Here is a 57,245-nt window from a genome sequence, read left to right as displayed (position 1 = left end):
GTATTGTTGAAGTCATTGCAGAGGGTATGCCAATAGGTGTTGGTAGTTACGTTCATTACGATCGTAAATTAGATGCAAAACTTGCTGGTGCAATTATGAGTATTAATGCATTTAAAGGTGCTGAAATTGGCGTTGGTTTTGAAGCGGCAAGGCAGCCAGGAAGTAAAGTGCACGATGAAATTTTATGGGATGAAGAAAATGGATACACGAGAAAAACGAATAATGCTGGCGGTTTAGAAGGCGGTATGACAACAGGTATGCCAATTGTCGTTAGAGGCGTTATGAAACCAATACCTACATTATACAAACCGTTAGCAAGTGTTGATATTGATACGAAAGAAGCTTTCCAAGCGAGTATTGAAAGATCTGATAGTTGTGCAGTACCAGCAGCGGGAGTAGTAGCTGAATCTGTTGTAGCATGGGAACTTGCACATGCACTAGTCGAACAATTCGGAAAAGATCGTATGGAGTTAATTCAGCAAAACATTACGCAACATAATAAATATGCAAAAGAATTTTAATAAAAAGGTGGTTTTAACATGCAAGTAAAAGATCAACTCTCATCATTACAACCATATAAACCAGGTAAATCACCTGAACAAATGAAAGAAGTGTATGGAGATCATTCATTTGTGAAATTAGCATCGAATGAAAATCCATTCGGCTGTTCACCACGTGTTTTAGATGAGTTGCAAAAATCGTGGTTGGAACATGCTTTATATCCTGACGGAGGTGCTACAACGCTCTGTCAAACAATTGCAGATAAGTTACATGTACAAATGGAACAAGTACTTTGCGGTAGTGGTTTAGATGAAGTTATTCAAATGATAAGTCGTGCAGTACTGAAGGCAGGAGATAACATCGTAACGGCAGGTGCAACATTCCCTCAGTACCGTCATCATGCAATTATTGAAGGTTGTGAAGTGAAAGAAATTCCTTTAAATAACGGCGTATACGATTTAGACGAAATTTCTTCAGCGGTAAATAATAATACGAAAATCGTATGGATTTGTAATCCGAATAACCCGACAGGCACATATGTGAATGATCAAAAATTGACGAAATTTATTGAAGGTATTAGTGAAAATACGTTAATTGTCATTGATGAAGCGTACTATGAATACGTAACAGCAAAAGATTTCCCAGAGACATTACCGCTTTTAGAAAAACATAAAAACATTCTTGTACTTAGAACATTTTCTAAAGCGTATGGATTAGCTTCTTTCCGCGTTGGATATGCGATTGGCCAGGAAGAGTTAATTGAGAAATTAAATGTCGTACGTTTGCCATTTAACGTATCTTCATTAGCACAAAAAGCAGCAACGATTGCTTTTGGTGATGACGAGTTTATTGAGGAAATAGTTCGTGTGAATACAGGGGGATTACAACAATACGAGAGCTTTTGTAAGGAAAATGAAATTCCATTTTATCCATCGCAAACAAATTTCATCTTCTTACCGGTAAATGATGGTGGAGAGATTTATGAGGCTTGTGCACACGCAGGGTTTATTATTCGTCCGTTCCCAAATGGTGTCCGTATTACAGTCGGAACAAGGGAGCAAAATGAAGGAGTGATTTCAGTGTTAAAACAACACTTTGAAAATAAAGAAAGAAAGTCTCGAGATGAGGCAAATGTGTAAAAAGGTAGTTTTAATTGGAACTGGTTTAATCGGAGGCTCTCTTGCATTAGCAATTAAGAAAGAGCACGATGTAACGATAACAGGTTATGATATTTTTCAAGAACAAGTAGAGCGTGCAAAAGAATTACACGTAGTAGATGAAGTAGCGGTAGATTTACAGCGTGTATGCGAAGAGGCACATTTAATTGTTTTTGCTTCTCCAGTTGAAGAAACGAAGAAGTTATTACACAAATTAGCGTCATTTCGTTTAAGAGAAGATGTTATTGTAACCGATGTTGGTAGTACAAAAGGAACGATTATGAATGAAGCGGAAGCTTTATTTTCAAAGGAAGTATCTTTCATTGGTGGACATCCGATGGCAGGTTCTCATAAGACTGGAGTTGAAAGTGCAAAAGCGCATTTATTTGAAAATGCATTTTACATTTTAACGCCGATGAATCATGTGCCAAATGAACATGTGGAAGAACTAAAGCGTTGGTTACAAGGAACAGGATCTCATTTTCTCGTTTTAAATACGGAAGAACATGATTATGTAACAGGGATTGTTAGTCATTTTCCGCATCTTATCGCAGCAGGATTAGTAAAACAAGTGGAGAAACATGCAGGAGATAATCCACTTATTCATCAACTAGCTGCCGGAGGGTTTAAAGACATTACACGTATCGCATCTAGTAGCCCAAAAATGTGGAGTGATATTGTTAAGCAAAATCGCGAGCATTTAATGGTATTATTAAAAGAGTGGATCTCTGAAATGGAAGATTTATATGATACAGTTTCTACCGGAGATGCAGGCGAGATTCAAAACTATTTTGCAGACGCGAAAGAATACCGTGACTCTTTACCAGTACGAAAGAGAGGGGCAATTCCTGCCTATCACGACTTATACGTCGATGTTTTAGATAAAGTAGGGGCATTGGCTCATATTACGAGTATTTTGGCACGCGAAGAAATTAGTATTACGAACTTGCAAATATTAGAAGCGCGTGAAGGATTGCTTGGGGTATTACGTATTAGCTTCCAAAGAGAAGAAGATCGTATGAAAGCAAAGCTAGCGCTTGGAGAAGAAAAATACCAAACTTATGAAACAATTTAAATGAGAAGGTGAAAACGTGAAGGAAAGAACGATACAACCTGTTAATAACGGATTAAATGGCAACATTACAATTCCAGGAGATAAATCCATTTCACACCGCGCTGTCATGTTCGGGGCGATTGCAGAAGGAAAAACAACAATTAAAGGTTTCTTACCTGGTGCAGACTGTTTAAGTACGATTTCTTGCTTTAAAGAAATGGGAGTAGACATCGTGCAAAACGGTGATGAAGTCACTGTAGTTGGTAAAGGATTAGAAGGCTTACAAGAACCGAAAGCTGTATTAGATGTTGGTAATTCTGGTACAACAATACGTTTAATGTCAGGTATATTAGCTAACACACCATTTTTCTCTTGCATACAAGGTGATGAGTCTATCGCAAAAAGACCGATGAAACGTGTTACAAATCCATTAAAACAAATGGGTGCAAACATTGATGGCCGCGAAGAAGGAACATTTACTCCATTAATAATACGTGGCGGAGATTTAAAAGCAATTGAATATATTTCTCCTGTCGCAAGCGCACAAGTTAAGTCAGCTATTTTACTTGCTGGACTTCGTGCAGAAGGTGTAACAGCTGTTACAGAACCACATATTTCCCGTGACCATACGGAAAGAATGCTTGAAGCATTTGGCGTTAAAGTAACTCGCGAAGGAAAAACAGTGAAACTAGCAGGTGGCCAGAAGTTAACAGCGACAGATGTTCAAGTACCAGGTGACGTATCATCGGCTGCATTTTTCTTAGTGGCAGGTGCGATCATACCAAATAGTAAATTAGTATTAGAAAATATAGGGATGAATCCAACTCGTACAGGCATCATTGATGTATTAGAGAAAATGGGTGCCACATTTACTGTAGAAGCAATTAACGAAGGTGCATCAGAACCAGCTGCAAATATTACAATTGAAACATCTTCATTAAAGGGAATCGAAATTGGCGGAGATATTATTCCAAGATTAATCGATGAAATTCCTGTTATTGCTTTAGCGGCAACACAAGCAGAAGGAATTACAGTAATTAAAGATGCACACGAATTAAAAGTTAAAGAAACAAACCGTATTGATACAGTCGTTGCAGAATTAACGAAACTAGGAGCTCGCATAGAAGCAACTGACGACGGGATGATTATTTACGGGAAATCAGCTCTAAAAGGGAATACAGTTAATAGTTATGGTGATCACCGTATCGGAATGATGCTTGCGATTGCCGGCTGTCTAGCGGAAGGAAAAACAACAATTGAAGACGCAGAAGCAGTAGGCGTATCATATCCTACATTCTTCGAAGAACTTCAAAAGTTAGCAAAATAAAGTAATAAAAAGCAGATACGGGATGTATCTGCTTTTTATATTGGATTCGTGTCGTTAAGTCCATATAATTTCATTCACCACACTTAAATATTGAGAATTATGGTACAATTCAAACAAGGAATGGAGGAGAAATATATGAACGTTATGCGATTAAAAGAAGATAGATTTAGAGAAGCATTGTGCTTATCGGAATACGCTTTTCAATATAAAGTTGATGAGGAACGATTGCAGCAACAACTTACAAAGATGAAAGAAAGTCATGAAATATACGGTATTATGGAAGGGGAAGATTTAGCAGCAAAACTGCATCTTATTCCGTTTCATATATACATAGGCAAAGAGAAATTTAAAATGGGAGGCGTTGCAGGGGTAGCGACGTATCCAGAGTATAGAAGAAGTGGATATGTGAAAGAATTGCTTCAACACTCACTTCAAACGATGAAAAATGACGGATATACAGTATCAATGCTACATCCATTTGCTGTTTCATTTTACCGTAAATACGGCTGGGAACTTTGTGCGAATCTCTTTGTATGTCATATGACAAAGAGTGATTTAGTTATGAAAAACCAAGTAAATGGTACTGTGAAACGTTTCAATAAAGAAAATCATCCAGAAGAGGTGGAAAAGATTTATGAAACATTTGCAGAACGTTTTTCCGGTATGCTAGTTCGCGATGAAAAATGGTGGCTACAAGCTGTTTATGATGATTTAACATTAGCGATTTATTACGATGAAAATAAAAAGGCAACTGGTTATATGTTGTATAAAATAGAAAACTACAAAATGACAGTAGAAGAATTTGTTCCACTGCATAATGAAGCGCGAAATGGTCTGTGGAACTTTATTTGTCAGCATGATTCTATGATTAAAGAACTTGAAATGACAGTAAGTGAAAACGAACCGTTGTTATATACACTGCAAGAGCCGCGAGTAAAGGCAGAAATAAAGCCATATTTTATGGGAAGAATTGTAGATGTGGAGCAGTTTTTAAAACAATATGAGTTGAACTGGAACAATGCACAGCAAGAAGTGATCTTACATATTACAGATTTATTTGCTCCGTGGAATAACGTAACAGTGAGGCTTGCGAATAATGAAATAACAATTATAGAACAACCAATGGATAAGGGGATCAAACTAGATATAAATGCACTATCTACAATATTGTTTGGATACAAACGTCCTATAGAACTAAATGAACTTGAATTAATTAGCGGAAGCGAAGAGGAAATACGAGCATTCGAGAATATAGTACCAGTGCACAAGCCGTTTATTTATGATTTCTTTTAATTTGCATATATGAAGTTGGGCTATCCCAATGAAGTTTCGGGATAGCTTCTTCTAATACTGTCAGTTTTTGACGGTAAGTCGATATATCAAGAAAATCTCCGATATAATTGTAGTTGCGCTGATAGATTAAGAAAATCGCTGATATAATTTCATTCACAAGTAAGGGATAAAAAACCGCAACGATGCTTGTCACACACTTGACTTTTAAGCCATCTAATTTATAATTAAAAACGGAATGAATTTTCATTCCTGAAAATTGAGGTGAAAAAAATGGCTAAAAATAAACAAGAAGACATTTTTGATGCTGCAATACAACTTTTTGCAGAACGAGGTTATGATGGTACAACAATTCCGATGATTGCTGAAAAAGCAAAAGTAGGTGCTGGTACCATTTATCGCTATTTTGAAAATAAAGAAGCGCTTGTCAATTCTTTATTTACGAAAAGTGTTTTACAACTATCAGAATTAATAAAAACTGATTTTCCAGTCAATGCAAATATTCGTGAACAGTTTAGCCATACATACAACCGTTTATTTGAATTTGCAAGACAAAATGCAGATGCTTTTCTTTTTACAAATTCTCACTGTGATAGTTATTTTCTCGATGAACATAGTAATGAAATATTCGAGGACTTTATGGGTTTCTTTATGGACTTAATTGAGGATGGAATCGAAAAAGGTTTTCTTCGTCCATTACCACCAATTGCTTTAATTATCATTGTATATCAACCGATTGAAAAATTAATTAAGGTAATGGAAACAGGGCAATTAGAATATACAGAAGAATTGGTAAAAGAATTGGAAGAAAGTTGCTGGAATGCTATTAGAATCATTTGATTCTATAGCGTTATAAGGACAGGAATGAACATTCATTCCGATAAGGGTATGAAAAAGAAAAGCAGGAGATGATAAATCTATAAAACTAAAGGAATGAATATTCATTCCGAATTCCGCAGTATAATAGAGCTAAAAATTAATGTAATAGAATGATAGGAATGAACGTTCATTCCGTAAAAGTATTTTAAAAAGAGTGGGAATGAATATTCATTCCTTTGCAATTTTCATAACGGGAGAGGATTCAAATGAACAAGCTGAAAAATTGGAGAAGTTTATCTTTTCTACTATGGATCGTTATTACTATTACAATGATGGTAACGATGCCTAATATGGATAAATTAGTGAAAGAAAAAGGGCACATTACGATTCCTAATACAGAACAAAGTAGTATTGCTGACAAAATGTTAAAAGAGATGGATAAAGACGGGACTGAAAAGTATGACATTATAGCTGTTTTTAATAGTGGTAGTAAAGCAGCTTTAACAACTGAGCAAAAAGAGGAAATAACAAAAACAATCAATGCCCTGCAAAATGAAAAAGAGCAATTAGGAATAAAGGAAGTTGTTTCACATTTAGATAATAAAGACTTGGAGAAACAATTAGTTTCTAAAGATAATACGACTATTTTAACGCAAATATCAATAGATAAAAAGCATGGTGAAATATCAAAAGTTGCAAATAATCTTCATAAAAAGGTACAAACGAAAGAGGTAACAACGTACTTAACAGGAAGTGACTTAATAGCGGGTGATTTTCTTACATCCTCTCAAGAGGGAGTGAAAAAGACAGAAGTCATTTCAATCATTTTCATTCTTGTTGTATTAATCATTGTATTTCGTTCACCTGTTGTTCCGTTTGTTTCACTTCTTACAGTTGGTGTATCGTACTTAGTTTCAATGGGGGTTATTGCCCATCTTGTAGACCAATTTAATTTCCCGTTTTCAAACTTTACGCAAGTCTTTGTAGTTGTCGTTCTATTTGGGGTGGGAACAGACTATAACATTTTATTATTTACGAGATTTAAAGAAGAATTAAGTAAACAAGAAAACGCATTTTTGGCTACGAAAGAAACATTTAAATCGGCAGGGAAAACCGTTTTATATAGCGGGATAGCAGTATTAATTGGTTTTGCATCTCTTGCTTTAGCGAGCTTTAAATTATATCAATCTACTTCAGCGGTAGCAATTGGTGTGGCAGTATTATTACTCGTATTAACTACGTTAAATCCATTTTTTATGGTGCTTTTAGGTAAAGGGATGTTTTATCCAGTTAAAACATTTAAAGGTCATGAAGACAGTCGTTTATGGGGATTCTTTGCGAAAAACTCAGTAGCAAGACCATTTGTAGCATTAATTATTGTATTCGTGATATCGATTCCTTTCGTATTAAAATATTCTAATACACTTAATTACAATGACTTATTTGAAGTAGACAATAAGTACGAATCAAAGATGGGGATTAACGTAATAGAAGATCATTTTCCGCCGGGTTTTTCTTCACCAAGTACGTTAGTCATTCAATCTAACAAAAAATTAGATGAAGGAACGTCTCTACAAACTTTAGATGAGTTAACTGATAAAATTTCGAAAGTGAAAGGTGTTTCAGAAGTATATGCACCGACGCGTCCAACTGGTGAAAGGATAAAAGAACTATATATAAATAAACAAGCGGGGGAACTAAATACAGGATTAGGAGATGCCAATGGTGGTATAAAGGAAATTAATGATGGATTAACTACTGCGAAAGATAAAATGGGTAATAAGGACTCAAATAGTCTTGCAAACGTTCAAAAGTTAATTGATGGAACAAGCGAAGCGAAAAACGGTGTAACAGCATTAGGAACAGCTTTACATCAACTATCAAGTGGCATAAATGACGGAGCACAAGGTGCGCAGCAAATTGAGAGTGGATTAACTTCAGTAAATGAAAATATAAATATTTTATCTAATGCAACGTCACAGCTTCATGCTGGCTATGCACAGTTAGAAAAAGGTTTAAGTGCTTACGATCAATACTTCGGAAGCATTTCTCAAGCGATTGATGGTGCAAAAAAAGGCTACGAACAAATCGAAATGCTAATGACTAATTTCATTCAAACGAAACCAGAATTAGCAAATGATCCGAACATACTGCAAACGATAGGAATTGCTAAAGAGGCTCAAAAGCAATTAGGCGTGCTTTCAAATGAATTAAATCAATTAGCAACGCAGCATAAAGCGGCGATGGGCTCATTTAAAGAAGCAAATCAATCGTTATTGAAAGTGGATAATGGCTTAAAAGAAATGAACAATGGAGTTACTAAATTACAAAAAGGAGCAGCTGATCTTAAAAATGGATTAGATGAAGGTGCTTCAGGTTCAAAACAAATTGCGAACAAGTCATCTGAGTTACAAACCGGATTAACAAAAATAAATGATGGGCAAGGCCAGTTATTAACTGGGCTGAAAGACTTGCAAGAACAGATGGGACAATTACAATCAGGATTATCTAAAAGTACAGAAGGGCTCGAAAAGGTAAGTAACGGACTAGGAGATGCTCAGAAATATTTAGGAGAACTGAATGAATCAAAAAGCTCTGAGAAATTTTATATTCCAAAAGAAGTTTTAGAGGGAGAAGATTTCCAAAAAGCATTGGATACGTACATGTCACATGATAGAAAGACTGCTAAAATGACGATCGTTTTAGACGTAAATCCGTATTCAAAAGAGGCGATGCCAATCATTGAAGAAATTAATAAAACGATAGACGGTACGTTAAATGGTACAGAATTAAATTCGGCGAAAAAAGCAATCGGAGGTACAACCGCTAGAAACGTTGATTTAAAAGAAGTAACAGGTCAAGACTTCTTACGTACAGCTACGATTATGTTAATTGGAATTGCAATTGTACTAATCGTGATTACACGTTCATTATTAAACACCATCTTTATTATTGGATCGTTAATATTAGCGTACTTTGCATCATTAGGGATAAGTGAACAAATTAGTACGCATGTTTTACATGTAGATTCATTAAGCTGGAATGTTCCATTCTTTAGTTTCATAATGATTGTCGCTTTAGGAGTGGATTATAGTATTTTTGTAATGATGAGATACAATGAGTTAGAAGGGGACCCAGCGACGAAAATTGTAACTGCTTCTCGTCATATTGGAGGAGTTGTATTATCAGCGGCACTTATTTTAGGCGGTACATTTGCTGCATTAATCCCTTCAGGTGTATTGACGCTTATACAAGTAGCATCTGTTGTTGGCGTTGCACTGTTACTACTAGCTATCATTGTGATGCCAATATTGTTACCTGCTTTAATAGGGTTAACGAGTAAAATGAAGAATTATGCAAAGAAATTAAGTAAAAGAAAATAAAAGAATCCCCTTTTAAAAGGGGATTTTTCTTATTTAATAAATTTGTCCATCACATCTTTATATTTTGCAAATTCTTCATCTTTCATATCACCATTCATTTGTAAAAGAAAAGTGCCTTTTGCGTGTGTATGAGAGAATAACATAGGAACAGAGTTTCCTAATTCATCGTAATATTTCTTAACTTTTTCTAGATCTTCTTTCTTTGTAATTTGTAATAAACGACCGCCCTTATCTTCACCAAGAGCTGGTACGACAATACGTTTTCCTTCTTTTCGAAGATTGCCGAATTCGTTTTGCGGTGAATCGGTTGGATTTTCTGCTTGGAGGCCAGCGTTTTTAAACTCAGTAATAATGGAATCGAAAGTAACTTTCGATTCTTTTTTCTCTTGTTTTGATTCAGTAGGTGTTTTTGCATTGTTATTACTACATGCAGTTAAGGAAATATGAGATAAACATAATGCCCCAATGATAAATATTTTCTTCAAAATAAAGCCTCTTTAAATTGTATAATTTGCTTCTATATAATATTGTTTCGTTAAAAACATACATTTTATTCAAGGTAGAAAAGGGATGAATAGCAATCAACCGTTGCTATTCATCCATCTTCTACTATATAATAGCTATAGTCTACAATAATTGAGTCGTAATATGCGATTTTTTAAGACAATCGGTGAGAAAACGCTGAAATAAGCGGTATTAGTAGGAGGACACAAATGATTACAGTAAGTAACGTTAGTTTGCGTTTCGCGGATCGCAAATTATTTGAAGATGTTAACATAAAATTCACGCCAGGTAATTGCTACGGTTTAATCGGAGCGAACGGTGCTGGTAAATCAACATTTCTAAAGATTTTATCTGGAGAAATCGAACAATCAACAGGTGACATACATATTACGCCAGGTGAGCGTCTAGCAGTATTAAAACAGAACCACTTCGAATATGAAGAGTTCCCAGTATTAGAAACAGTAATTATGGGTCACACACAACTTTATAAAGTAATGCAAGAGAAAAACGCCATTTACATGAAAGAAGACTTTAGTGATGAAGATGGTATGCGTGCTGCTGAACTTGAAGGTGAGTTCGCTGAGCTTAACGGTTGGGAAGCAGAATCAGAAGCTGCAATCCTTCTTAAAGGTTTAGGTATTGGTGAAGATGTTCATGATAAGAAATTGTCAGAATTAACTGGGGCAGAGAAAGTAAAAGTATTACTTGCTCAAGCTTTATTCGGTAAACCTGACATTCTATTACTAGATGAGCCTACCAACCACTTGGACTTAAAAGCGATTCAATGGTTAGAAAACTTCTTAATGAACTTTGAAAATACAGTAATCGTTGTATCCCATGACCGTCACTTCTTAAATAAAGTTTGTACGCACATGGCTGATCTTGATTTCGGTAAAATTCAACTTTATGTTGGTAACTATGACTTCTGGTATGAGTCAAGCCAATTAGCTTTAAAATTAACGCAAGATGCTAATAAGAAAAAAGAAGAGAAAGTAAAAGAGTTACAAAACTTCATTGCGCGCTTTAGCTCAAACGCATCTAAAGCGAAACAAGCAACTTCTCGTAAAAAATTATTAGATAAAATTACATTAGATGATATTAGACCATCATCACGTCGTTATCCATTCGTTGGCTTTACACCTGAGCGTGAAATCGGAAATGACTTATTAACTGTTGAAGGTCTTTCTAAAACAATTGATGGTGAAAAAGTGTTAGATAATGTGTACTTCACTTTAAATAAAGGTGATAAAGTTGCATTTATCGGTCGTAACGATATTGCGATGACAACATTATTTAAAATTCTTATGGGTGAAATGGAGCCAGATAGCGGTTCATTCAAATGGGGTGTTACAACTTCTCAATCTTACTTCCCAAGAGATAACTCTAAATACTTTGAGAACAGTGACTCCAACTTAGTTGATTGGTTACGCCAATTCTCTCCACAAGATGAGTCAGAAAGCTTCTTACGTGGTTTCTTAGGGCGTATGTTATTCTCAGGTGAAGAAGTTAAGAAGAACGTTTCTGTATTATCTGGAGGCGAAAAAGTTCGTTGTATGCTATCTAAAATGATGTTAAGTGGTGCGAACGTAATCACACTTGACGATCCAACGAACCATTTAGACCTTGAGTCTATCACAGCATTAAACAACGGTTTAATCGCATTCAAAGGTACGATGTTATTCACATCTCATGACCATCAGTTCGTACAAACAATTGCAAACCGCATTATCGAAGTAACGCCAAACGGTGTAGTCGATAAAGAGGCTACTTACGATGAGTTCTTAGAAAATGAAGAACTTCAAAAGCAAGTAGATGCAATGTACAAAGGTCAATAATAAATGATGAAAAACCTCGCTCTCGTTATGAGAGCGAGGTTTTTTTATAATTATTGTGTTTATGAATTATGAATAATTATTCAAAAATAGCTTTAGAGGAGGGAAGACATTTTCATGTTGCATATAAAGGAATGGCTGAAGTATGAAGACAATTGAAATACATGAAGGGATTTAATATACACCGAAAAAAACAAATGCTATCTATTGTGAATTTCATTATATTACATTAATGTTCCAAAACTGGAGACATATTTATTTGCGAAGCAGTGAATAAAGGTATATAGTATGTGATGTCATAATTAGTGGATGAATCTTGGGAGAAAACAGGAAATGTTACAAATTTATTTCGTTAAATAGAAACCAAGGTCAAAATGTCTAGAAAGAAATAGTTGAATAAATACTAGCTTCAAATTATAATTACTAGTATTCTTCATATAGTTAAATAGATAAAATCTATTTGAAGATAAAAAATTGAATAGAGAGACAGACTTATAAAAAAATAAGCCTTGGATGATCAAAAGAGGTGGAGAAATGAAACAATTCTTATTAAAAAGTAAAAGTGTGCTAAGCAATCATTTTGGATTCTTTCTGTTTGCTGTTATTTTATTTTGGCTCAAAACATATGCAGCTTATGTAACGGAATTTAATTTAGGAATTTCAAACACAATCCAAAAATTCTTGCTGTTTTTCAACCCGCTTAGTTCAGCAGTTCTATTTTTAGGGCTTGCATTATTCGCAAAGGGGAAACGTGCTTACATTTGGTTAATTGTTATTAATTTGTTAATGTCTATACTTTTATACGCAAACGTAGTATATTATCGTTTTTTCAGCGACTTTATTACGTTCCCGACATTAACACAAACGAATAACTTTGGAGATTTAGGCGGTAGTATTTTTGCATTACTACACGGATATGATCCATTATACTTCTTAGACACAATCATTTTAATTGTTTTAGTTGCAACAAAATTTGTAAATCCTAAACCGATACGTGTTGCGAAACATAAATTATCACTAGTATTTGTAGCAGGTATTTTATTATTCAGCATTAACTTAGGTCTTGCAGAATCTGATCGTCCTGAATTATTAACAAGAACATTTGACCGTAATTATATTGTGAAATATTTAGGGGCATACAACTATACGATTTATGATGGTATTCAAAGTGCGAAAGCATCAACAGAACGGGCGTTAGCTGACGGAGATAATATGACAGAGGTTAGAAATTATCTAGCATCAACATATGCAAGTCCAAACCCTGAGTACTTTGGTAAAGGAAAAGGAATGAACGTAATTTATATTCATTTAGAGTCATTCCAAAACTTTTTAATTGATTATAAATTAAATGGGCAAGAAGTTACACCGTTCTTAAACTCATTTACAAAAGATGCGAATACGTTATACTTTGATAACTTCTTCCATCAAACAGGACAAGGTAAAACATCTGATGCAGAGTTCATGCTAGAAAACTCAATGTTTGGATTACCACAAGGATCTGTTTTTACAAATAAAGCTCATAACACGTATCAATCAGCACCAGCTATTTTAGGTCAACAAGGATACACATCAGCAGTGTTCCACGGTAACTATAAAACATTCTGGAACCGTGATGATATTTATAAATCATTTGGTTTTAATAAATTCTTTGATGCGTCATACTACGATATGAACGAAAAAGATGTAGTAAACTATGGATTAAAAGATAAACCGTTCTTTAACGAATCAATTCCGTTATTACAAACATTGAAACAACCGTTCTATACGAAGTTCATTACGTTATCGAACCATTTCCCTTATCCGATTGATAAAGAGGAAGCGACGATTGAACCAGCTAAAACAGGTGATTCATCAGTAGATACGTATTTCCAAACAGCACGTTATTTAGATGAATCTGTAAAAGGATTCATGGATTATTTGAAACAATCTGGTTTATACGATAACTCAATTATCGTTATGTACGGTGACCATTACGGTATTTCCGATAATCATGGTGCAGCAATGTCTCAAGTAATGGGTAAAGAAATGAACTCATTTGAAAATGCACAACTGCAACGTGTACCATTAATCATTCGTGTCCCAGGAATGAAGGGCGGCGTGCAACATCAATACGGCGGAGAAATTGATGTTCTTCCGACACTATTACACTTACTAGGTACAGATACGAAAAATTATGTCCAGTTCGGATCAGATTTATTATCACCAGAGCATAAACAAGTTGTTCCATTCCGTAACGGTAACTACGTAAGTCCAACAGTTACTGCACTGAACGGCAAATACTATGATACAGCGACTGGTAACCCTGTTGAATTAACAGACGAAATAAAGCAAAATGAACAAATGGTTCAAAAATCACTGAAATACTCTGACCAAGTCGTAAACGGTGACTTATTACGATTCTATACACCGGAAGGATTTACGCCGGTAGATCGTTCGAAGTACAACTATAACCATCGTGATAAAAATAAAACGAAGGTAAAGACGACTGAAGACGGGGAAACGAAATAAATATTAAAGAGCGCTACTCCTATGAGTAGCGCTTTTGTTTGTACATATAACGTTGTCATTATATAGAAACATCTTTCGTTTTTTGTTTCATCTTACCAAAGAATACTACACCGGCAATGATAATAATGATAAAGGCCCATTTTATGAAAGGGTTACTTTCGAAAAATCCAGCGAACCATTTTTCATCTACAATCATTTTCGCGGCAGTATAAGCTAAAACAGCTGCTCCGATTGTAATGATGACAGGGAATCGGTCCACCCATTTTAAAATTAATGTACTACCCCATACTACTACTGGAATGGACACTAATAGTCCAATGATGACTAAAGAAAAATTGCCATGCGCAGCTCCCGCAACAGCGAGTACATTATCAATTCCCATTAATGCATCAGCAATGATAATGGTTTTAATAGCAGACCAAAATCCTTCTTCGGCCTTAATATCATGATCTTTGCCTTCAGCAATTAATTTGTAAGCAATCCATATAAGGAGTACACCACCAATTAGAAGTAGCCCTGGTATTTTTAATAACCAAACGACAACTAAGGTAGCGAGGGCTCTAATCGCGATTGCCCCGATAGTTCCCCATATAATCACTTTCTTTTGTTGATCTTTCGGTAATCGCCTTGCTGCTAATCCAATTACAATGGCATTATCACCGGCTAATACTAAATCGATTACAATGATGGCCAGTAAGGCTGACAAATATTCGGTTGAAAGAAAATCCATACACATATCACTCCTTAAGAGTAATATGTGCTAAAGTGTTGATAATATAAAAAATAGGATTGAATTTGTATATTCAATCCATAATTTCTTACTGTATTTTAATATATATATGTTTTAATTTCGCATAAGCCGCTTTTGCAATCTTTTTTGCTTTTCGTTTCTTTTTCTTAATTTTCGATTCATCTTTTTAATGCGGTTTTCTTTTCTATTATCCCAGTTATCACTTCTGATTTTACTAATAGATTTATCGGTCTTAGCACGAAAACGTCTTACTTTTTTCACGAAGGAAAGGGATATTTTGCCGATAACACCTTGTTTTTCTAATGAATCCTCTTTACCTAGACACCAATCAGGATGAGATAATAAATATTCGAAATCGAATATTATCCCGTATTTTTTATCCATAGAGGTATACCATTCATCTATTGTACACTTATTTTTTGTGTGTAAGTATATTGATCCATCAGCCATAGCGCAACACCAATAGTCAAAATAGCTCCATAGTACCCATTCTTCCGGTACATCTAGTGTTAAAATTACCATTTTTGAATTTTGTCTACCCCAAGCTTTATGATTTCGGTTTGGGTAATTAGTTTCTTCCCAGACCCAAATAGGATAGTTACCTTCGTAATGATCCAATCTTGTTTTAGCAGCGCGCACCATCCAGTCATATGAATATATATCATCTGGATCGATCACTTCTTTATTACCTTCTAAATAACCAAGTTTTTTAAAGTGTTTCCATGCTGCTTCAGTTTGTACTGTATATACGATCATATAACACCTACTTATTTAAACTAGGCTATAGTATAGCATTTGATATTTCAAAGGTACATTTATTTGATTTTTTCTTGCTAAAAGGGAAGGGACATACATTATAGAAATGCTGAATTTCTATATGAGGAAATTCCCAAAACGATAAAAAAAGACTTGATAACCTACTAGAGGAAATCAAGTCTTTTCATTACATACGATTATCGTGCCAGAAGTTTAATGGGAAGTGTTCGTTCTCACTATAGGCTTCTAATTCATATCCTTTTTCCTTCAGTCCTTTAATAATTCCAGGTACTGCTTTTACGGATTGTGGATGAATGTCGTGCATAAGAATAACTTCTGTTGGGTTTGTAGCACCATGTAGAACGTTTTCTACAATTTTAGCTGATGCAGCATCAACTTGCATTTTGTTGTATTTCCAGTCTAATGAATCGATAGTCCAATCCCAAACTTTTAGTCCGTTCTCAACAACTTTGTTGCGAAGAGCTTCGTTTAATCCTGGCATTGAGCCGTAAGCAGGGCGTGTTAATACTGGTGATTTTCCTAGAACACCGGCGATTAAGCCTTGGTCTTCTTTCATTTCATCAACGTAATGACCTTCTGTGTAAAGCTTCTTGTAGTTATGAGTCATACTGTGCATCCCAACATAGTGGCCTTCAGCATTTTCACGTTTTACAAGTTCCGGGAATGCTTTTACGTTTGAACCAATTAGGAAAAATGTTGCTTTTGCATTTTCACTTTTTAACATATCTAAAAGCTCAGCTGTGTATTTTCCAGGACCATCATCAAATGTTAAGTAAGCTACTTTTCTAACTTGCCCATTATATTGTTTTGGAGCTTCTTTCGGTGCAAGAGATGATTGAATTTCACTTACAAGTTGAACAGATTTTGTTTCATCCTCTGTACTTGCTAGAGCAGTATGTACTGATCCAAAAGCGGCTTCGTAAGTAAATAATACCCCCGCGCAAACTAACATAGCCCTTTTTACTAAAGTTGTCATTCGAATTCCATTGTGCATAATTTTCCTTCTCTCTATAAAAGTTCTACTCTACTATATTAGCAATTATAGGGCGGTAATTGCAAAAAACTTTTTTACAAGCGCAAAAAAGTTTGTCCAAAAATATGCAAGATTTTATTATTTTACAGGTTTACTAAAATGAAATAAGAATTGAATGAAAATGCATGTAATTTGTTCATATATATAGTAAATCCAATGAGTGAGTTAGTAGGGTATTGTATACAGAATATGCTAGCGAAGAGGGTGTCTGTTACATTAAAACGCATCTATAAAATTTCACATACCGTATTTTAAAAATACATATAGGAAAACCAAAAAGTAATGTAGAATATATCGTACATGCACATATGAAATCAACATAAAAGATAAAGAGGTGGGCATATGTTACTTGAGGAAGTAATGCAGCAACTAGAGGAGTATGGAACAGAACAAAATCGTAAAACGTATAAGAACCACGGAGCGAAAGAGCCACTATTCGGAGTTAGTTTTGCCAATTTAAAATTGTTAAAAAAGAAGATAAAAAAAGATCATGATTTAGCAATTTTATTATGGGAAACAAAAAATATGGATGCAATGACTTTAGCGACGATGATTTTAGATCCGAAGAAAGTTACGACAGAACAGCTAAATAAATGGGTAAAGGAAGTTGATTATTATTGTTTAATGGACGTTTTGATGACCGCTATTTGTACATCGCCAATCGCGATAGAAAGAATGGAAGAATGGACAAAGTCTGATGATGAATGGATCGGAAGAGCAGGTTGGTCATTATTAGCGAATATCACGATTAAAAATAAAACGTTATATGATGACTTCTTTTTACCGTATCTAGAAGAGATTAAAACTTATATACATAATGAAAAAAATCGTAAAAGAGAAGCGATGAATAGAGCTTTAATTGCAATAGGAGTCCGGAATGAAAGTTTGGAACGACAGGCGATTGAAACTGCACGCGTGATAGGAAAAGTAGAAGTTGATCACGGTGTAACGTCATGTAAAACACCCGATGCAGAAGCCTATATAAAAAAAACAAAAGAAAGAGCTGAAAAAAAGAAAGTGAAATAAGAATAGGAGAACGGCTATGAAACCAATGGAAGCGGCACAAAGCATAATTACATCACAATTTCCGAATTGTGATGTAGCTTTACTGGGAGGAAGCGTTGTACGAGGGGAAGCGACAAAAACATCTGATCTGGACATTGTAATAATTGATTGTAGTTTGTCATCTTGTTATAGAGAATCTTTCTATAGTAATGGATGGCCAGCCGAAGTATTTGTACATAATTTTGAAACGTATAAAACCTTTTTTAAAATGGATTGTGATCGCGGAAGACCTTCGTTACCACAATTAGTTTCAGAGGGAATTGTATTAAAAGGGGAAAATGAAAGTGTTAAGAAATTAAAAAGAGAAGCAAATGATTTACTAAATAAAGGACCAGCTAAATGGACTGAAGAAATGATGAAACAGAAGCGGTATTTTATTACGGATACTTTGGATGATTTTATTGGTGCATCAAAAAGAGAAGAAGAATTGTTTATCGCGAATTTATTAGCTGATTTATTACATGAATATGTATTAAGAGTAAATGGGAAATGGCTTGGAAATTCAAAATGGTTTATAAGGGTACTTAGAAGATATGATGATCAATATGCAGATCAATTTGTAGCGGCGTTTGATCATTTTTATACAACAGGAGAGAAAAGTAAATTAATTACTTTTGTAGAAAAAACGCTAGAACAGTATGGAGGAAGAATGTTCGAAGGATTTTCTATAGGAAAATAAAAAGGGGATAGCACAATGAATGTACCATTCGTTCAATTAAGGGAATTGACACTAGACGATGTAGAAGATCGATTTCAATGGTCATTAGATACAAAAGTAACAAAACATCTAGTTGTACCAGATCAATATCCGCCGTTTACTCGTGAAGAAACGAAAAAATGGATTGAAGCATGTATAAATCGGAAAAATGGCTATGAACAAAGAGCTATCACTGCAGAGCACGGCATACATATTGGATGGGTAGATCTTAAAAACTTTGATAAAACAAATAAAAATGCGGAACTGGGAATCGCAATTGGTGATAAAGAATACTGGGGTAAAGGGTATGGAATAGCGGCTCTATATAGTATGTTACATCTAGCATTCTACGAATTTGAATTAGAAAAAGTTTGGCTACGTGTAGATGAAGATAATTTTCAAGCTAGAAAGAGTTATGAAAAGGTTGGTTTTGTTTGTGAAGGGCTAATGAGAAATGATCGATTACGTCAAGGGAAGTTCATTCATCGTTATCGTTATAGTATGTTAAGGGAAGAATACGAATCTTTGAATAGTGGCTTATAAAAATATTATGTTAACTTAAAGGAGATGGAGTAATATGATTCGATTACTTACGAAAGAAGACGCGAATAAATATTGGGACTTACGTTTACAAGCATTACAAGTAAATCCAGAGGCATTTGTAACAACTTATGAAGAGGCGATTCGTCAGGAAAATCCTATTAGGCGAGTGGAAAGTAATTTAACAGCTACTACTAGTTGTACATTTGGTGCTTTTAATGAAGAGCATCAATTAATTGGAGTTGTTACTTTACTAACAGAAGAGAAAGATGCGTATAAACATAAAGGTCATATCGTTGCGATGTATGTAGATGCAAGTAATCGAAGAAGTGGTCTTGCACGTGAGTTAATACGTAAGGCAATTGAAAGAGCAAGAGAACTGAACTTGGAACAATTGACATTAGGTGTTGTGTCCACAAACGATCCAGCAAAAAAATTGTATGAATCAATGGGTTTTAAAACGTATGGAATTGAAAAAAGAGCTATAAAAATGAACGGTGTGTATAGTGATGATGAACATATGGTGTTGTTCTTTTAAGAGAGGTAGTTTAGCATGAAAGATTTCCATTTAGAAAAAAATATGAATCCGCAAGTAGCGATTTTGTATGCGACGGTTACGGATACATTTAAACGATTGCAAAAGTTAGTGGAAGGTATTGATGAGAAAGAACTGTCTTTTAAAGGGTCAGAAAATAATGAAAATAGCATCGGACAACTACTTCAACATTTAGCAGTAGTCGATTTACATTGGGTGTACCGCTTAAAAGGAGAAGCAGTTCCACTGACATTTGAAAATATATATGGACCTATGTTAAATGAAGTAGGAGAACTGCCAAGTTTAAGAAAACATACGCTGCAACAATTAATGCAAGATTATGAAGCTGTGCAATGTATGTTATATGAGGAATGTATGAAACTAACAGAACACGATTTAACGCGGGAAGTTTTTTATGAAAAGGGAGAAAATGCGACTATAAGGTGGGGGATATGGCATATAGCTGATCATAATCGGTACCATCAAGCTCATATTAGTCAGTTAAGAAGACTATTTAAAGCTAGAATAGATGCGAGATAAAGATTTCGAATTTTAATTATATTTAATTTGTTGTATAGTATAAGAAGAAACTAAACAAGGGGTTTTATAATGAAAGCTATTGCAATAGGGATATTGGCATCATTTTTCTTTGCCTTTACCTTCGTTTTAAACCGGGCGATGGACTTAGAAGGTGGAAGCTGGATTTGGAGTGCTTCATTACGGTACTACTTTATGGTTCCAATGCTTTTACTTATTGTCATGTATAGAGGAAACTTAAAGCAACTCTTTCAATATATGAGAAACAATCCGAAAGAATGGTTAGTGTGGAGTATCGTTGGATTTGGCCTCTTTTATGCTCCGCTTAGTTTTGCTGGAGCTTTTGGACCTGGTTGGCTTGTTGCATCAACATGGCAAATTACAATCGTCGCAGGAATTTTGTTAACACCATTTTTTGCAGTGGATCCATTACATAAAAAACTTCCAATGAAAGAATTAGTTATGTCGGGCATTATTCTATGCGGTGTTGTACTCATGCAAATAGAACATGCTTCTTCATTAGGAATTCGTGAAACCGTTTTATGTGTCGTTCCTGTACTTATTGCAGCGTTTGCGTATCCTCTTGGAAATCGAAAAATGATGCAAGTTTGTAAAGGGGAGTTAGATGTATTCCAGCGAGTTCTCGGTATGACATTAGCAAGCCTACCATTCTGGTTTTTACTATCTGGTTATGAAGTATCAACAGGCGGGCTACCGTCAAGTAGTCAAGTTTTTCAATGTTTTATAGTAGCGGTTAGTTCAGGTTTAATTGCGACTGTATTATTCTTCTTTGCGACAGATCTTGTAAAAGATGATCCACAAAAACTAGCAACAGTCGAAGCAACTCAGTCTGGTGAAGTATTATTTGCGCTAGCAGGAGAGCTCATCTTGCTATCTGCGCCAATTCCGTCATCTTTATCTTGGATTGGTATGAGCCTAGTTATTATTGGGATGATACTACATAGTTATGTGGCTGTAGTTGTGAAAAAAGAAGAAAAAATAACGGCGTAATGAGATTAGCTCTTTATAGAAAGAGCTAGTCTTTTTTCATGGAAAGGGATGTAGAAATGAATTTGCAACGCGTGAAACAAATTGAGAAAGATCCAATTTTAAATGTGTTACAGTATGCAGTCGGGCCAAGTGAAGCTAGCTTAAAGAAAGCAGTTTTATATTATCAAAGTAATAAAGGGACTTTGTACAGATATGAAGAAGAGGCTTGTATAGGTATTGAAATAATCGGAGCAAATAAAGCGAGAATTTGCCATATAGCAGTCCTTCCACAATATCGTTATAAAGGAATTGCGTTGCAAATGATAAAGGAAGTAGTAAGACTACATCAATTGACTTATGTAGAAGCAGAGACAGACAAAGAGGCAGTAGCATTTTATAAGAAAATTGGTTTTCAAGTTAAAAGTTTAGGAGAAAGATATCCGGGAGTCGAAAGGTTTCAATGCTATCTGGAAGAATAGCATTAAAAATATGTAAATATACATATTGAGTATAGTTTGAAAAAAGTAAGAATTACATTATATAATAAAGGTATCTGGAAAAATATAGATAAAAGAAATTAGGTGTATAACACATGAGAATGGATAAAAGTAAATTTATAAAAATTGCTACTTCAATAGGAGTGTCATCTTTTTTATTAACGGGCTGTGGAGATTATGAAGAAGAAACGGCCCAGAAAGAAAGTACTACTGTTAAAACAGATGGTGGAAAACAAGCGAATGAACAAGAAACATTAAATTGTGATGACAAAACTCCTACTAATGAAAATGTAGAAAATGATGAGTTATGTAAAGAAAATAATCCATCATTTTCATCGTATAATGAAAATTCACATTTACCAATACTTCCATTCGTAGCAGGATATTTATTAGCAAGCAGAACCCCAAATATGAATTATACAGCAAAATCAAATGTAATGAAGAAACCGTATACAAATAACATTATTCCATATCGTGAAAAAGACCAAAGTAGAACTGGTGGCAGCGGTGGTGGAGGATATTACGGCGGCACTAACAGTAACAATAATAACTCTTCCAATAAAGTGGATTTAAATAAACAACAGCCAAATTCTTCAAATAAAGTGACGCCAGATACAAATACGCCGAAATCATCTACGACACAAACGCCGAAAGTGAATCCTGGTTCCAGTGGAATTGGAAACGCAAAAGCACCAGCGGGATCATAAAATGAAAGGATAATGGAGTTATGTATACAGAACAAGAGCAGAAAGAGTATATGAAAGTATGGTTTTCACTTGCGGAAGAGGCTGGTAGGAATGGATTTACATGGCCGAGCCTTTTAGAGAAGGAAGAATGGAATCAATATATGGCAACGGGTATGTATCGTATGCCAGTAAACACATATACTGCTATTTCAAAAGCGACAGAGGAAATTATGTATGTATTATATAGAACGTATCAATATATTGTAAATACGACAGAAGATTTTCAAAAACTAGGATTTCCAGCTGAAACGTGGGAAATTGTGAGAATGAAACATATTGGTTTATTTTCATATTTTACAAGGTTTGACTTTATCGTAAATGGTGAAGATATAAAGTTAATAGAAGTAAATTGTGATACACCAACAGGTTATTTAGAGCCGTCAGTCGCAAACGAAGTTTTGTGCCGTTATCATGAAGTGAACCATCCGAATCATATAGAAGAACATATTGTGCAGGCATGGGAACAAATTAAACATGACTATAATATAGGTCCTGAAGAGACGATATATTTTACTAGTTATGATTGGCACGATGAAGATCATCAAACAGTTCGATTTTTAAAAAGCTATTGCTTAGATCAATCAACGGACTATATAGGTATACAAGATATCGTCGTGGCAGATGATGGTATATATACGCCAAATGGTGAACGAATCCATTATTTATATAGACTATATCCAATTGAATATTTAGTTTTAGATGCCGATAAAAATGGAAAAAGAATTGGACTCCAATTTTTAGATCATATAGCGCAAGGAAAAGTGAAAATCATAAATCCACCGGCTGCTTTTCTTATGCAAAATAAAAGTGTACTCGCATTAATTTGGCAACTTTATGAAGAGGAAGTTTTCTTTGAGGAAGAAGAGCGAGGAATCATTCAGAAATACTTCCTACCAACATATTTTACAAATAAAACATTTATAGAAAAAAATGAATCATATGTTTCTAAACCTTTATACGGCCGTGAAGGTGGAGGGGTATCTATATACGAAAATGATAAATTATTAGCTGAAGATAAAACAGAGTACTACTTTGAACAACGGAAAATATATCAGCAATATATAGAAATGCCTGACTATACAATTGACACGTGGGATGGTCCGTATACTGGTAAACTATTAATTGGCTCTCATTGTATAAGCGGAAGAGCCGCAGGGTTATTTTTACGTGTAGGTGAGAAAATAACGGGAAACTTATCGATGTTTACGGGGGTTACGATTGAAGGATAAGAAGTATATGAAAAAAGGGCATTACAAGAACAAATATATTATTTCAAAAATTGATCAAATAATTAGTTACATATAAATGAATTTATAATTGGTGAACGCATCTTATATCTAGCATTAAAAAGATGCTATGTGGAAATTTAAATAGGAGGTATATCAAGTCTTATGTTTCTCAAATTATTTTAAGTGAGTACTAGACAATTGTAATAGGTGAAATAGTATGTTTTTATCGTATAAAAATAAAGCAGTTGCTTGAACTTATTTTATTTTGTGAAAATGCTTGTTTCGATAAGATATTTATAAAGTAGTTTTGATTAAGGAAGTTCATTACGTTTTGTGTTATTTTCTATTTTGGGAATTTCACGTGAACAGTTTTAGGGTAGAGCACTTTGAAATTAAATGTGCTCTTTTCATTTTGAAAAAATATTATTAAAAATCGTTGATATATACGAATTAAAGTGGGACAAATTATATAAATATTAGTATAATTCGATAGTGGTATATTTGATGGGAAATACGATGATATTTAATTTATTTTTGAAATGGGGAGAAGCATATGAAGAGTGATTATATTTCCAAAACTACTTCACTTAGTACTCAAGTATTAAATCAAGGGGAGGTACTTGCTGCATTAGAACGTTCACTAGCTATGATTGAGTTTGATCCCTATGGAAAAGTAATCTGGGCAAATCATAATTTTGCATATGCAATGGGCTATGAAGTGGATGAACTATTAAACAGTCATCATCGTCAGTTTTGTACTTCACAGTTTGTTCAAAGTCCAGAATATGATATCTTTTGGAGGAATTTTCGGAATGGAGTCTCATTTCAAAGGAAAATACAGAGAATTACGAAACAAGGGAAAACGATATGGCTAGAAGCGACGTATACCCCCGTTATAGATAAGAATGGAGAGATTCAAGCGGTTATTAAAGTCGCTACAGATATTACTGCACGTGAAGATGGCACGGCAAAGGTAACACATGAATTGCAAGAGATGGCGGAAAATCTAAAGGAACGTGCGCAAGAAGGAATTAAGCGTAGTCATATGGTTTCCGCGGCCATTAAACAAATAGTTGAACAAACGAATGACAATATGAAATTATTACAAGAGCTTAACGAATAAACTAATATTATACGCGACATGGTGAAAACGATTAATGAAATTGCCACACAAACTAATTTATTAGCCTTAAATGCTGGAATTCAGGCCGCTCATGCGGGTACTTATGGTAGTGGTTTTAATGTTGTTGCAAATGAAGTTCGTAATTTAGCAAATAAAGTTAAAAACGTAACTAAAGATGTACACTTTAATGTAGAGAATATAACCAAGCAGGTACAAAAGATTAGTGCAGGGACTCTACAATCAGAAAAGAGTGTTACTGAAAGTTACTCATGTATAGAACAAGCAGTTCATGAATTCAATGGTATTGGTGAAGCGGCCCAGAGACTTGATACACAGGCAAAAACTATAGTAGAGCAACTACAAGGACAAAAATAACCACGCATATTCCTGAATATTAAGATTCGAATCTGTAAATCTATAAATTTTTATATGAGTAAAAACTATATATAAGAAACACATTTTGAATTTACATATCTCATATTATTGTTAAAACGAGGTATTTGTTCTCTTGTCGAAAAAGAATCACTATTATAATATGTGATTCTTTTTTAATATTATATTTGTGGGTGATTTTAAAAATTGAAAAATATTTTGTTGATTGATAAAATCTATATATTTTTAGGATATGTTAAAGCCTCGTGCTATATATTTTAAAAATCAATTTGTTTTTATAGTTCGATATTTTATAAATATGAAAAAATGATTAAGTTAAAAATTAAGAAAAATATGATAATATATATTTATGTATAAGTTTAAATATATAGGGTTAGTGGGGGAACCGTTATGAAAATGAATGAAATAGTAGCAAGTACACAATCTCCGAATACCATTGAAACGATTATAAGAGATCTAAAAGCATTAGGAGTCCAAAAAGGAATGACAATAATCGTTCATTCTTCATTAAGTTCTATCGGCTGGATATCTGGCGGAGCAGTTGCTGTAGTAGAGGCGTTAATGAAAGTGATTACGGAAGAGGGTACAATTATTATGCCAACGCAATCTTCGGATTTATCTGATCCGAAACATTGGTCAAGACCACCTGTACCAGAAGAATGGTGGCAAATCATTCGGGATAACGTCCCGGCATTTGAGCCACATATAACACCAACAAGGGCAATGGGAAAAGTAGTTGAATGTTTTCGTACATATCCGAATGTAGTACGCAGCAACCATCCATTAGGAAGTTTTGCTGCATGGGGAAAGCAGGCAGAAGAAATAACGATGAATCAGTCACTATCAATGAGTTTAGGAGAGGAATCTCCATTAAGAAAAATATACGATTTAGACGGATACGTATTATTAATTGGTGTTGGATATGATTCCAATACGTCTGTACATTTATCTGAAGTACGTACTGGTGCATGTGAGTTAATAAACGTGGGGGCACCTATTATAGAAAATGGGGAAAGAGTATGGAAAGAGTTTTTTGATATGGATTACGATTCTGATAAGTTTGTAGAAATCGGTGTCGAGTTTGAACAAAAGGGAACTGTAACAAATGGAAAAATAGGAAATGCAACGTGCCGACTTATGAAACAACGAGATATTGTTGACTTTGGAACAGAATGGTTTCGTAAGAAAAATCAGTAAGGGATGGTTACAATGAAGGGGAAAAAGGTATTAATTACGAGTGGTGGTTGTTTAGAAAAATGGGACCAAGTGCGTGGTCATACGAATATGGCAAAAGGAACTATTGGAAGAATAATTGCCGAAGAGCTTATAAGTAAAGGGGCACATGTTATATATTTACACGGTTATTTTGCCGAGAAACCAAAAGATATAAATAATCAATTAGAATTACACCCATTTGAAGGAATTGTTGATTTACAAGATAAAATGAAAAGTATTATTACATATGAAAAAATCGATGCGGTTATTATGGCAGCGGCTGGATCAGATTGGATTGTAGACAAAATTTGTGATCAAGATGGAAATACTCTTGATATGAATGGGAAAATTTCAAGTGATATAGCGCCAATTATTCATTTTCAAAAGGCTCCAAAAGTATTAAAACAAATAAAAGAGTGGGCTCCAGAAACGGTACTCGTTGGCTTTAAACTTGAAAGCGATATAAATGAAGAAGAACTGTTTAAAAGAGCGAAAAATAGAATGGCAGAAGCAAAAGCAAACGTAATGATTGCAAATTCACCACATTCTTTATATTCGCGCGGAGCGGTACACTACGTAATTGGACAAGACGGTAAAGAGAAGTTATGTAATGGGAAAGATGAAACAGCGAAAGAAATTGTCAAAAGGTTAGAAGTACTATGTAATCACATTACTGCTTTATAATTTTAAGTATTTGGATAAGAGTGAATCCGCATAGTATATATAGGTAAGCGAAACTTTAATTTATGGGAATTTTACTTTTACACGAATATTAAACGTTAACCATTCAAGATGGGTACATAGAATAATTGGTCAGGAGTGGATTCTATGGAACATTTATTAAAGCAAGCTATAAAACTTAGAAATGAAAAGAAATATGCACAGTCTAGAGAGATACTTATCGGATTAACAAATTTTACGAGGGATGCAGAAGTACTTTATCAATGTGCTTGGATACATGATGTAATGGGGCTTGAAACGGAAGCTATGCCTTATTATGAACAAGCAATTGCGAACGGACTTGAAGGGGAGTCACTTTGCGGTGCTTATATTGGCTTGGGCAGTACATATCGTTGTATAGGTGAGTATGATAAAGCAATTACAGTTTTAGAAACAGGTTTGCAGCAGTTTCCGGATAATGATGCGATAAAAGTATTTTTGTCATTAGCAAAATATAACGTAAACGATCATGAATCCGCAATGAAATTATTACTTGAAACAGTTTTGAAAGTAGAGGAAGTAAAAGAATTTGAACGTGCCATTTCATTTTATAAAGACCATTTAGACGAGGTTTTTAAATAGAGGGTGAACGTATGAATGTCGGACTATCACGAAGGCGAACAGGTATTTGGTTTGGACTAATATCTTTCATCTTGTTATCAAACTATTTATTGTATGCTCTTCCGATTGTACCAGATGCTCCGAAAGAAGTAGTTCTCGGGTCATTATTAGATTGTATGTTTGTAATTCCAATCATCACGTATTTCTTTATTATTCGAAAAAGATACTCGTTAACGTATATATTTCCTATTGTAATAGCTGGTTATATTTTTGTAAGATTTATTATTCCAAGTGACTATTTACAATCTTTTTCATATGTTTCTTATATTATTGTTGCGGGAGAAATTGCATTTGTTTGCTTAGAGTTATTCCTTCTATATAAAATTGTTAGAATGCTTCCTAACATAATAAAAAGATATAAAGAATATAAAAGTGAGTATTCTTCATTTTCTTATGCAATTGATGCAGCGTTTGACGCTACTATGAAAAGAAGTAAGTTAGTAGATATCATTGTAACAGAGTGTAAGTTAATCTATTATGCATTTTTATCGTGGCATGAAAAAGTACCAAAAGGTGAATGCGTATACTCATATCACAAAAAGACTGGTGCAATAGGTGTATACATCATGATGATCCATGCGACCTTAATAGAAAGTATCGGTTTTCATTATTTACTTCATCAATGGAATCCAGTAATAGCATGGATTTTACTTATTTTAAACGTGTATGCAATGTTTTATTTTTTAGCTGAAATACAAGCAATGCGTAAAAATCCGATTATCATTACAGAAGAACAAATAATTATTCAAATCGGATTAGGAAAGAAAATTATTATACCATTTGCACGCATCGATACAATTGTGTTTTATAAAGGAGAATCTTTAAAGAAAGAGAAAGAGGTCCTTGACGCAACTGTGATGGAATTTATAAAGGAACCTCCAACATTTGAAATAACACTAAAAGAGCCAGTAAAGGCACGATTGTTATATGGATTTTCTAAAACTGTAAGTCGTGTTTACTTAAATGTTGATGAGGAACGGAAATTTTATGATATGGTTACGGAGAAGTTGAAACGTGGATAATGCTATTGGAGTTCCTTCTAACTTAGAAGGGGCTTTTTTTGTGAAGTAGAAAATGTGATTATATAAATTTTAAATAAAAAAACAATGAATAAATTGATTGAACGCCTTCTTAGTGCAAAAATAAAGGGTTATAATGAAAGAACTAAAATAAAAGGGGCATTTAAAACATGAGTTGCTTACGTCCGTCAGGGATTGAAATTATTGAAAGAAAAATTCGCTATGATGCTACAACAGTAGATCATGCTTGTTTATTAATAGAAACGCAGCCAGATAAAATTGTTTTATACCATGAAGTACAGTACTCTTTTACAATGACAGCAAACGATACGAAGTTAACGATCCCGAAAGGAAGTTATACAGTTGCATATTACTGGAGGAGTCGTCCGTATAATTTATACGTTTGGAGAGATCAGGATGGAAGTTATCTAGGTTCTTATTTTAATATTGTAAAGAATACTGATATAACGGATGAAGTGGTATCCTTTGAAGATTTAATCCTTGATATTATGGTACTTCCAAGTGGAGAATCTTTTATATTGGATGAGGATGAATTACCTGAGCCGTTAGAACATTTTGAAGATGGATATGTAGAAAAAGCTCTTCATACAGTGAAAAATACAATTCAAGAATCGCTTCCGAATATCATTTCAGAAACTGCTAGCATTTTTAAAATTAAATAATGTTCATTAAAACCCAGTTGACTTATCGGAAAAATTTGTATAATATGTAGTTAATTCTATAACGTATAGCTGATTGGAGAAACCAAAGGCATTTCATTTTGTAATGAAATGCCTTTGGTTTTTTTATTATATAAATACTGAATCTATTCATTTAGATGAATCATTTCAAGGAGGGGGAAAAATGACTGTTTCAATTGATGGAGTATCAAAATATTTTTCGAAACAAACTGGTACTGTTCAAGTATTAAAAGATATTAATTTCCAATTAGAAAAAGGGGATTTTGTTACAGTAATTGGTCCGAGTGGTTGCGGAAAAAGTACACTATTAAAAATTATTGCAGGTTTAGACAGCGATTTTGAAGGTGAAGTCATTATTGATGGGGAGCACATAACAAAACCGAGTAAGAAGCAAGGGTTTATATTTCAAGAACACCGTCTGTTTCCATGGTTAACAGTCGAAGAGAATATTGCAGCTGATTTGTCATTAAAAGATAAGTATGTGAAGGATAAGGTGAAAGACTGGGTTGAAATCGTCCGGTTAGACGGTTTTGAAAAATCATATCCGAAAGAAATATCAGGCGGGATGTCACAACGTGTTGCGATTGCAAGAGCGTTGCTAAGGGATCCGAATGTATTATTGCTTGATGAACCATTTGGCGCACTTGATGCGTTTACCCGAAGTCATTTGCAAGAAGTGCTGCTCAACATTTGGGAACAAAAAAAGACGACAATGATATTCGTTACACATGATATAGACGAAGCCATATATCTTTCGAGCCGAATTATTATCATGAGTGCAAAGCCTGGAAAAATACATAAAGTGATTGAAAATAATTTACCTTATCCGCGTAGTAAAACTTCGGAGTCATTCCAAGAAATTCGAAAGAAAGTATTACAGCAGTTTGAACACGGGGGACTAATTCAAACAAGTATATAGAGAAAGAGTGAGTATATATGTATAAGAAAATTAAAGTTCTTTCTTTTGCTTTAGCTATTTCTTTATTTTTATTCGGATGTGAAAAAAGCACAGCGAGTAGTAAGAAGGAAGATATAACAGTACAAATTGGTATACAGCAAGGATTAAGTCCACTATTACTCGCACAGAAAAAAGGATGGTTTGAAGAAGAATTTAAAAAAGAAGGGGTTAAAGTGAAATGGACGGAGTTTCAAAGCGGGCCTCCCTATTTTGAGGCTATCGCATCGAATCGATTAGACTTTGGTGAAGTTGGGAACTCCCCAGTTATTTCCGCGCAAGCAGCAGGTATTGAATTTACCGAAATTGCTAATACAAGTTATGCAAGAAAAGGAACAGGAATTCTTATACAAAAAGATAGCAAGATTACGAGTGTAAAAGAATTAAAAGGTAAAAAAATTGCAGTTGCAAAAGGAAGTAGCGCTTTTAATTTATTGTATCGAGCACTAGATAAGGAAGGTATCAATGCAAAAGATGTAAATGTTATTCAGTTACAACCAGATGAAGCACAGCCAGCATTTGAATCAGGAGCAGTAGATGCATGGGCAATTTGGGATCCTTTCATATCGTTACATACGGTAAATAAAGGAGCGAAGGTGATTGCAGATGGTGACACATTGAATGTTTCTTCACCAGAGTTTTTAATAACAAGAACAATGTTTGCGAAAGAACATCCAGAGTTAGTTGAGAAATTCCTCAAAATTTATGAAAAAGCACGCATATGGCAAGATGAAAATTTGGATGAAGCAATAAAAATATATACTTCAACCAAGAAGATAGATGCAGAGATTGTAAAAGAAGTGTTTAATCATGACAAACCCATTTTAGTTCCAGTAACGAAAGAAATAATAGCAGAACAACAAAAGACAGCAGATTTTCAATATAAGCTCGGTTCTATAAAGAAAGAAATAAAGACAAATAAAGTTGTAGATAATTCTTTCGTAGAAAAAGCATTAAAGGCGAAGTGAAAAGAGGTTTTATAAATTGGAGAATACGAAAGCGGTTATGAAAAGGGCGAGTATAACGATTGGCAAAAACAATGTAAAGAAAGAGCGAAAGACGAATGTAAAAGTGCTAGTAAGAGCGATTACTATACCGATTATCGTATTAATTATTTGGCAGTTAGCCGGCGTATTCGATTTAGTTTCTAAAACAGTTTTACCGACGCCATTACATATAATTCTAGCTTTTCAAGAACTTATAAAAACAGGAGAGTTATTCGGTCATTTAAGTATTAGTGTATTCAGGGCTGCGGCTGGTTTCTTTATCGGCGGAAGTTTAGGAATTATTTTAGGAACGATTGTTGGATTTTCAACGAGAAGTGAGCAATATTTAGATCCGTCAGTACAAATGTTACGAACTGTACCTCATTTAGCTGTGGCACCGCTTTTCGTATTATGGTTCGGCTTTGGCGAAACATCGAAAGTGTTATTAATTGCAGATGGTGCATTTTTTCCTTTATACGTTAACGCGTTTTTAGGAATACGAGGTGTAGATTCAAAGTTATTTGATGTGGCGAGAGTGTTAGAGTTTAGTAGAAGAAAATTAATTACGAAATTAATTTTACCATCAGCATTGCCGAACCTATTACTCGGTGCAAGATTGTCCTTAGGAGTTGCATGGGTGAGTTTAGTAGTAGCAGAACTTATGGGATCTACAGAAGGTATTGGCTATATGATTATGGATGCAAGGCAATTTTCAAATACAGATATTGTATTTGTCGGTATTATTATCTTTGCATTCGTTGGGAAGTTTTCTGATTCACTCGTACGTTTACTAGAAGTGAAATTCTTAAGATGGCGAGATAATTTTAAAGGAGAGACAGGGAATTAACATATAAAGTGAAACTTTAATTAGTGGGGGGCTTCATCCCCCACTAATTATTAGTTGAACCAATCGGGCTTTTATGGGCAGTTGATTCCTCACCTAGCTTTTGTGCTTTCGCTGAATTTTGAGGTGGGGATCTTACTGCCCGTTAATGCGGGGTAAATTATTAGGGGTAATTTATATAGAGTATTTTAGTATACGCTTTAATATAAATAAGGGGTGTGTAAAGATATGGAATTGTTATGGTTTATTCCAGCTTATGGAGATGGTCGATATTTAGGGACGACAAAAAGAGGAAGGGCAGCTGAATATGGTTATTATAAGCAAGTTGCACAGGCAGCTGATTACTTAGGATATACAGGTGTGTTACTTCCAACTGGTCAAGGGTGTGAAGATCCATGGGTATTAGCATCTGCACTTGCAGCCGAAACAGAGAAATTAAAATTTTTAGTAGCAGTTAGACCAGGACTTATGTCACCGACAGTTGCAGCGAGGATGGCATCAACATTTGATAGAATTTCAGATGGGAGGTTACTTATTAATGTAGTAGCTGGAGGAGATCCTGTTGAATTGCAAGGCGATGGATTATATCTGGAACATGATGAAAGATATGAAGCAGCGGATGAATTTTTAAAAGTTTGGAAATCGACCTTACAAGGTGAAACGATCTCTTTAGAAGGAAAGCATATTAAAGTTACGGATAGTAAAGTTGTATTTCCTCCGGTTCAAACACCGTATCCACCAATTTATTTTGGCGGATCGTCTGCTGCAGGTAAAGAAGTGGCGGCTGAACATAGTAATGTATATTTAACGTGGGGAGAGCCGCCAGCGCAAGTGAAAGAAAAAATAGATGAAGTAAGAAAACTTGCGGAAGGGAAGGGGCGTAAGGTGCGATTCGGCATCAGGTTACATGTAATTGTAAGAGAGACAGAAGAAGAAGCATGGGAAGAGGCAGAACGTTTAATTCAATATGTAGATAACGAAACAATTGAGCTTGCTCAAAAGACATTTGCAAGATATGATTCAGTTGGTCAAAAACGAATGACTCATTTAAATAAAGGTACGAGGGAGTCGTTAGAGATAAGTCCTAACTTATGGGCTGGCATCGGGCTTGTAAGAGGTGGTGCAGGTACTGCGCTTGTTGGGGATCCGTATACAGTAGCAGAAAGAATAAAAGAATATGAAGCGTTAGGAATTGATACGTTTGTTTTATCAGGATATCCTCATTTAGAAGAAGCATATGAAGTGGCAGAACTGTTATTTCCTTTATTGAAAGAAGAAAAGGAGCAAGAAAAGAAAATTGTTGGCGAAATGATAGCTGATGCATTTGCACTAAAAAAATAATGAGAAATAAAAAAACTCGCAAGTAAATCACTTGCGGGTTTTCATCGTAAACTATTAGAAAATATGGTAAAATTAAATAGTAACTTAAGGTACGGTTGGTTGTTCAATTATCACTTCTCCGAGTAGGAGGGGGGTGATAATAAGTGAGTGAAATAGCGTTGTTATTGCAAGGTGGACTGTTTCTCGTTGCATTGTTAACGTTCGTCGTCGTTTTAATAGACAAGCTCAAAAAATAACAACCCACCTATGCCAATAGAATGTGGGTTGTTTTGTTTGTAAGAAACAAATAGGATAAATGAACAATCCAATCTGCTAGGTTACGTGGACTAGTGTGTAGCCGCACACTAGTCTTTTTTATTTATATACAATTAATAATTAGTTTATGTGATTGTATTGTTCTTTTCATACTCATTATAACACAGTGTCTTTTCATCAAGAAAGGAGACCGTATGTTCTGATTTCGATTAAATCGAAGGGGTTGTTTCTTTAAATAGCCCATCCATATACTGTTTTAAAGTTTGGATATAAAATTCCTGCTTATTTACATTATTTACACCGACAATGGGTGATGAAAGTTCATATCTTTTTTCTGATAAATGAACGACAACATCAAAGATATCAAATAGACGAATGAAGCAGAACAGGCCATCTTTATCACTTAATAAAATAAAGTAATGGTTTTCACTATTTGTATTTAATGTATTCCATAAAGAACTTTTGCTTAAATCGCGTACAATGCTCTTTTCTTTTAATTCCATGAAGTCGGCATTTGATAAAATATTAGAAATATCAATCGCATCTGGATCTTCAAAATAGCCATCAACAGCTTGTACAGCGAAAGTATAAGCCATTTTTAATACGCTCATCTTGTATTTGCGGTTATCTAAAAGTAATTCACGTTGAATAGAGCTAGCTACTTTCGTTACACGTTCTTCTTTCCAAATTTCATTATGTAGTGAAATATCGTGCTTTTTACATAGTTTCATAATTAATGCATTGGAATAAAGTATTTCATCACTTACTTCTACAACATCTGTCTCAGCCGCTGCAAGTTCCTCACCATGCTCATTCGTATAGAGGGGGGAGTCAATCTGTTTTTTCATTTGCTCAATCTTAAATTGACTTAATTTATGCCGAATTAAAGGACGATCAATATTTGTTGTCATCTGTTCATGACAAGTATCACAAAATGAGTTTGTGAAATAATATCCACATAATATTTCTGGGATGACATATTGTTCACTAAGTTCTTTCGTATCTTTTCTGCAAATGATGCATTGTGTCATTTTTATCACCTTTACCTACAAATTTGTATGTATTCTTATTGTAGTGTATTTATTGGTATTTTGGAATATTGTAAAGGAAAATATTATGTGAAATTGTTGCTTATTTTGGTACAATGAAGAGAAGTGCTAGTTTAAAGGAGGATGTTTTTTGAAATCGAAAGTGCACTTTTGGACATTAGAAGTGCTAATGGTTGTAGCGATCATATTTATTTGCACAAAAATATCGTTTCTATTTCAACCGATTGGTATCTTCATATCAACATTGTTTTTCCCAATCTTAATCGCGTTATTTTTATACTTTATATTTAATCCTGTATTAGTCTTTTTGGAGGAGAAAAAAGTACCTAGAAATTTAGCGATATTACTGTTATATCTTTTTATTATAACATTAACTGCGGTTGGAGTTGGGGTAGTTGTTCCAACGATCTCACAACAGCTAATGGATTTAGTAAAAAATATGCCAAGTTATATAAAAGAGGGAAAAGTATACATACAAGATTTATCCCATCATAGATTGTTTGAATGGTTATCTACACAAAACTATGTTTCCATTGAAACAATTGAGAAAAATGCGATTGAATACTTAAAGGATATACCAAACACGATTACGTCGAGTGCAACGGCTTTATTTGGTATTATCACGAACGTTGCATTAGTTATCTTCACAGTACCATTCATTTTATTTTATATGTTTAAAGATGGACATGCCTTTCCAGGTAAAGCAGTAAGCTTATTACCAGAATCTTACCGTGAAGAAGGACTTCGCATCATTAAGGAAACGAATGAAACATTATCTGCATATATTCAAGGGCAAGCGCTCGTTTGTATATTTGTAGGTGCTTTTACTTTTATCGGTTATTTAATTATCGATTTACCGTACGCTTTCGTTTTAGGAATTATAGCAGCATTTACAAATATCATTCCTAACTTAGGTCCATTTATCGGTGCAGCACCAGCTGTTATTGTAGGCCTGTTCGTATCTCCGATGCAAGCGTTGTACGTAATTATTATCGTAACAATTGTACAACAGTTTGAAAGTAACATCATTTCACCGCGTATTATGAGTTCGAAACTGAATATCCACCCGCTAACAATTATTATTTTAATTTTAGGGGTAGGTAACTTTGCGGGAATTATCGGAATGATTTTAGCAGTGCCAGTTTATGCAGTAACAAAAACAGTTGTATCGAACTTAGTGAGATTGTTTAAGACGAAACGAAGTAATCGGAAATAGTATATGTTGAGAAAGATACACCGCTTTTTAAGTGGTGTATCTTTTGTTTATTACTCAATGTCAAAAGTGTGAAAATGTAGTTTTATTATATATTTATTACATATCAAATATAGACATATACTTGTGTGATATAATGTCTATAAAACTACGTGGAATCCCTCTGAATTATCCAAATCATTTCTTTAGAACGTGCTATCAACATCATAATCGACTCCTTTCAATTTTTATATTTTAAAGGTTTATAGGTGAGAATAGTATTTGCTTCTACGATCTCGAATTTCGTCCATAATCTGTTTATATTGTTGTTCTTGCTTTAATTCAGTTTCAGAAAGGGTTTCTTTCTGAATTGTGATTGTTAAAAAGAAAAGGTGAAACTTCATAATACATTCCTCCTTTCGAAAGGAATTATAGATGGCTACAGTAGTGACTTTGACGTTCTTTTACATCTTCCATAGCTTTATTAATTTGTTGATCATGCAATATCTCACTGTCTGAAAACTTAGTTTTCTGAATCGTAATGGTTAAAAAGAATACTTTAAATTTCATTAGTTTTTTGCTCCTTTATAAATTATTTAGAAAAGACGGCTGTAATAAAAAGCTTGACGCTCTTTCACTTCGCCCATAATAGTTTGAATGTGTTGTTCACGTAAAATTTCTTTCTGAGAAAGCTTACGTTTTTGAATAGTGATAGTTAAAAAGAATGCTTTAAATTTCATTACATATTACCCCTTTAAAAGTTAATTAGAAAAGACGGCTGTAATAAGAGGCTTGGTGCTCTTTTACTTCGTCCATAATAGTTTGAATGTGTTGTTCACGTAAAATTTCATTCTGAGAAAGTTTACGTTTTTGAATGGTGATTGTTAAAAAGAATGCTTTAAATTTCATGAGGATATTGCTCCTTTAAAAGTTATTTAGAAAAGACGGCTGTAATAAGAGGCTTGGTGCTCTTTTACTTCGTCCATAATAGTTTGAATGTGTTGTTCACGTAAAATTTCATTCTGAGAAAGCTTACGTTTTTGAATAGTGATAGTTAAAAAGAATGCCTTAAATTTCATGAAGGTTTTGCTCCTTAAGAATATATTTTTAATACATTTGTGTGTAGTATGAACTTTTAATGTCAGTTATTTTATCAGTCAGTTGTTTTAATTGTTGTTTACGAACGATTTCGTCTTCAGATAAAGTGTTTCTCTGAAGTACAGTTGTAAAAAAGAAAATATGAAAGGTCATAAATGAATTCCTCCTTCCGAAAAGGAATTACAGGTGATCACAATAAAGTGCTTGGCGCTCCTTAACATCATTCATAGCTTTTTCAATTTGTTCATTATGAAAAATTTCATCTTTGGAAATTGTATTTCTTTGAATCGTAATACTTAAAAACAATACGCTAATAGTCATCGAATGTTGCTCCTTTCTTTAAAAAATAATATAAGAGGCTAAAAAATCGCACAAAAAAGCCACAGGAAGATATAGTTCTCCTATGGCTAGGCGTGAAAAAGCCACAGGAAAGTATACGACCTCCTGTGGCGAATTTATGAATTAATAGAAATAAAGTGCGATTTTCAATTCTCCATTAGGGTGGTCGAATTCATATTTAATTGTCCGAAAAACAAAGGTGCAGTTAACGCTAAAGTTAAAGCATGTAATTGTAATTTCATCATTTTATTCGACCTCCTTTTAGAATTTTTTCTTACGTTAGTAAGTATATACAATTAATGGATAATTGTAAACATAAAAATTGAAAATTTTTAATTTTGATTAAAATGCGTATGTTTTAAAGGGTTTTGAGTAGATGTATTGTAGTTAACAAAATATCGATAAAAATGGGGGATGCTAAATGAAATATATGCATCGTAATGTGGTTGTTATGCTAACAATTTTTTTATTTATTACTGCTTGTTCTAGCGGAGAAAGAATAAAAGAAATATCTGATGTTGAACCTGGTGCTTTTAGGAAATATGCTGGAACATATGTTGGTAATAACTCAGATGTAGTTGCAATTGTTAATCATTTACCCGGTGGTGAAACATTTCAAAGTATAAGTTTGGAGAATGAAAGCATAAAGGTGAACTATAGTGCAAAAGGGAATGGAACCCTTACAGAAGACATGGTTGAGACGTATTGGTTTGATGGTAAGGATACGATGAAGAAGAATTTTCTCTTTAACGTTATTTATTTAGCGATTTTAGTACCAAATGCGAAAAGTTACGAGTTTCAAGTAGAAAATAAAAATTTCACGATAAAAAGAGAAGAAATACTATCAATCCTGTATGTAAAATTTGATGATTTTCCAAAAGAAAATGGTATATGGGATAAAAAGAAAGTAGTAAAGTTCCTTAACGATAATAATGAAAAAATTACAATGCTTATAAATGATAAAGATTTTCGGAAATCTTTATTTGTTAAATATCCAGTGAAATAATTGGAGGGACAAAGATGGAGATTGTATACAAAATTTCTTATCATAGAATGAAGGGTCATTATTTACCTAAGTTAATACAGGCAATTAGCCTCGTTAGTGAAGAAGATTTGTGGAAGCAAGGGAACTCTGTTAATTCAATTGGTGGAATTGTATTGCATATTTGTGGACATATTTATAGAAATACTAGTCGTTATAAAAATCCCAATATAGTTTTTGAAAAGGGAATTGAAGAGTATTTTCCAGTAAAAAGACAAAGTTCTGAAGTTTTGCTACAGTACGTTGAAAAAGTATTTGATGAATGGGGAAAAGCATATATACAATCATGGGAAGAAAAAAGACATATTGAACTTCATGGTTTATTACATTTAGTGGGGCACACAAGTTATCATTTAGGGCAAATAGTAGATCGTACAAAGTCAATAAAAGGACAACAATTTAACTTTTGTCAAAATGGTATAAATGAAAAGAATTTGAGAACAAGAGTTGAAACTTCGAACTTTTAGAAAGAGAGTCATTTTTAAATAAATGACTCTCTTTTTTTGTAAAAGAAATTTATGGAAATAAATATTTTTATGTGATATGGTTAATTACATAAGTAATGAACCTAAGAACCTAAGGTGGTGAAATTATGAAACCTACTCTGGAGCAAAATAAATTAATATACTTACAAATTGCAGAAACGATTGAATCTGATATTTTAAAAGACATATTACTTGAAGAAGAACAAGTTCCATCGACAAATCAATTTGCGAAGATGCTACAAATTAATCCAGCTACTGCAGCTAAAGGGGTAAATGTATTAGTGGATGAAGGGATTTTATATAAAAAGAGAGGGATCGGGATGTTTGTTGCAAAGGGAGCGAAAGAAGTCGTACTTAAAAAAAGACAAAAGACTTTTATGACCGAATATTTACCTAAAGTGTGGGAAGAAGCGAAAGTGTTAGAAATATCAAAAGATGAATTGATGGATATGATTCAAAAAATTACGAAGGAGGGGAAAGAGGGATGATTGCACTTGAGACGAAAGATATAACGAAAAAATATAAAAAGAAAATAGCTGTAAATGAAGTAACACTTTCATTGGAAGAGCATAAAATATATGGTTTGCTTGGGAGGAATGGAGCAGGAAAAACGACACTATTAAATTTACTAGCAGGACAAATAACTTCAAGTAGTGGAAGTGTATTAATATTTGGTGAAAATGTATTTGAAAATAGTAAAGCGATGCAAAATATTTGTTTTGTTAGAGTGAAAGAAGAAGCTCGTTTAAGTTTTAAAGTAAAAGAAATTTTTAAGATGTGCAGCCTGTTTTATAAAAACTGGGATGGAAAATACGCTGAAGAACTTGCTGATAAATTTCAGCTTAATATGACAGTGAAATACCATAAACTATCACACGGTATGCAAACAGTCGTCGGAATTATTCAAGGGTTAGCAAGTAGAGCGCCAATTACTATTTTTGATGAACCAACTACAGGTTTAGACGCAGCGCATCGTGAGTTGTTTTATAGTTTACTATTAGAAGATTACGGTGAGTATCCAAGAACAATTATATTATCAACACATTTAGTAGAAGAAGTAACTCATGTTATCGAAGAGGTAATTATCATAAAAGAAGGAAGACTGATTGTTCAATCATCTGTGGAGGATTTATTACAACAAAGTCATATTATTTCAGGGAAAAAAGATAAAGTGGATGAGTTTTCAATCAATAAAAAAGTTATAAATCGAGAAGTTTATGGAAATAAGGGGATTGTTGTTTTATGGGAAGAGCTTTCTAATGAAGATTATTATTCTCTTGAAAAAGAAGGGTTACTGATTGATAGAATTACATTACAAAAACTATTTATTCACATAACTGGTGGTGAAATAAAATGACGATTTTAATGAAGCAGTTGAAGTTACATATAAATTTTCATTACAAAGCAATTTTAATATTTTGGATTACAGCATTACTTATAAAAGGAATTACAAGTGTAATGGATTTGAGAGAAATAAGAGAAGGATTTTTGCAACATATATTAAATAATCCTTCGATTGCAATTACACTGTTTATAGTAGTAAGTACTTTTATCATACAGGATGATGTGTTTCGTTTAGCAGTTTCATTTGGAGTAACGAGATTACAGTTTTTCATTGGATCAGTTTTCTATATCTTATTACAAGCTGTGGTTTTCTCATTCCTTCAAGTGATTTTTTTGAAAAATACATTGTATAGTACAGTAAATATTAGTTTAGGAGAACAATCAGTTAAACAGTTTATTGTACAACTATTATTGTATGTTACAATAGCAACTTTCTTTCAAGTAGTAGTAGTGATTAAGAAACGTTTTAAGTGGATTGGTCTTATGATTGGTGGAACATTTTTTATATCATTGAATAGTGTGCTTTATGCAGAAGTAGGAATACAGGATTTAAATTCTACATCTAATCTATCTTTAATAGATATCCCATACTTTATTGTCATTTCAATTATATTAACTATCGTCTATGTCGTGACTAGCGGTATATTTATTCGAAAGGTATCATTTGAGCAAACAATTTAAAATATAATTAAGTATATATTTGAGGAGAGTAGGAAAAACAAATGGGAGACACTTCTTCACTCATTACAGTCTTTTTATGCATTGCACTACTAATATTTTGGCGTCGTTATCGCTCTATGCATAAGCCGATAAAGGGATCGGGAAAACGTATTTTATGGCCATTACTATTTTTAACTCCAGGTATTGTATGGTTTTTTGGTCCCGTACATCCAGCTATCTTACAAGTAATACTAGCAGCATTAATTGGGGTTCTTTTCGCTGTACCACTTATAGTTCTAACAAATTACGAGCGAAGAGATGATGGGAATATTTACACGAAAAAAAGTGCAGCTTTTTTAATTACTTTTATTGCGCTTATTATTTTAAGATACGGTTCAAGACAATATATTGTTGACTTAGATCAGCAAACAATAGGTTTATTATTTTATGTTGTTGCAGTATCGTATATTATTCCTTGGAGAATTGCCTGTTATATAAAGTTTAGGAAAGTTTGGCGGGAAAATAATAATCACACTATATGAAAACTTCTCATTTGAGAAGTTTTTTTATTTTTACATGTAAGCAAAACAAGTTGTTGAAGGGCAGGCTGTTATTGAATATGATACATATTATAATGAGGAAAAGTTGAGGGGATAAAAATGCGTACAATTTTAGTTTTTCTAAATAACATGTCCATCGATAAAATAGAGAACATTAGACATAAACATGATCCTTTATTTGGATTAATTCCACCGCATATAACAATCGTATTTCCATTTAAGAGTAATATTTCAAGTGATGAATTAAAATCTCATATTTTGAATTTATCAAAAGGGGTAGGCAAAATCGAAATTGAGTTTGCAAATCATATCACTAGTGTAGGAAACTATTTGTTTTTAGAAGTTGAGGGAGGGAAAGAACAAATAGAAGAACTACATGATAGGCTATATACAGGACCTTTAATACCATTTTTGAAAGAAGATATTCCGTACATACCGCATGTAACAGTCGGGAGAAAAGAAAGTGCTGAGTTAGCTGCTAAAGTAGCTAAGGATATTCATAGTTTCCCTGAAAAGTTACAATGTGTAGTTGATAGAATTAGTGTAGAGCGAATTGGAGAGAACGGGGAATCAATTATTGAATTTGAAGTACCGTTGCAAAAAAGCTGACAAGTGTCAGCTTTTTTTATTCGTAACATGAAGTAAAGCACCAATCGCACCGCTATTACCTCCATCTCGTAAAAAGATTGGTGTTTTATTTTGATATACTGTGTAGCTACTAATAATATTTTGAAGGTGTACGTTATTACATAGAGTCGAGCCAATATAAATAATATGGTCAATGTTTTTTGTTTCCGCGAATTGAAGGCTTAATGCAGTAACGACTTCACCGACAAGCCCTTGTACAGTAGCTAGTATATCAGAGCTATTATAATTCGCTTCAGTATTAGCTGCTTTACCAAAGTTGCTTGCAGTTAAACTATTATCAATAGGAGATAGAATACCACCATAAATATCTCCAACCGTAATATCTAAATCTTTTCTAGAACCTACTTTTGTTAAAGGAATCACATTTTCAAAATGATCTATATTTGTTAATAATTTTGAAAGTCCCATAATAGTACCACCGCCAACACCGGTTCCACCAGCTCGAACATATTTGTCATTATAAACGTAATGAATAGAAGTACCTGTACCGATATTTGTTAAAATAAAGTTGTTTATATCATACTTCTCTTCTTTTAATATGTATCGGACACCTACAAGAGTAGCTTCAAATTCGTTTAGTTCTACTATTTTATATGAATCTGAAAGTAGTTGCTGTAATTGTTTTGCTTTACCACCTGTAATACATATTTGTTTTTTACCAGTGTGTTTCTTAAGCCAATTTATTATTTCATCGTGTTCATTTGAATAAAATTTTTCAAAAGATAATTGCTTTTGTTTGTTCAAATAAGCAATTTTTGTTAATGTTCCTCCAGCATCAATACCGATAGTACTTTCCATTTTCCTGCTCCTAACTACGTAATATGTTTTCGTGTTAAACCATACACTCAACTAATTTAAGGAACACTCTATTCTGCTTGATATATTAATAGCTTTTCTATCGTTACAATCGGCTGATGATCAACAGTTGCGGTGCCTTTACCGAGAACAAAACCTCGGCGATTACGAGTTAGCTCATAATATAACTCAAGTTTATCACCGGGATATGCTTTTCCGTGGAATGCAACTCCATCTAAAGAGGAGAGAAAGCCTAATCCTTCAGAGTCACTCGTATGTACAAATGCGCTAAGCTGAGCAAGTGCTTCTACAATTAACATATGAGGCATATGTTTTTGATAATCATTTATAAACCACTCATTATTTGAAATGAGTTTATATCCCGTAACGAATTCACCGTGTTTTACATTTGTTACTTTATCAATCATTAAAAAAGGATAACGATGAGGAAGAGTGTCTTTAATATGCATATGGAAATACCTCCAATAAATAATACCCCTGCTACAGTTAAGCAGGGGAGTTATCGTTAATTTTTAACTAATTCATTTACTTTTTCAAGAGAAAAAATCCCACTATTTCTAATATTTTCAACAACTTGTTGTAACATTTCTTTATCTTGAACGAGTGCAATACGTACAAAGCCTTCTCCGTGAGGTCCAAATGCATGACCTGGTGTAACAACGACATTCGCACGATCCATTAACGCATAAGCAAAATCTATAGAAGTCCAGCCTTTCGGAATTTCGGCCCAGACGAACATACTACCAGCTGGTTTATCGACATTCCAGCCAAATGTGCGAAATCCATCAACTAAAGTATCTCTACGTTCTTGATAAATACTGCGATTTTTCTCACAAAACGAAGCGCCATTTCTTAGTGCAGCTGATGCTGCTTTTTGAATTGGTAAAAACACTCCGTAATCTGTATTTGATTTAAATTGCGTAAGTGCACGAACAATTTCTTCATTACCAATCATATAACCAATACGGCTACCAGCTAAACTATAACTTTTTGACAAAGAGTTGATTTCTACTCCAACATCTTTAGCACCAGGCACAGAGAGGAAGCTAATTGGTTTTTTACCATCAAAATAAAATTCAGCATAAGCAAAATCATGGACAACAATAATATTATGCTTTTTCGCGAATGCGATTACCTCTTTAAAGAAATCTTCATGAGCCATTGCTGGAACTGGATTTCCTGGGAAGTTTAAAATCATCATCTTCGCTTGATCAGCAATATTTTCGGGGATAGCTGCTAAGTTAGGTAAGAAATCATTATTTTTCTTTAATGGCATGTAGTAAGATGTTGCGCCAGCCATTTGAATACCAGTTTCATAAGCTGTATATCCTGGATCAGGAACTAATATAATATCTCCCGGATTCGCATAAACCATAGGTAAATGAACGAGTCCATCTTGTGAACCCATTAATAATAATACTTCTTTATCAGCATGTAATTTAACGTTATGAGTGTTGTTGTAATATTCAGTTACAGCTTCGTGGAATTCTTGAATACCACTTAATGTGTATCCATAACTTTCTTTTTCACTTGCTGTATGTACCATTTCTTCTCTTACAAAGTCAGCAGGCGGCATATCAGGATTCCCGATACTTAAATCAATCATTTTGTGACCTGCTGCAATTTTTTCTTTTTTATAGGCCCCTAATTCACTAAATATAGAAGATTGGAATGCTTTCATTCTAGTTGCTAACGTGTAAGTCATCAAAACCCCTCCTAAAAACAGTGTTTTCTTTCTGCGTTTTTAATTATTCTGAAAACACATGGTTACATTTTATCATTTTTTTATGAAAATTAAAACGATTGACAAATTTAGAGGGAGGATAAAAAAACGCAGAAAATATTTTCTGCGTTTTAAATGAAGGGTAATCATTTCTTCTTATATGTACATAATTTTTCAACTGCATAAAAGTATACGTTTAATTTGCCATCGACAACTTGTATAGTTTGATCCGATGTAAATGAGTTACCATAATCAATGTGATACGCATTAGAATCCTTTACAAATGAGCCTTTGTATAAATCTTCTTTTTCCTTTGATGTTTGCATCTCTACTAAGTTTTGAACAATTTTTTCTTTCTTTTCTTCTTTTACAACTGTTTCAAATTTATAAGATGCAGGGCAAAGACCATTTTTGTTGTCAACAACTTCCCAAGAACCGTATATATCATTATTGCTACATCCGCTAAGTAGTATGATGAATAATGGAATAATTAATAGAACCTTTTTCATTTTGTACTCCTTTCTTTTCATTTTTAATAAACGTGCGAATTCGATAGGTATATTGTAATAAATAAAGTTTAAATTTTTATAAAGAATTATTTAATTTCATATAAAAATTGGGGGGAAGGTAAGGTTTTTAAAATAAAAAGGCATGAATCTAATGTAATACAGATACATGCCTAGTGTGCTATCTTATATTTTGTTTTTTGAGAATAAATGAAGCGGAAAGAAGAATGACAATGCCGTTTAAAATATACACATTTACAATGGAAGAAGTTAGGTTAATTGCTCCAAAACCAGTTTTATCGAATATAGAAGTGAGTGCCGTAGTTGTCAAAAAAATAATAGGCGTTAGCAGTAAAAATATGAAGCCTGCCAGAACTCTCCTTTTAAAGCTATGTTGAGATAGGGAAATCGCTAAAAAGTTTATGATGCTAAACATAACTAATACAACAAAAAGGATAATAAATAACTGGATGCCATCAGACATTTTGCGCCTCCTATATACCTTATTTATATATTATATTCGAAAGCAAAATGGGTACTCCTTTAAATCATTTCAGTAAACGTGTTAAATTATATATAACAAAAAGCATGGATTCATCTAATACTACTAAATCCATGCTTTTTGTTTATGTTATAAATTCGCAGATTGCGAAGGCTGTTTTTCGTATTGTTTCTGTTTAGATAATGAAATGAAAATAATTAATAATGAAATGACACCGAAAATTAAGACCATGTACTGTAAACCAATCGTATCTAAGAAGAAACCAGTACCGAGTAAAACGATTTGGAACATAACTCTCTCAAACATATTACGGAATGAGAAAAGACGGCCGTGATAGCTTTTTTCCACTTTCGTTTGGAAAATTGTCGACATAATAGGGAAGAAGCAACCGACACTAAAACCAAACAAACCAAATGATGTAAGTGACATCCATTTTATATCGCTAAAGAACAAGGAAAGGTGTGCAAAAGCGGTACAAACTGCGAAGAAATATAATAATTTTTCAGGTTTGAAATGGTCAGATAAACGTTTAATAACGAAGGCCCCTAACATAAATGCGACACCTTCAATTGTATAAATAAAGCCTTTAATCGTTGGATCATGTTGCATTTCACTAATGTTGATTACCATTAAATTAAATCCGGCTATAAATAATAGAGGGATAATACTTAATATAAGTGCTGTAAAAGCAATAGGAATTCCTTTTAAAATACGAAATACTTCCATAAAGCTATTATCTTTTGTAGCTTGTTTACTTGGTGTTGTTGATTTCTTATCTTCGAATTGTAGGAAGAAAGTTGAGAGGAATAATAAAGCGTACGCTGCCATTGAGAAGGCATACATATACTGTAAACTCATTACAACTAAAAGAATTCCACCTAGTGAAGTACCCGCAATACGAGCAATTGTACCTACATTCATATGTACACCGTTCATCTGTAATAATTCATGCTCACGTACGATGAGTGGAATTACAGATTGTAATGCAGGAAAGTAAAATGCTGCTGAAATTTGAAGAGCAACCATAAATGCAATCATAAATGCGATACTTTCAAATTGGATAGCGAAAAACATGAAAATAACACTTAAAACTCGACCGAATCCAGCGTAAAGAAGAACTTTTTTCTTTTCATACTGATCAATTATGCGACCAGCCATAGGACCAACTAAAACACCGGCTAGTAGTCCGATAAATAATATAACTGATTTCATGAAATCAGAAGGGACATATTTTTGCATAAATTCAAGGTTGCCAAGAATACCAAGCCATAACCCTAGACCAGCAATAAACTCCCCAATTAAAACGATCCAAACATTTTTATTACGCCACATAATATAAAACCTCTCCGTCTTTTAAAATGAAAAACTCGTATATAAAACCTCCTTATTTTATGTATTATTTATAACGAACTTTTTTAGAGTCAGAGTCTATATTACGTGTTTCATGAGTGGAATTCAATCTTTTTGATTTGTCAAAAATTTGATGTGTTAATTGATGAAATAAGTGAATCAAAACGTAAAAAAATTATGATTAAAGCTAATAGAGAGTAAGGATAAATATAAAAAAGCAAGAACGTATAACTACGTCTTGCTTTTCTCAAGTACAAAATTAAACATTAATTTCTTTTAGCAACATTTACGCTCTTGTCCAATAGCTAAAGCGCTAAAAGATAGAGGACCAACAACTTCTGCACTTGCACCACTAGTAAGGTTTTCTACAGTTAATGAATATACATGAGTTCCGCAGTTTAAATCTTGATCTATAGCTTGAAATGTTTGAGCGTAGAATTGTTCAGAATCTGTTGATTCAATACCTACTTGTGTATTGAAAATTTCAACGTTATCACGGAAAATTCGAAATAAAACTTGTGAAATCTCAGTTATACCTTCAACTCCAACTGTAGCAATTAATTCCACACGATTATTACGTGCGTCTCTTCTTGAAATTTTTAATTTGATTTTTGCAAGAATTGCTCTATCTGGAGAAGCTGGAATTGCAAAAGTTGTTTCACCAGTTTTACTAATAGGTTGAGTAGCTTGGTAATCAATGATATGAGTCATGTTCGTCACCTCCTCATATACTAAAATATGAAAGCAGTGATGAATTAGCTTGGACAAATACTAGAATATTTTAATAGAGTACACAACAATTGTTGAAAAGAAGTAATTTACATAAAAGCATCAAGAATATATCACAATAAGATGATGTTTTTCTTAATGCTTTTTGTAATTAAGCAGAATATTCTTCTTTACGTACTTCAAAAAATTCATTACGTCGTAAGTAATTATAGATTTTCTCTGAAACCTTTTCTTCTTCAGACACTAAGAAACGATGATCAAAAGCGTAGAAAGATTGACCTTTAATTAATTTTACGTAATACATATTAAACGCCTCCTGACACTTGATTATTACTTGCTTCATATTATGATGGCCTATATGTCTGCTAAAAATACTTGGAGTTTCAAAGGGGTAAGTAAAGGGATGAAAGAGCTTACAATTCTGTAAGGTTTATGTCACCTTTTTCGATAGTTTACATTCATCAATCTCTTCTATACTACAAATAAGTTACATAAAATAAGGGGGTAAAAAGATGGATGAAGTAATCGGAGAAGTAGTAGCAGGTATTTGTGAATTTGTAGTAGAAGTAACAGCTGATGCTATTGGGAATTTAGTTTCCGGGAATGATGAGGAAAAAGAAACATTATAATAGTTTGTAAAAGTATACAGATGATCCAAATATAAAGACTGATTTCTAAAAAGGAGTCAGTTTTTTATTTTTTACATTACATTAATTTTATTTGAATATTCATTTGTTATTATGTTTGTGAAACCCATAAAGGAGGTGAATAAATAAAGATGTCGAATTTAGGGTCTGATTTATCTGATTCTCGTTTGATTGTGGCGAATGTGGAGGAAAAGGAATATCACTTTATTGTCCGTGAACATCCGATTGTAGGGAAAATTATATCGCTATTGGAAAATGGAAAAGAATATGGTTTAATAGATAAACAAATCGCGAATAAAGATAAATTTATAAAATCGGAGCTTACTAAATTAGAGTATTTTAACATAGATGTTCTATATCATACACCTGGATGGATATGGATTGGCATGGATCAATCTGGTTTACATGCTCGTGAGGCTACTTATAACGAAGTAGACGTTATTAGGAAGTTGAAAGAGGATTTATATTATATAGATGTATATGAAAAAGTAAAAATGTAATAAATATTTAGTCAGGCTAGGGGACAAGTTCCCGTAGCCTTTTTTGTTTAGCAATAAAACGCAAAATCTATATTATGTTGATGATAGGACAATATGATAAGAAGTAAGCTGAAAAGAGGATTTGAAAATACAAAAAGAGAACTTTAATTATTACATGAATCCTATATGTAAATAACAATAGAAAGAAGATGATAAAATGAATAAAGAAGAGCTTGTAAAACAACAGTTTGGTAATAATGCGGAAAAGTATGTAAAAAGTAAAATTCATGCAAAAGGACCGGATTTACAATATGTAGTTCAACAAGTGGAGTCTCGTCATAATAAACGTCTTCTTGATATTGCTACTGGCGGAGGACATGTTGCGAATGCATTAGCTCCATTGTTCCAAGAAGTAGTTGCTTTAGACTTAACAGAAAAAATGTTAGAGAATGCGAAAAACTTTATAAAAAGTAATGGACATGAAAATGTATCTTTTGTCGCTGGAAACGCTGAAATTTTACCGTTTTCCGATAGTTCTTTTGATACGATTACGTGCCGAATTGCAGCACATCATTTTACGAATCCAGCTCAGTTTATATATGAAGTAAATCGTACGTTAGAACATAATGGATTGTTTATTTTAATAGATAATGTTTCACCAGAAAATAATGAATACGATACATTTTATAATTTTATAGAAAAAAAGCGGGATCCGAGTCATGAACGAGCGCTGAAAAAAACAGAATGGATTACTTTGTTAGAAAAAAATGGTTTGCAAATGCAGTCATGTCTTACTTTTGACAAGAAATTTGATTTTGATTGGTGGTGCGATATGATGAATGTACCTTTGCAAAAGCGTGTGAAGTTAACAGAATGTATGATGAAAACATCAGTTGAAATGCAAGAATTCTTCAACATTCAATATGAAAATAATAAAATCAAGTCGTTTTATACCGAAATGGCGTTGTTTATATGTAAAAAAAGCGCGACATTAAAAAGATAAATTTCTTGCAGTCTTTTCAAAGTACGGTATACTTAGTAACAGAGAAAATGAGAATTGAGGAAATGTAATAATGATTCGCGTACGTATTGAAGGAACTGAAGAAGAAATGCTTGAATTTATGGAGAAAATGCCGGATATTCCTGGATTTGAAAAAACACATACGAGAGAACCGAGAAAAGGGAATAATCCAAAATATGATTCAAGTAAAAATGTACTAGCATATTTGTCTTATAAAAAGATTGAAGTCGCCAATAAATAGGCGGCTTTTTTAGTTTGCACCGTTTCACAGCCTTGTCTTTTTCACATAATAATAATAGTAGATTATGCTGAAGAGGGGTGAGTATAGTTAATAAGAAAATCATTTTTTTTGGAGACTTTGGTATCGACGATGCTGTGGCGTTAATTTATGCAAATAAAACATGTAAATTAGATATTATAGGTATTGTTGCTGAATATGGGAATGTATCGCGAGAAATCGTAACGGAAAATGTGTATTTTTTAGAAAGATACTATGCTACAGAAGTAAAAATCATTGAGGGTGCAGCAAGACCGATGACAGCAGAAGAACCTTTATTCTTTCCTGAAATTCATGGAGATCACGGTTTAGGTCCAATTATTCCACCTGATATGAGGATTTGTAAACGGGAAAATTTTTGTGAATTAATTAAATTAATTGAACCTTGTCCAGAAGATATTATTATCGTAGCGACCGGACGTTTAACAACATTGGCAACGCTATTTTTATTATATCCAAATGTAATGGATAAGGTATGCTCGTATTATATTATGGGCGGTGCTTTTTTATTTCCTGGTAACGTTACTCCTGTATCAGAAGCTAATTTTTATGGAGATCCAATTGCCGCAAATATTGTAATGAAGTACGCAAAGAATGCGACTATTTATCCGTTAAATGTAACGCAAGGAGCCCTCATTACTCCTGAAATGGTGGATATAATTAATAAAGAAGGAACAGGGCAAGCGAAGCTTATTAAACCCATGATTGATTTTTATTATGAAAACTTTTATAAAAAAGAATACCCGGGTATTGCTGGAAGTCCGATTCACGATTTACTTCCGTTCATTTCATTTATAAATGATGATATTTTTGAATACAAAAAATCTGCAGTTTGGATTAGTACGACAAATGACGTAACAAGAGGACAAAGTGTGGCAGACTTTAGAAAAATAGCTGAGCCGACAACGTTTGATAATAGGCCTATTCAAAAAATTGCAGTTGGTTTTAACTATCCGGCTTTTAAAGAAGAGTTTATGCGGACCATATTGAAACCTGACTGTCCCTAATATGTGAAATACGAAATGTATCAACCGTAAGTCAAAAACTGGTCATTCATTATTTTGAAATAATCTAATAGTTGCTCTGTATGAATAACTAATGAAAAATGTAACATAACTAATGGTAAGCAATTGTTTCTAATTATATTTTGATCTGTGAAATTTAAAGGAGGTTATCATATGATTTGGTCTTTAATCGTTGGTGGTATATTAGGATGGTTTGCAAGCTTAATTACTGGAAAGGACGTACCAGGTGGCGTAATTGGTAATATTATTGCTGGTATTATCGGTTCTTGGATTGGTACGAAATTACTTGGTAGTTTTGGCCCTGTAATAGGCGGGTTTGCAATTATTCCAGCTTTAATCGGTGCGATTATTTTAATTTTCATTGTAAGCTTTTTATTACGAGCAATGCGGAAATGAATGTACGGACTGTTTACATTTGTAAGCAGTCCTTTTTATATGTTATGCTAGTATTATACAATCAGGAGGTGTCAACATTGAAAACATTTACAGTAAATTTCCATCAAGAAGATAATGCTAAAGCGACAACAGTACATAAATTAAGTGAAGAGGACTTCAATAAAGCAACAGAAAAAGGTACTCGTCATCTATTTGATTTAGATACAAACGTTGGATTCTTCGTATTCTTTGACGCAGAAGATACAGAAGGTAATGATCAATACTTAATGTTACAATACGAAGGGGATCATGAAGAGCCAACTGCGTGCTACGGATTTGATTTAAAACTATACTATCAATTTTTAGCACTATACTTAAATGATCTTGAATTCCACGGTGAAACAGATGAGGAAGAGGAAGAATATGGCCCAATTCATCATTTAGCTCACTTACTTTATCATATTGTTGAAGACGGTAAGTCAATCGAAGTGTAAAAATACATATGTAAAGCTGCCCTTTTTGGGCAGCTTTTTTCATTATTATGATGAATGTTATGATTTACATAATGGTAAATGGATTTCTGATGGTGATAGATGGTTTGACTAAACAAAAAAGCAACAAAGAAGGATGAATCTTCTTTGTTGCTTTTTCTACTTTTAAGGAAGGATTACAGTGTAAATGGCGAGAAGGGATATATTAAGGAGATGGGAAAAATGATAAATAATACAATTCCAAGTTTTTTGAAATTGTGGGAAAGTGACGATGTAGAATTAGAAGTTCTTAATCAATACTTTACTTCGCATCCAGAGATATTTGAAGAATACTTTAAGTATCATTGTCCTAAAACGAGAGAACGTCTTTCTAATGCTATTAAACAATACCCCGAAAAAATAAAAGATATTCGTATCATTGCAGAAGTATTACCGGCTATTATTCATGAGATAACGAGCGAATATCTTTATAAATATAACTTTGATGTAAATATGAAATTCCATATATTTGTTGGAGGCTTTGGCTCTAATGCTTTTGTAGAAAGAGAAATTATTGGAGACTTGTTTTTCGCAGCAGAAAAATTATCTCCTGATTTAAATCACCTTCGTGTTATTGTCGCTCACGAAATTGGACATATATATCATAATGTTATGTTACAAAATGATGGAATGGACTGGGGGAAAGCCGATTGGGCCGATGCGACAGTTAATCTGTATCGCGAAGGTGTTGCAACGTATTTATCAAAACAAATTATGAAAGGTTTAAATGAATCAGTGTATTACTCATATGACAATGAGGGTGGACGTTGGTTGCAATATTATATAGAAAATGAAGAACATATAAAGAAACGTTTTTTGGATGATTATATAGAAGGATGGACGTTTGAAAAAGAGAAAGAGTGGTTTCGGTTATCTGGCGGACAATATTTTGGATACAACCGACTTAGTTATTTTTTAGGAACAGCTTTTGTAGAATACGTTGCACAAGCATCGGGGGAGAGTGAAGTATTTACTTTTTGGAACAAACACAATTTGAAAAGAGATGTAATGAATTGGTTATCGAAATGAATAAGATTATGATAGGGGGCTGAAATGTATGAAAGTGTATGTAAAGATAGGTATGTTATTTCTCGCTTTTACATGCATCTTTACATTAGTAGCATGTAAAGGGACGGACGAAAAAAAGGATACAGACCCAACAACGGAAAATAGTAAAAACGAACAGAATAATTCTGCTGAAAAAAAGAAAGAACATGATGCAAAATCAAATAATGAAGGATCAGCAAAACCAAAGACAGATTCAAGCACGAAAGATACAGTAATAAATCAAAAATCAATTAACCACGTTAAAGGTTTGTTTGAACTAGCGAAAGAAGGAAAAGTACCTAACGTTCCGTTTGCAGCTCATACAGGAGATATTGAAGAAATAGAAAAAGCGTGGGGGAAAGCAGACAAAACGGAACAAGCAGGAAACGGAATGTACGCTACCTTTACAAATAAAAATGTTACTTTCGGTTTTAATAAAGGTTCACAAGTTTTTGATGTACGCTCCTATCATGCAGAGCTAAAATCAATTACATTACAAGAAATTGAAAAGGCATTAGGAAAACCAAACTCAGTTAAAGTAAATGGTGAAGATAAAATATATGTATATAAAGTAAACAATCAGTTTGAGTTGAAATTTATCATTCCAAAATCGACGGGTAAGATAAATCATATTTCGGTATTTTCGCCAGAGGATAGTATAAATAAAATGGCAGGGTAATAAAGAAGGCTATCACCAAAGATCATCAAGACTTTTGTGATAGCCTTCTTTTTACTGTTAAAAGGATGAGGAAAGCAGCCTATAAAACATGAGGAGTATGCTCTGAAATGTCTTTATTTATTTTATTACGTTCTAAATTTTGAACAAAAAGAGCTTGAATAATGCCCCCAATTATTAAGAAACAAGCACAAATATAAAATAGCATACTACCGTTTAGTTTACTTAATAAAACCGCACCAAGTACAGGACCGCACGTTCGAGATACATCCCAATGTAAGCCGTAAATTGAAAAATACAATCCACGTTTATCTGAAGGAGCGATTTCTGAAACGAATCGAAGTAAATGGTTTAAAGCAATACTTCCACCAATGACTAAAAAGAGTAATGTAAAAAATAGTGACGTGATTGTTGCTGAAAGCCCGTAGCCAAGTGCAGCTACTGTATAGCAGGCATAAGAAATAATGATGATTTTCGCCATGGAAAATCGTTCAGACCATTTCACGAGGAAAACTTGCAGAAAGATTTCCATAATAGCTTTGCATGTTGAAATAAAAACGAGTATGAGTTCGAAATCTGGAAAAGTATGTTTCACGAAAATAAGATAATTCGTCTCAGTTTGTGCATAAAAAAAGCTAATAGGAAGTGTAGAAACCATAAGTCCAAATACGGCGTAATGTTTGTGTACAAAATGTTTTGGAGATGATACTTCAAGCTTTTGCGTTGGTGTCGCCATTGCCGGAGCGGTTTCTGGAAGCTGCGTCCAAACAACGACTGCATATACTATAAGTACAATGCTTTGCACTGTAAATACATATTCAGGGTGAGTCTTATAAAAAATAGTACCGATTAAAGGGCCGATTAGGGTACCTATTGCTCCCATCGTTTGCAGAAGAGAGAAGATTTCTGCTTGCTGATTTTGTTTTGTTAAATCAGCTATTTGTGCACGTTGAGCAGGAATATATAAGGAACGGCCAACCCCATTTATGACATATAACAAAGCAAATATAAAAACGGATTGAGCAAAGATGAAGCTGCCGATTGCAACACTTTGTAGCAATAAGCCGAGTAACATAATTTTCTTACGCCCATATTTATCAGTCACTCTTCCAGCAATAAGTGTAAATATAATGTCCGAAAGCGGTTGTAACCCGAAAATAAGCATAGTCATCATAATATTGCCGTTTAGCATCTTATTAACATAAATAATCATAATGATAGCTAACATTGATTCTGTTGTTCGAGTTAATAATTCACCGCACAGTCTAATGATGATTGGTTTATTGTAACGTAATAAGAGATGATTCAATATTATTTCCTCCTTTCTATATTGAAATGATAAGATGAAAGGAGAATTGGAAAAAGGGTAAAAAGAATAGGGAGTATTTTTCACCTTTTAGGGGGAATATGATGTTTATTTTAGATCAATATATTGAACTATGGTGTGCCTATGGTAAAGAGAGGCAAGAAAGAGAACAATTAGAAGTAACAGTACAAATGATAGCAAAAACATTATTTTGTACGGAGCGTAATAGTAAATTAATTATAAAAAAATTAGAAGAGTTACATTGGATCACTTGGTTTCCAGGGCGCGGGAGAGGGAATCGCTCTAAATTAATATTTCAAAAGCAACCAATTCCACTAATTTTAGAAAGAGGAAAAGAACTAACGAAAAAAGGGGATGTGAAAAGTGGAATTTCATTTGTGGAACGCTACAGCTCACAATTTCCATTAGTAAAGAAAGAGTATGAAGCTTGGGTAGATTCCATATTTGGTCATCAAATAGAACGGACACTTGAAGGAAGAAAAGATGTACTTCGTTTGCAAGTACAAATGAACTTGGACATCGCTTTAGATCCGGTTTACGCTACAATGCGCTCAGAATGTCATATGGTTAAACATATTTTTGATACACTCGTATATGTTAATGAGGAAACAAATTCTATAGAACCTAGACTTGCTTTTCACTGGCAATATAATGCTGCTGAAAAGGTTTGGACATTTTATTTAAGAAAAAGCGTTTATCTTCATAATGGAAAACGACTTACTGCACAACATGTTATACATTCATTGACTCGATTTATGAAAGCAGAAAACAACCCACATGCATGGATGTTACAACATGTTGATAGTTTCCGTGCAGTGGATGAATTTGTTGTTGAAATTCAATTACATACAGAAAATGGTGTGTTTTTACATATGCTAAGTGCAGAACAGTGTTCTATCGTAAATGAAGATGAAGCAGGAAGCTTTATTGGTACAGGTCCTTTTATATTACGTGAGAAAAATGCACAGTTATTCGTATTAGAAGTGCATGATTTATATTATCGTGAAAGACCTTTTCTTGACCGAATTGAACTAATGAATGTAGAGAAAAATGTAAATACGTATGACGTGTTAGTAAAGGCACAGTATAAAGATAAAGAAAAGCCAAATAAAGAGCTGTCTCGGCTTGAATCGAACGTGACATATGTAACGTGCAATCTTGTAAAAGAAGGACCAATGCAAGATGAGTTGTTTCGAAAAGCGCTACATAAAATTATTCATGGCGATAAAATTGTTCAAGAACTCGGCGGAGAACGTGGAGAAGTGGCAAAGAAACTAATATTGGCGAATGAAAGCATAGTAGAGATTGAGGAAGATATCGAAAGGTTAATTAAAAGGAGTACGTATCATAATGAAGTGCTACAACTCTACACATTTACAGGACGAGATCACGTTGAAGATACACAATGGATACAAAAAGAATGTGCGAAGTACGGGATTCGTGTAGACACTAATTTTCTTGAAATAGAAGATCTGTTAGAAATAAGTACGATACAAAGGGCTGATATGATGCATGATAGTGCAACTATTAGCGAACGAATTGAAGATAGTCTGCTATATATGTTCCTTACAAAAAATAGCTTTATTCATGGACAAAGCAGCATGGACTTTCATCAAACGTTGTCCCCGTATTTTAAACAAGAACGAGTAGAAAAAAGAGTTACATTGTTACGCGATATTGAGAACATTTTGTTACGTCAAATTCATATTATTCCTTTATACCGGAACAAACAACAAGTAACTTCTCACGAAAAAGTACAAAATATAATGATTAATTCACAAGGGTGGATTGATTTTTATGAAATATGGTTTACATGTTGATATATAAGGGTTTTTACGCATTTTATAGAATGC

At 33.7% G+C, this 57,245-nt stretch carries 69 protein-coding genes (1 of these 69 running past the window's edge); 47 read left to right on the top strand and 22 right to left on the bottom strand.

What is annotated here, in order from left to right; all coding sequences use genetic code 11:
• The 5 genes from aroC to KVT31_RS19825 form a co-directional block, all read left to right on the top strand.
• A protein-coding gene (gene aroC, locus KVT31_RS19845; RefSeq protein WP_088096756.1) for a chorismate synthase crosses the window boundary here: on the top strand, window positions 1–521 show its end. Its footprint begins 652 nt before the window's first position; 521 of the gene's 1,173 nt are visible here — the last part of the coding sequence; the start codon falls outside the window, past its left edge; its stop codon occupies window positions 519–521.
• Window positions 522–539: 18 nt separating this feature from the next.
• Complete coding sequence (gene hisC, locus KVT31_RS19840; protein ID WP_088096755.1) at window positions 540–1,640, top strand: histidinol-phosphate transaminase; 1,101 nt, start codon at window positions 540–542, stop codon at window positions 1,638–1,640.
• Window positions 1,633–2,733, top strand: coding sequence for a prephenate dehydrogenase (gene tyrA, locus KVT31_RS19835; protein ID WP_088096754.1), 1,101 nt, complete (start codon window positions 1,633–1,635; stop codon window positions 2,731–2,733). The genes hisC and tyrA overlap by 8 nt, the downstream gene beginning before the upstream one ends.
• Window positions 2,734–2,749: 16 nt before the next feature.
• On the top strand, window positions 2,750–4,039 hold the full coding sequence (gene aroA / locus KVT31_RS19830; protein ID WP_088096753.1) for a 3-phosphoshikimate 1-carboxyvinyltransferase: 1,290 nt from the start codon (window positions 2,750–2,752) through the stop codon (window positions 4,037–4,039).
• A 135-nt stretch (window positions 4,040–4,174) separates the two neighbouring features.
• Window positions 4,175–5,332, top strand: a complete 1,158-nt coding sequence (locus tag KVT31_RS19825; RefSeq protein ID WP_140392477.1) for a GNAT family N-acetyltransferase — start codon at window positions 4,175–4,177, stop codon at window positions 5,330–5,332.
• Here the strand turns inward: KVT31_RS19825 and KVT31_RS19820 are convergent.
• Entirely contained in the window at window positions 5,313–5,525 is a 213-nt protein-coding gene (locus KVT31_RS19820) for a hypothetical protein (RefSeq protein WP_088096752.1), read from the bottom strand. The two genes, KVT31_RS19825 and KVT31_RS19820, sit on opposite strands and share 20 nt — an antisense overlap.
• A 77-nt stretch (window positions 5,526–5,602) precedes the next feature.
• Here KVT31_RS19820 and KVT31_RS19815 point away from each other — a divergent pair, with 77 nt between their 5' ends.
• Together KVT31_RS19815 and KVT31_RS19810 are read left to right on the top strand one after the other, a co-directional pair.
• Window positions 5,603–6,169, top strand: a complete 567-nt coding sequence (locus tag KVT31_RS19815) for a TetR family transcriptional regulator (protein ID WP_001107293.1) — start codon at window positions 5,603–5,605, stop codon at window positions 6,167–6,169.
• A 245-nt stretch (window positions 6,170–6,414) separates the two neighbouring features.
• Complete coding sequence (locus tag KVT31_RS19810; RefSeq protein ID WP_088096751.1) at window positions 6,415–9,531, top strand: MMPL family transporter; 3,117 nt, start codon at window positions 6,415–6,417, stop codon at window positions 9,529–9,531.
• 29 nt (window positions 9,532–9,560) lie between these two features.
• Here the strand turns inward: KVT31_RS19810 and KVT31_RS19805 are convergent, their stop codons facing one another.
• Window positions 9,561–10,007, bottom strand: coding sequence for a stress protein (locus tag KVT31_RS19805; RefSeq protein ID WP_371879158.1), 447 nt, complete (start codon window positions 10,005–10,007; stop codon window positions 9,561–9,563).
• A 237-nt stretch (window positions 10,008–10,244) separates the two neighbouring features.
• On the opposite strand from KVT31_RS19805, the gene KVT31_RS19800 reads away from it, so the two are divergent.
• Together KVT31_RS19800 and ltaS are read left to right on the top strand one after the other, a co-directional pair.
• On the top strand, window positions 10,245–11,870 hold the full coding sequence (locus KVT31_RS19800) for an ABC-F family ATP-binding cassette domain-containing protein (protein WP_088096749.1): 1,626 nt from the start codon (window positions 10,245–10,247) through the stop codon (window positions 11,868–11,870).
• Window positions 11,871–12,401: 531 nt separating this feature from the next.
• A complete protein-coding gene (gene ltaS / locus KVT31_RS19795) occupies window positions 12,402–14,375 on the top strand; it encodes a lipoteichoic acid synthase (RefSeq protein ID WP_088096748.1) in 1,974 nt (657 codons plus the stop codon).
• A gap of 58 nt (window positions 14,376–14,433) precedes the next feature.
• Here the strand turns inward: ltaS and KVT31_RS19790 are convergent, their stop codons facing one another.
• The 3 genes from KVT31_RS19790 to KVT31_RS19780 all read right to left on the bottom strand — a co-directional run bounded on the left by KVT31_RS19790 (window position 14,434) and on the right by KVT31_RS19780 (window position 16,897).
• A complete protein-coding gene (locus KVT31_RS19790; protein WP_088096747.1) occupies window positions 14,434–15,105 on the bottom strand; it encodes a TerC family protein in 672 nt (223 codons plus the stop codon).
• A 114-nt stretch (window positions 15,106–15,219) separates the two neighbouring features.
• Window positions 15,220–15,882 carry a DUF3841 domain-containing protein gene (locus tag KVT31_RS19785; protein WP_088096746.1) on the bottom strand — a complete coding sequence of 221 codons (663 nt, stop codon included), beginning with the start codon at window positions 15,880–15,882 and terminating at the stop codon, window positions 15,220–15,222.
• Window positions 15,883–16,069: 187 nt separating this feature from the next.
• The gene (locus KVT31_RS19780) at window positions 16,070–16,897 is read right to left on the bottom strand and encodes a peptidoglycan-N-acetylglucosamine deacetylase (protein WP_088096745.1); all 828 of its coding nucleotides are present in this window, start codon (window positions 16,895–16,897) and stop codon (window positions 16,070–16,072) included.
• 381 nt (window positions 16,898–17,278) lie between these two features.
• Between KVT31_RS19780 and KVT31_RS19775 the strand changes: the two genes are divergently transcribed.
• The 21 genes from KVT31_RS19775 to KVT31_RS30355 all read left to right on the top strand — a co-directional run bounded on the left by KVT31_RS19775 (window position 17,279) and on the right by KVT31_RS30355 (window position 33,926).
• Window positions 17,279–17,962 carry a DNA alkylation repair protein gene (locus tag KVT31_RS19775; protein ID WP_088096744.1) on the top strand — a complete coding sequence of 228 codons (684 nt, stop codon included), beginning with the start codon at window positions 17,279–17,281 and terminating at the stop codon, window positions 17,960–17,962.
• 16 nt (window positions 17,963–17,978) lie between these two features.
• On the top strand, window positions 17,979–18,680 hold the full coding sequence (locus tag KVT31_RS19770) for a nucleotidyltransferase domain-containing protein (protein ID WP_088096743.1): 702 nt from the start codon (window positions 17,979–17,981) through the stop codon (window positions 18,678–18,680).
• Window positions 18,681–18,695: 15 nt separating this feature from the next.
• Window positions 18,696–19,241 carry a GNAT family N-acetyltransferase gene (locus tag KVT31_RS19765; RefSeq protein WP_088096742.1) on the top strand — a complete coding sequence of 182 codons (546 nt, stop codon included), beginning with the start codon at window positions 18,696–18,698 and terminating at the stop codon, window positions 19,239–19,241.
• Window positions 19,242–19,275: 34 nt separating this feature from the next.
• Window positions 19,276–19,776: a GNAT family N-acetyltransferase gene (locus tag KVT31_RS19760; RefSeq protein ID WP_088096741.1), complete on the top strand. Its 501-nt coding sequence runs from the start codon at window positions 19,276–19,278 to the stop codon at window positions 19,774–19,776.
• 15 nt (window positions 19,777–19,791) lie between these two features.
• Window positions 19,792–20,313 (top strand): DinB family protein, encoded by a 522-nt coding sequence (locus KVT31_RS19755; protein WP_088096740.1) that lies wholly within the window; start codon window positions 19,792–19,794, stop codon window positions 20,311–20,313.
• A 69-nt stretch (window positions 20,314–20,382) separates the two neighbouring features.
• Complete coding sequence (locus tag KVT31_RS19750) at window positions 20,383–21,321, top strand: DMT family transporter (RefSeq protein WP_088096739.1); 939 nt, start codon at window positions 20,383–20,385, stop codon at window positions 21,319–21,321.
• A 56-nt stretch (window positions 21,322–21,377) separates the two neighbouring features.
• Complete coding sequence (locus KVT31_RS19745; protein ID WP_088096738.1) at window positions 21,378–21,779, top strand: GNAT family N-acetyltransferase; 402 nt, start codon at window positions 21,378–21,380, stop codon at window positions 21,777–21,779.
• Between the two features lie 113 nt (window positions 21,780–21,892).
• Window positions 21,893–22,504: a hypothetical protein gene (locus tag KVT31_RS19740; protein ID WP_088096737.1), complete on the top strand. Its 612-nt coding sequence runs from the start codon at window positions 21,893–21,895 to the stop codon at window positions 22,502–22,504.
• Window positions 22,505–22,524: 20 nt separating this feature from the next.
• Window positions 22,525–23,772, top strand: a complete 1,248-nt coding sequence (locus tag KVT31_RS19735) for a glutathionylspermidine synthase family protein (RefSeq protein WP_088096736.1) — start codon at window positions 22,525–22,527, stop codon at window positions 23,770–23,772.
• Between the two features lie 553 nt (window positions 23,773–24,325).
• A complete protein-coding gene (locus KVT31_RS30730; protein WP_217563212.1) occupies window positions 24,326–24,895 on the top strand; it encodes a PAS domain-containing protein in 570 nt (189 codons plus the stop codon).
• A gap of 21 nt (window positions 24,896–24,916) precedes the next feature.
• Window positions 24,917–25,270, top strand: coding sequence for a methyl-accepting chemotaxis protein (locus KVT31_RS30725; protein WP_308162488.1), 354 nt, complete (start codon window positions 24,917–24,919; stop codon window positions 25,268–25,270).
• Between the two features lie 414 nt (window positions 25,271–25,684).
• Complete coding sequence (locus KVT31_RS19725) at window positions 25,685–26,485, top strand: AAC(3) family N-acetyltransferase (RefSeq protein ID WP_170930144.1); 801 nt, start codon at window positions 25,685–25,687, stop codon at window positions 26,483–26,485.
• A gap of 12 nt (window positions 26,486–26,497) precedes the next feature.
• Entirely contained in the window at window positions 26,498–27,187 is a 690-nt protein-coding gene (locus KVT31_RS19720) for a phosphopantothenoylcysteine decarboxylase domain-containing protein (RefSeq protein WP_088096734.1), read from the top strand.
• A 144-nt stretch (window positions 27,188–27,331) separates the two neighbouring features.
• Window positions 27,332–27,805, top strand: a complete 474-nt coding sequence (locus KVT31_RS19715; RefSeq protein ID WP_140392476.1) for a tetratricopeptide repeat protein — start codon at window positions 27,332–27,334, stop codon at window positions 27,803–27,805.
• A gap of 11 nt (window positions 27,806–27,816) precedes the next feature.
• Entirely contained in the window at window positions 27,817–28,866 is a 1,050-nt protein-coding gene (locus tag KVT31_RS19710) for a hypothetical protein (RefSeq protein WP_088096732.1), read from the top strand.
• A gap of 167 nt (window positions 28,867–29,033) precedes the next feature.
• Complete coding sequence (locus KVT31_RS19705; protein WP_088096731.1) at window positions 29,034–29,546, top strand: ribonuclease FAU-1 family protein; 513 nt, start codon at window positions 29,034–29,036, stop codon at window positions 29,544–29,546.
• 181 nt (window positions 29,547–29,727) lie between these two features.
• Window positions 29,728–30,483: an ABC transporter ATP-binding protein gene (locus KVT31_RS19700; protein ID WP_088096730.1), complete on the top strand. Its 756-nt coding sequence runs from the start codon at window positions 29,728–29,730 to the stop codon at window positions 30,481–30,483.
• A 17-nt stretch (window positions 30,484–30,500) separates the two neighbouring features.
• Window positions 30,501–31,487 (top strand): aliphatic sulfonate ABC transporter substrate-binding protein, encoded by a 987-nt coding sequence (locus tag KVT31_RS19695; protein WP_088096729.1) that lies wholly within the window; start codon window positions 30,501–30,503, stop codon window positions 31,485–31,487.
• Between the two features lie 16 nt (window positions 31,488–31,503).
• Complete coding sequence (locus KVT31_RS19690) at window positions 31,504–32,352, top strand: ABC transporter permease (RefSeq protein ID WP_088096728.1); 849 nt, start codon at window positions 31,504–31,506, stop codon at window positions 32,350–32,352.
• 225 nt (window positions 32,353–32,577) lie between these two features.
• Window positions 32,578–33,690: an FMNH2-dependent alkanesulfonate monooxygenase gene (ssuD, locus tag KVT31_RS19685; RefSeq protein ID WP_088096727.1), complete on the top strand. Its 1,113-nt coding sequence runs from the start codon at window positions 32,578–32,580 to the stop codon at window positions 33,688–33,690.
• Between the two features lie 143 nt (window positions 33,691–33,833).
• Complete coding sequence (locus tag KVT31_RS30355; protein WP_001289320.1) at window positions 33,834–33,926, top strand: putative holin-like toxin; 93 nt, start codon at window positions 33,834–33,836, stop codon at window positions 33,924–33,926.
• Window positions 33,927–34,154: 228 nt separating this feature from the next.
• Here the strand turns inward: KVT31_RS30355 and KVT31_RS19680 are convergent, their stop codons facing one another.
• Window positions 34,155–34,976: an HNH endonuclease gene (locus KVT31_RS19680; RefSeq protein ID WP_088096726.1), complete on the bottom strand. Its 822-nt coding sequence runs from the start codon at window positions 34,974–34,976 to the stop codon at window positions 34,155–34,157.
• A 148-nt stretch (window positions 34,977–35,124) separates the two neighbouring features.
• On the opposite strand from KVT31_RS19680, the gene KVT31_RS19675 reads away from it, so the two are divergent.
• Window positions 35,125–36,210: an AI-2E family transporter gene (locus KVT31_RS19675; protein WP_088096725.1), complete on the top strand. Its 1,086-nt coding sequence runs from the start codon at window positions 35,125–35,127 to the stop codon at window positions 36,208–36,210.
• Between the two features lie 239 nt (window positions 36,211–36,449).
• Here KVT31_RS19675 and KVT31_RS19670 read toward each other — a convergent pair whose 3' ends face one another.
• Genes KVT31_RS19670 through KVT31_RS19640 form a run of 7 tightly spaced genes read right to left on the bottom strand, consistent with a single transcriptional unit; the run spans window position 36,450 to window position 37,605 of the window.
• Window positions 36,450–36,590 carry a YrzI family small protein gene (locus KVT31_RS19670; protein WP_087953365.1) on the bottom strand — a complete coding sequence of 47 codons (141 nt, stop codon included), beginning with the start codon at window positions 36,588–36,590 and terminating at the stop codon, window positions 36,450–36,452.
• A gap of 25 nt (window positions 36,591–36,615) precedes the next feature.
• Entirely contained in the window at window positions 36,616–36,756 is a 141-nt protein-coding gene (locus tag KVT31_RS19665; RefSeq protein WP_000669813.1) for a YrzI family small protein, read from the bottom strand.
• A gap of 26 nt (window positions 36,757–36,782) precedes the next feature.
• The gene (locus KVT31_RS19660) at window positions 36,783–36,926 is read right to left on the bottom strand and encodes a YrzI family small protein (protein ID WP_088096724.1); all 144 of its coding nucleotides are present in this window, start codon (window positions 36,924–36,926) and stop codon (window positions 36,783–36,785) included.
• Window positions 36,927–36,951: 25 nt separating this feature from the next.
• Window positions 36,952–37,095 carry a YrzI family small protein gene (locus KVT31_RS19655; RefSeq protein WP_000668975.1) on the bottom strand — a complete coding sequence of 48 codons (144 nt, stop codon included), beginning with the start codon at window positions 37,093–37,095 and terminating at the stop codon, window positions 36,952–36,954.
• A gap of 26 nt (window positions 37,096–37,121) precedes the next feature.
• Window positions 37,122–37,265: a YrzI family small protein gene (locus tag KVT31_RS19650; RefSeq protein ID WP_000668975.1), complete on the bottom strand. Its 144-nt coding sequence runs from the start codon at window positions 37,263–37,265 to the stop codon at window positions 37,122–37,124.
• Window positions 37,266–37,293: 28 nt separating this feature from the next.
• The gene (locus KVT31_RS19645; protein WP_088096723.1) at window positions 37,294–37,437 is read right to left on the bottom strand and encodes a YrzI family small protein; all 144 of its coding nucleotides are present in this window, start codon (window positions 37,435–37,437) and stop codon (window positions 37,294–37,296) included.
• 27 nt (window positions 37,438–37,464) lie between these two features.
• Entirely contained in the window at window positions 37,465–37,605 is a 141-nt protein-coding gene (locus KVT31_RS19640; protein WP_000156189.1) for a YrzI family small protein, read from the bottom strand.
• Window positions 37,606–38,044: 439 nt separating this feature from the next.
• Here KVT31_RS19640 and KVT31_RS19635 point away from each other — a divergent pair, with 439 nt between their 5' ends.
• The 7 genes from KVT31_RS19635 (at window position 38,045) to KVT31_RS19605 (ending at window position 42,323) form a co-directional block, all read left to right on the top strand.
• A complete protein-coding gene (locus KVT31_RS19635; protein WP_088096722.1) occupies window positions 38,045–38,629 on the top strand; it encodes a DUF4825 domain-containing protein in 585 nt (194 codons plus the stop codon).
• Between the two features lie 14 nt (window positions 38,630–38,643).
• On the top strand, window positions 38,644–39,132 hold the full coding sequence (locus KVT31_RS19630) for a DinB family protein (protein ID WP_088096721.1): 489 nt from the start codon (window positions 38,644–38,646) through the stop codon (window positions 39,130–39,132).
• A gap of 125 nt (window positions 39,133–39,257) precedes the next feature.
• On the top strand, window positions 39,258–39,638 hold the full coding sequence (locus KVT31_RS19625; protein ID WP_088096720.1) for a GntR family transcriptional regulator: 381 nt from the start codon (window positions 39,258–39,260) through the stop codon (window positions 39,636–39,638).
• On the top strand, window positions 39,635–40,507 hold the full coding sequence (locus KVT31_RS19620) for an ABC transporter ATP-binding protein (protein ID WP_088096719.1): 873 nt from the start codon (window positions 39,635–39,637) through the stop codon (window positions 40,505–40,507). Before KVT31_RS19625 ends, KVT31_RS19620 begins: the two co-directional genes overlap by 4 nt.
• Window positions 40,504–41,175 carry a DUF4052 family protein gene (locus tag KVT31_RS19615; protein WP_088096718.1) on the top strand — a complete coding sequence of 224 codons (672 nt, stop codon included), beginning with the start codon at window positions 40,504–40,506 and terminating at the stop codon, window positions 41,173–41,175. Before KVT31_RS19620 ends, KVT31_RS19615 begins: the two co-directional genes overlap by 4 nt.
• Window positions 41,176–41,216: 41 nt before the next feature.
• Window positions 41,217–41,696, top strand: coding sequence for a CcdC family protein (locus KVT31_RS19610; RefSeq protein ID WP_088096717.1), 480 nt, complete (start codon window positions 41,217–41,219; stop codon window positions 41,694–41,696).
• A gap of 117 nt (window positions 41,697–41,813) precedes the next feature.
• Window positions 41,814–42,323, top strand: coding sequence for a 2'-5' RNA ligase family protein (locus KVT31_RS19605; RefSeq protein ID WP_088096716.1), 510 nt, complete (start codon window positions 41,814–41,816; stop codon window positions 42,321–42,323).
• Window positions 42,324–42,329: 6 nt separating this feature from the next.
• On the opposite strand, the gene coaW is transcribed toward KVT31_RS19605, so the two are convergent.
• The 8 genes from coaW to KVT31_RS19565 all read right to left on the bottom strand — a co-directional run bounded on the left by coaW (window position 42,330) and on the right by KVT31_RS19565 (window position 48,292).
• Window positions 42,330–43,160, bottom strand: a complete 831-nt coding sequence (gene coaW / locus KVT31_RS19600) for a type II pantothenate kinase (protein ID WP_088096715.1) — start codon at window positions 43,158–43,160, stop codon at window positions 42,330–42,332.
• Between the two features lie 68 nt (window positions 43,161–43,228).
• The gene (locus KVT31_RS19595; protein ID WP_088096714.1) at window positions 43,229–43,627 is read right to left on the bottom strand and encodes a 3-hydroxyacyl-ACP dehydratase FabZ family protein; all 399 of its coding nucleotides are present in this window, start codon (window positions 43,625–43,627) and stop codon (window positions 43,229–43,231) included.
• Window positions 43,628–43,683: 56 nt separating this feature from the next.
• Entirely contained in the window at window positions 43,684–44,883 is a 1,200-nt protein-coding gene (locus KVT31_RS19590) for an LL-diaminopimelate aminotransferase (protein WP_140392475.1), read from the bottom strand.
• A 164-nt stretch (window positions 44,884–45,047) separates the two neighbouring features.
• Entirely contained in the window at window positions 45,048–45,410 is a 363-nt protein-coding gene (locus KVT31_RS19585) for a hypothetical protein (protein ID WP_088096712.1), read from the bottom strand.
• A 178-nt stretch (window positions 45,411–45,588) separates the two neighbouring features.
• Window positions 45,589–45,891, bottom strand: coding sequence for a hypothetical protein (locus tag KVT31_RS19580; protein WP_088096711.1), 303 nt, complete (start codon window positions 45,889–45,891; stop codon window positions 45,589–45,591).
• A gap of 147 nt (window positions 45,892–46,038) precedes the next feature.
• Complete coding sequence (locus KVT31_RS19575; RefSeq protein WP_088096710.1) at window positions 46,039–47,241, bottom strand: MFS transporter; 1,203 nt, start codon at window positions 47,239–47,241, stop codon at window positions 46,039–46,041.
• Window positions 47,242–47,535: 294 nt separating this feature from the next.
• The gene (exsC, locus tag KVT31_RS19570) at window positions 47,536–47,970 is read right to left on the bottom strand and encodes an exosporium protein ExsC (RefSeq protein ID WP_088096709.1); all 435 of its coding nucleotides are present in this window, start codon (window positions 47,968–47,970) and stop codon (window positions 47,536–47,538) included.
• Window positions 47,971–48,139: 169 nt separating this feature from the next.
• Window positions 48,140–48,292 (bottom strand): YqbF domain-containing protein, encoded by a 153-nt coding sequence (locus KVT31_RS19565; RefSeq protein WP_000291907.1) that lies wholly within the window; start codon window positions 48,290–48,292, stop codon window positions 48,140–48,142.
• A gap of 474 nt (window positions 48,293–48,766) precedes the next feature.
• Here KVT31_RS19565 and KVT31_RS19560 point away from each other — a divergent pair, with 474 nt between their 5' ends.
• From KVT31_RS19560 to KVT31_RS19525, 8 genes are all read left to right on the top strand, one after another.
• Window positions 48,767–49,135, top strand: coding sequence for a hypothetical protein (locus KVT31_RS19560; protein WP_088096708.1), 369 nt, complete (start codon window positions 48,767–48,769; stop codon window positions 49,133–49,135).
• Between the two features lie 196 nt (window positions 49,136–49,331).
• Window positions 49,332–50,117 (top strand): class I SAM-dependent methyltransferase, encoded by a 786-nt coding sequence (locus KVT31_RS19555; protein WP_088096707.1) that lies wholly within the window; start codon window positions 49,332–49,334, stop codon window positions 50,115–50,117.
• Window positions 50,118–50,187: 70 nt separating this feature from the next.
• A complete protein-coding gene (locus tag KVT31_RS19550; protein ID WP_000621882.1) occupies window positions 50,188–50,376 on the top strand; it encodes a YvzF family protein in 189 nt (62 codons plus the stop codon).
• A gap of 77 nt (window positions 50,377–50,453) precedes the next feature.
• Window positions 50,454–51,419, top strand: coding sequence for a nucleoside hydrolase (locus tag KVT31_RS19545; protein WP_088096706.1), 966 nt, complete (start codon window positions 50,454–50,456; stop codon window positions 51,417–51,419).
• Window positions 51,420–51,590: 171 nt separating this feature from the next.
• Window positions 51,591–51,833, top strand: coding sequence for a GlsB/YeaQ/YmgE family stress response membrane protein (locus KVT31_RS19540; RefSeq protein WP_088096705.1), 243 nt, complete (start codon window positions 51,591–51,593; stop codon window positions 51,831–51,833).
• 77 nt (window positions 51,834–51,910) lie between these two features.
• Window positions 51,911–52,306, top strand: a complete 396-nt coding sequence (locus KVT31_RS19535; RefSeq protein WP_140392474.1) for a cytosolic protein — start codon at window positions 51,911–51,913, stop codon at window positions 52,304–52,306.
• Between the two features lie 219 nt (window positions 52,307–52,525).
• Window positions 52,526–53,371: a gluzincin family metallopeptidase gene (locus KVT31_RS19530; RefSeq protein WP_088096704.1), complete on the top strand. Its 846-nt coding sequence runs from the start codon at window positions 52,526–52,528 to the stop codon at window positions 53,369–53,371.
• A gap of 28 nt (window positions 53,372–53,399) precedes the next feature.
• On the top strand, window positions 53,400–54,068 hold the full coding sequence (locus tag KVT31_RS19525) for a YjgB family protein (RefSeq protein WP_088096703.1): 669 nt from the start codon (window positions 53,400–53,402) through the stop codon (window positions 54,066–54,068).
• Between the two features lie 79 nt (window positions 54,069–54,147).
• Here KVT31_RS19525 and KVT31_RS19520 read toward each other — a convergent pair whose 3' ends face one another.
• A complete protein-coding gene (locus KVT31_RS19520; RefSeq protein ID WP_088096702.1) occupies window positions 54,148–55,374 on the bottom strand; it encodes an MDR family MFS transporter in 1,227 nt (408 codons plus the stop codon).
• Window positions 55,375–55,475: 101 nt separating this feature from the next.
• Between KVT31_RS19520 and KVT31_RS19515 the strand changes: the two genes are divergently transcribed.
• The gene (locus KVT31_RS19515) at window positions 55,476–57,212 is read left to right on the top strand and encodes an ABC transporter substrate-binding protein (RefSeq protein ID WP_088096701.1); all 1,737 of its coding nucleotides are present in this window, start codon (window positions 55,476–55,478) and stop codon (window positions 57,210–57,212) included.
• Window positions 57,213–57,245: the final 33 nt, after the last annotated feature.

The sequence above is a fragment of the Bacillus sp. GbtcB14 genome (assembly GCF_019091205.1).
GTDB classification, from domain to species: Bacteria; Bacillota; Bacilli; order Bacillales; family Bacillaceae_G; genus Bacillus_A; species Bacillus_A cereus_AG.
This window is presented reverse-complemented; position numbering and strand designations above follow the sequence as displayed.

Bases quoted from the DNA above. Each gene is read 5' to 3' on its own strand.
- hisC (WP_088096755.1), top strand. From the start codon at position 540: ATGCAAGTAAAAGATCAACTCTCATCATTACAACCATATAAACCAGGT.
- tyrA (WP_088096754.1), top strand. From the start codon at position 1,633: ATGTGTAAAAAGGTAGTTTTAATTGGAACTGGTTTAATCGGAGGCTCT.
- KVT31_RS19825 (WP_140392477.1), top strand. From the start codon at position 4,175: ATGAACGTTATGCGATTAAAAGAAGATAGATTTAGAGAAGCATTGTGC.
- KVT31_RS19815 (WP_001107293.1), top strand. From the start codon at position 5,603: ATGGCTAAAAATAAACAAGAAGACATTTTTGATGCTGCAATACAACTT.
- KVT31_RS19810 (WP_088096751.1), top strand. From the start codon at position 6,415: ATGAACAAGCTGAAAAATTGGAGAAGTTTATCTTTTCTACTATGGATC.
- KVT31_RS19800 (WP_088096749.1), top strand. From the start codon at position 10,245: ATGATTACAGTAAGTAACGTTAGTTTGCGTTTCGCGGATCGCAAATTA.
- ltaS (WP_088096748.1), top strand. From the start codon at position 12,402: ATGAAACAATTCTTATTAAAAAGTAAAAGTGTGCTAAGCAATCATTTT.
- KVT31_RS19790 (WP_088096747.1), bottom strand. From the start codon at position 15,105: ATGGATTTTCTTTCAACCGAATATTTGTCAGCCTTACTGGCCATCATT.
- KVT31_RS19785 (WP_088096746.1), bottom strand. From the start codon at position 15,882: ATGATCGTATATACAGTACAAACTGAAGCAGCATGGAAACACTTTAAA.
- KVT31_RS19780 (WP_088096745.1), bottom strand. From the start codon at position 16,897: ATGCACAATGGAATTCGAATGACAACTTTAGTAAAAAGGGCTATGTTA.
- KVT31_RS19775 (WP_088096744.1), top strand. From the start codon at position 17,279: ATGTTACTTGAGGAAGTAATGCAGCAACTAGAGGAGTATGGAACAGAA.
- KVT31_RS19770 (WP_088096743.1), top strand. From the start codon at position 17,979: ATGAAACCAATGGAAGCGGCACAAAGCATAATTACATCACAATTTCCG.
- KVT31_RS19765 (WP_088096742.1), top strand. From the start codon at position 18,696: ATGAATGTACCATTCGTTCAATTAAGGGAATTGACACTAGACGATGTA.
- KVT31_RS19760 (WP_088096741.1), top strand. From the start codon at position 19,276: ATGATTCGATTACTTACGAAAGAAGACGCGAATAAATATTGGGACTTA.
- KVT31_RS19755 (WP_088096740.1), top strand. From the start codon at position 19,792: ATGAAAGATTTCCATTTAGAAAAAAATATGAATCCGCAAGTAGCGATT.
- KVT31_RS19750 (WP_088096739.1), top strand. From the start codon at position 20,383: ATGAAAGCTATTGCAATAGGGATATTGGCATCATTTTTCTTTGCCTTT.
- KVT31_RS19745 (WP_088096738.1), top strand. From the start codon at position 21,378: ATGAATTTGCAACGCGTGAAACAAATTGAGAAAGATCCAATTTTAAAT.
- KVT31_RS19740 (WP_088096737.1), top strand. From the start codon at position 21,893: ATGAGAATGGATAAAAGTAAATTTATAAAAATTGCTACTTCAATAGGA.
- KVT31_RS19735 (WP_088096736.1), top strand. From the start codon at position 22,525: ATGTATACAGAACAAGAGCAGAAAGAGTATATGAAAGTATGGTTTTCA.
- KVT31_RS30730 (WP_217563212.1), top strand. From the start codon at position 24,326: ATGAAGAGTGATTATATTTCCAAAACTACTTCACTTAGTACTCAAGTA.
- KVT31_RS19725 (WP_170930144.1), top strand. From the start codon at position 25,685: ATGAATGAAATAGTAGCAAGTACACAATCTCCGAATACCATTGAAACG.
- KVT31_RS19720 (WP_088096734.1), top strand. From the start codon at position 26,498: ATGAAGGGGAAAAAGGTATTAATTACGAGTGGTGGTTGTTTAGAAAAA.
- KVT31_RS19715 (WP_140392476.1), top strand. From the start codon at position 27,332: ATGGAACATTTATTAAAGCAAGCTATAAAACTTAGAAATGAAAAGAAA.
- KVT31_RS19710 (WP_088096732.1), top strand. From the start codon at position 27,817: ATGAATGTCGGACTATCACGAAGGCGAACAGGTATTTGGTTTGGACTA.
- KVT31_RS19705 (WP_088096731.1), top strand. From the start codon at position 29,034: ATGAGTTGCTTACGTCCGTCAGGGATTGAAATTATTGAAAGAAAAATT.
- KVT31_RS19700 (WP_088096730.1), top strand. From the start codon at position 29,728: ATGACTGTTTCAATTGATGGAGTATCAAAATATTTTTCGAAACAAACT.
- KVT31_RS19695 (WP_088096729.1), top strand. From the start codon at position 30,501: ATGTATAAGAAAATTAAAGTTCTTTCTTTTGCTTTAGCTATTTCTTTA.
- ssuD (WP_088096727.1), top strand. From the start codon at position 32,578: ATGGAATTGTTATGGTTTATTCCAGCTTATGGAGATGGTCGATATTTA.
- KVT31_RS19680 (WP_088096726.1), bottom strand. From the start codon at position 34,976: ATGACACAATGCATCATTTGCAGAAAAGATACGAAAGAACTTAGTGAA.
- KVT31_RS19670 (WP_087953365.1), bottom strand. From the start codon at position 36,590: ATGAAGTTTCACCTTTTCTTTTTAACAATCACAATTCAGAAAGAAACC.
- KVT31_RS19665 (WP_000669813.1), bottom strand. From the start codon at position 36,756: ATGAAATTTAAAGTATTCTTTTTAACCATTACGATTCAGAAAACTAAG.
- KVT31_RS19660 (WP_088096724.1), bottom strand. From the start codon at position 36,926: ATGAAATTTAAAGCATTCTTTTTAACTATCACTATTCAAAAACGTAAG.
- KVT31_RS19655 (WP_000668975.1), bottom strand. From the start codon at position 37,095: ATGAAATTTAAAGCATTCTTTTTAACAATCACCATTCAAAAACGTAAA.
- KVT31_RS19650 (WP_000668975.1), bottom strand. From the start codon at position 37,265: ATGAAATTTAAGGCATTCTTTTTAACTATCACTATTCAAAAACGTAAG.
- KVT31_RS19645 (WP_088096723.1), bottom strand. From the start codon at position 37,437: ATGACCTTTCATATTTTCTTTTTTACAACTGTACTTCAGAGAAACACT.
- KVT31_RS19640 (WP_000156189.1), bottom strand. From the start codon at position 37,605: ATGACTATTAGCGTATTGTTTTTAAGTATTACGATTCAAAGAAATACA.
- KVT31_RS19635 (WP_088096722.1), top strand. From the start codon at position 38,045: ATGAAATATATGCATCGTAATGTGGTTGTTATGCTAACAATTTTTTTA.
- KVT31_RS19630 (WP_088096721.1), top strand. From the start codon at position 38,644: ATGGAGATTGTATACAAAATTTCTTATCATAGAATGAAGGGTCATTAT.
- KVT31_RS19625 (WP_088096720.1), top strand. From the start codon at position 39,258: ATGAAACCTACTCTGGAGCAAAATAAATTAATATACTTACAAATTGCA.
- KVT31_RS19620 (WP_088096719.1), top strand. From the start codon at position 39,635: ATGATTGCACTTGAGACGAAAGATATAACGAAAAAATATAAAAAGAAA.
- KVT31_RS19615 (WP_088096718.1), top strand. From the start codon at position 40,504: ATGACGATTTTAATGAAGCAGTTGAAGTTACATATAAATTTTCATTAC.
- KVT31_RS19610 (WP_088096717.1), top strand. From the start codon at position 41,217: ATGGGAGACACTTCTTCACTCATTACAGTCTTTTTATGCATTGCACTA.
- KVT31_RS19605 (WP_088096716.1), top strand. From the start codon at position 41,814: ATGCGTACAATTTTAGTTTTTCTAAATAACATGTCCATCGATAAAATA.
- coaW (WP_088096715.1), bottom strand. From the start codon at position 43,160: ATGGAAAGTACTATCGGTATTGATGCTGGAGGAACATTAACAAAAATT.
- KVT31_RS19595 (WP_088096714.1), bottom strand. From the start codon at position 43,627: ATGCATATTAAAGACACTCTTCCTCATCGTTATCCTTTTTTAATGATT.
- KVT31_RS19590 (WP_140392475.1), bottom strand. From the start codon at position 44,883: ATGACTTACACGTTAGCAACTAGAATGAAAGCATTCCAATCTTCTATA.
- KVT31_RS19585 (WP_088096712.1), bottom strand. From the start codon at position 45,410: ATGAAAAAGGTTCTATTAATTATTCCATTATTCATCATACTACTTAGC.
- KVT31_RS19580 (WP_088096711.1), bottom strand. From the start codon at position 45,891: ATGTCTGATGGCATCCAGTTATTTATTATCCTTTTTGTTGTATTAGTT.
- KVT31_RS19575 (WP_088096710.1), bottom strand. From the start codon at position 47,241: ATGTGGCGTAATAAAAATGTTTGGATCGTTTTAATTGGGGAGTTTATT.
- exsC (WP_088096709.1), bottom strand. From the start codon at position 47,970: ATGACTCATATCATTGATTACCAAGCTACTCAACCTATTAGTAAAACT.
- KVT31_RS19565 (WP_000291907.1), bottom strand. From the start codon at position 48,292: ATGTATTACGTAAAATTAATTAAAGGTCAATCTTTCTACGCTTTTGAT.
- KVT31_RS19560 (WP_088096708.1), top strand. From the start codon at position 48,767: ATGTCGAATTTAGGGTCTGATTTATCTGATTCTCGTTTGATTGTGGCG.
- KVT31_RS19555 (WP_088096707.1), top strand. From the start codon at position 49,332: ATGAATAAAGAAGAGCTTGTAAAACAACAGTTTGGTAATAATGCGGAA.
- KVT31_RS19550 (WP_000621882.1), top strand. From the start codon at position 50,188: ATGATTCGCGTACGTATTGAAGGAACTGAAGAAGAAATGCTTGAATTT.
- KVT31_RS19540 (WP_088096705.1), top strand. From the start codon at position 51,591: ATGATTTGGTCTTTAATCGTTGGTGGTATATTAGGATGGTTTGCAAGC.
- KVT31_RS19530 (WP_088096704.1), top strand. From the start codon at position 52,526: ATGATAAATAATACAATTCCAAGTTTTTTGAAATTGTGGGAAAGTGAC.
- KVT31_RS19525 (WP_088096703.1), top strand. From the start codon at position 53,400: ATGAAAGTGTATGTAAAGATAGGTATGTTATTTCTCGCTTTTACATGC.
- KVT31_RS19515 (WP_088096701.1), top strand. From the start codon at position 55,476: ATGTTTATTTTAGATCAATATATTGAACTATGGTGTGCCTATGGTAAA.